Source organism: Leisingera sp. SA32 (assembly GCF_056033425.1).
On sequence record NZ_JBVYHB010000011.1, the window covers coordinates 54,009 to 111,428 of the forward strand.

Genomic DNA, 57,420 nt, shown 5'->3' on the forward strand with positions numbered 1-57,420 from the left:
TATGCCAGCTGGAGTCAGCAGTCTGCCGCCGCCTGGGGGGATTTTGCGGCCGAGCTGGAAAACGGCACCGGCCGCTCCGTCGGGTTGCGGCAGGACGGCGGTTACGACCTGCATTTCTCCGAAGAAACGCTTTATGCCACCGTCGCGAAGTATGACAGGTTGAAGGACAAGCTGGGCGGCAACTACCCTTATGAGGTGCTGGGCCGCAATGCCCTCAGCCGTGAGGAGCCGCACATCGGGCCCAAGGTGGCGGGCGCGATCCTGCATCATCAGGACGGCCACGCGAACCCGTTGCGGTTGCTGCTGTCGCTGGCCGACGACGTTCGCCGTCGTGGGGGGCAGGTGCTCAACGGCAAAACCGTCACCGGGGTGTCCAAGCCGGATGGCTACCGGGTCCATTGCGCGGACGGCACCGTGGTCTCGGCGGGCAAAGTTGTCCTGTCAGCCGGACTAGGCGCCATGGAGCTGGGCCCCAAGCTGGGCTTCAAGGCGCCGGTGCGGCCGCAGCGCGGCCAGGTGCTGATCACGGAAAAGCTGCCGAAACTGATCAACCGACCCTCTCTGATTGCCCGGCAAGTGGATGAGGGTGGCATTCAGATCGGCGCCACCAACGAGGAGGTCGGGCTCGACGATCGGGTGACGCAGCCGGGCCTGTCCGGGCTGGCGGCCGAAGCCATCGCGGCCTACCCGGCGCTGGCCCGCGCACAGCTGGTGCGCAGCTGGGGGGCTTTGCGCATCCTGTCGCCGGACGGCCTGCCAATCTATCAGGAAAGCGCCACCATGCCCGGCGCCTACCTTGTCACTTGCCACAGCGGCATCACCCTCGCCGCGGCGCATGCACTGTTCCTGCCGGACTGGCTGGAAGGCACCGACGCCGCCCCTGACCTGGAGGTGTTCAGTGAAGACCGATTCCCCGTTTCTTGAGCTGGAGGCTGCCCCTCGCGTGCAGGTCTGGTTCGATGGCAAACCGCTGCAGCTGCCCCAGGGGGGCAACCTGGCCGCCGCGATGCTGGCCGCCGGCGTGCGGGTGTTTCGCCATACGCCGATCTCCGGTGCTCCGCGTGCGCCGTTCTGCATGATGGGCGCCTGTTTCGAATGCCTGGTGGACATCGACGGCGCCGTTCGTCAGGCCTGCATGCTGGATGTTGAAGAGGGCATGCGGATTTTCCGCCCCCACGAAGCCGCAGCGGAGGCCGAAGATGAAACGGTATGACCTTGCCGTTATCGGAGCCGGCCCTGCCGGCATGGCCGCAGCGGCCGAGGCGGCACACAGAGGCCTGAGCGTTGTCCTTCTGGACGAGCAAGACCGCCCCGGCGGGCAGATTTACCGTGATGTGGACCGCGCTGCCAGTTCGCGTGGTGCCATTCTGGGGGCGGACTATCTGCACGGTGCATCCCTGACCAAAAGGATCCGCGCGGCGGGCGTCAGCCATGTTTCCGGGGCCGTTGTCTGGGCCATCGAGGACGGGTTGCGCATTTCGTTCACGCGCAACGGCCGGGGCGAGCAGGCCGAGGCAGCACGAATGATCCTGGCCACCGGCGCGCTGGAACGTCCCATGCCGGTGCCCGGCTGGACACTGCCCGGGGTGATGACAGCAGGGGCCGCACAGATCCTGCTCAAACAATCCGGCGTGCTGCCGCGGCGGGCGGTGCTGGCCGGGAGCGGGCCGCTGCTCTATCTGATCGCCGCACAGATGGTGCGGGCAGGCACGCCGCCGCTGGCATTGGTCGAGACCCAGAAGGCAGTTGGCTTCCTGGCAGCAGGCCGCCACTTGACGGGGGCGCTGCGCGGCTGGCGCTATCTGCTGAAGGGGCTGAAGATGCTGGCGGAGATCAAGCGCGCAGGCGTGCCCCGCTATACCGGTTCTTCTGACATCGCGGTGGCGGGAGACAAGCAGGCCGAGGCCGTCACCTTCCGCAGTCGTGGGCAGGACCACTGCATTGCCTGCGATACCGTCCTGCTGCATCACGGGGTGGTGCCGAACACTCAGGCCGCCCGTTCAATCGGCATCCCGCATGTCTGGTCCGCGGCGCAAAGGTGCTTCGTGCCGGAAACCGGCCAATGGGGAGAGACCGCCAAGACAGGTGTCCTGATCGCTGGTGACGGTGCCGGTATCGGCGGCGCAATGGCCGCCGAAATCGCCGGCCGCCTCGCCGCGCTGAAGGCGTCGGAAGAGCTGGGCCGGATCAGCGCGCAAGACCGCGACCGCCTGGCCGCGCCGCTGTTTCGGCGGTACGGACACGAAACTGCGGTGCGTCCGTTCCTGGATACGGCCTATCCGCCTTATGGTGCAGCCCTGCGGCCTGAGGACAGCACCATTGTCTGCCGTTGCGAGGAGGTCACCGCAGGCGACATCCGCAGTTATGCCAAGCTCGGTTGCCTAGGCCCGAACCAGGCCAAGGCTTTTGGCCGGGCTGGCATGGGGCCGTGCCAGGGCCGCTATTGCGGTTTGTCCGTGACGGCGCTTCTGGCCGACGCCAACGGCCAGACGGCGGACGAGACGGGATACTACCGCATTCGCCCCCCTATAAAACCCGTGACACTGGGCGAGCTGGCAGCGATGAATGAGACCGCTGCCGATGCAGCTGAATAGGAGAGAAAGATGATTGAACGGATCGACACCGGCCCCCGCATGAGCAAGATCGTGAAGCACAACGGCGTGGCCTACCTCTGCGGTCAGGTCGGCGATGGCGCCACCGTGGCCGAGCAAACCCGTGACTGTCTGGCCCGCGTTGATGCGCTGCTGGAAAAGGCGGGTTCGTCGCGGCAGCAGATCCTGCAGGCGATCGTCTGGCTGGCCGATATGGAGGACTTCGACGAGATGAACAGCGTTTGGGACGCCTGGGTGCCAGAGGGGCATGCGCCGGCCCGCGCGTGTGGCGAGGCGAAACTGGCGCGTCCAGACCTGAAGGTCGAAATCATCGTGACCGCTGCCGTTTGAATCTGGATCTGAATCTGGCACCGTGGCCGTCGTCAGATGGTCGCGGTCCAGCGTCCTTTCCACGGCAGCGCCTGACCACGCTTTGGCAGTCAGCGGGCCGAAAGCTATTGTCGATCTGGAGGGCAACCGCCCTGGGGCGCGCGCCCCTGGTTTGGGTACCCTCTTCCTAGTCCGGATCCGCTAGCTGGAGGATAAATGCAGATTCGCTGCCAAGCGGCCGTGAGGGGCTCTATAGGCTTCTTCGGGCGGTGGGGCGCCTCAATTCCACGGCGCCGCATCTGTGCCAATCTGCGACGTCCGCTCCAGCCTGTCGATCGCGAAGCTTTTGGTGTTTTGCCGCGCATGTTTTTGAAAAGAAACAATTATATCGCCGTCGAACCCGCTCTCCCTGTGCTGTGAGTTTGGGCACGGCATCAACTGCGGGCGACGAAAAATTGCTGTCCCGGGGCGCAATAAGCAACAATTAACACCCGCCGTTTAGCCTGCTTGTACCAATACTTGCAGGAGCAGACCAACCATGAAGACCCGTTTTGTAGCGCTTCTTTGCGCAGCTGCCGCGCTGGCGTCCGCACAAGCCAACGCAGCCGAGGTTGAAGTCCTCGTCGGCTATCTGCCACCGATGGTCAACAAGGACGGCTCCGGCCGCGAGGCCGAGATTATTTCAGCGACCCTGGATCACTGCGGCCACAGTGCCAAATTCACCATTCAACCGTTCACACGCCACTGGCAGTCCTTCGAGTCCGGAACCGCGGATGCGGTCGCCACCGTGCCGGTGGGAATGCCCACGTCTGGCACGCAGACGGCGCCATACGTCTCTTACCAGAACGGGATCTCGTTTCTCAAATCCTCGGGTGTCGAAGCAAGCACGCTTGGCGATTTGAACGGTATGAAAATCGTGGCCTTTGAAGGGGCGTCGAGCATCATTCCAGGTCTGTCCGGCGCAACTGGCGCGTTCAAATCGTATCGGGAGATGGCCGATCAGGAAACCCAAAGCAAGCTGCTGTACGGCAAGCGGGTGGACGGCATTCTGGGCGACGGCATGCTGTTTGCCGAATTTGCCCGCCAATTGCAGGAGGCAGGCGCCGCATCGGGCGTTGATGCCAGCCAGCCGATTGAATTCCGGGCGATCTTTGAGCCGACCCCCTATGGCATGAGCTTCCGGGACGCGGAGATGGCGGCGGCGTTCGACCGCTGCTTTGCCGAACTCGAAGCTGAAGGCAAGATTGCTGAAATCAACACCGGATGGACCGACAAATACCGGGAAGCGCTGGCGGATAACTACATGTCCTACTGAGCGCAGAACCAGGAGCGCAGCGCCTGACAAAGGTGGCAGCGTGCGCCGTGGCGCCGCGCGAGCGCGGGCTGCATCAGCCCAAGTTCGCGCCCCGGCACGACGGCGTCCGGCACCGGATCAAAACCGGTGCCGGTCCACACCACACAACTGTGTCTTCCAACCATGCGGAGTGTCAAATGAGACATCTGAAGAAACAGATATTTGCGATGTCCATCAAGAAACGACTTCTGTTTCCGATCATCGCATGCATCGTCCTGTCCAACGCCGCTTACACGGCGTTCTGGGCATCAAAACACTCCACCGCGCTTCTTGAAGCCTTCAACAGCGAGGTGAACCTGGCGCAAACCTTCATGGCGCCGCCGGTTGCAGCTGCGGTCTGGGACTTCAACAGCGACGCGGCGCTGGGCGCGATCCAGGGGGTCACGCAGATGCAGGACGCCCTGTTTGCCCAGGTTCTGGTTGACGGCGACCCCTTCGCTGAGATCTTTGTGGATGAAAGCCGCCGGGAGGATTGGACCGCAGCTGTCCCAGAACTGCTGGCCGCCACCGACGACACCACCACGCTGCAGGCGGGCGCGCTTGCCTATATCACCTTTCCGGTGCTGCACCCCGAAGGCGGGCAGGTCGCGCAAATGGTGCTGGGGTTCAACAATGGTCGCGTGCAGGCGACGATCCAGCAGCTGTATCTACAATCGGCCGTCATCAGCCTGGCGATCTGCCTGATCGTCGGTTTTATCGTGTTTTTCTCGGCCGCGTCTGTCACCAAACCGCTGCACCGCATCATCAATCGCATTACCGCACTGCGAGAGGGCGATACTGTGAGCGCCGTGCCTGAGGAAGGTCGTACCGACGAACTGGGGCACCTCTCTGGCGCTGTCGGGCAGTTCATCGAGGCGATGCGGGCCAATGAGGCGCTGGAGGAGCAGTCGCGCCGCGCCGCCGAGGAGCAGGCAGGCGTGGTGCAGGAGCTGGCTGCCGGGTTGAACAATCTGGCCCAGGGGCTGTTGTCGCATCGCATCACCCGTGAGATGAGCGGCGAGTACACAACGCTGCGCGCGGACTTCAACCAGACGGCGGAATCGCTGGATGGTCTGATCGGGCGGGTGTTGCAGACGATCAGTGAAATTGAGGAACAGACCAATCGCATGGCCCAAGGGTCTGATGATCTGTCGCGCCGGACCGAAACACAGGCGGCAACTCTGGAGCAGACCGCCGCCGCGCTGGACCAGATCACCAGCAATGTACGCGACGCGACCGAACAGACCGGCACGGTGGAACACACGGTCACGGACACCCGCGCGGAGGCCGTGCGGTGTGGCGAGATCGTTCAGCGTGCCGTTGAGGCGATGCGCGAGATCGACGAGTCGGCCGCCAAGATTTCTGACATCAATGGCGTGATCGAAGGTATTTCCTTCCAGACCAACCTGCTGGCGCTGAATGCCGGGGTCGAGGCGGCCCGCGCCGGGGAGTCCGGCCGCGGTTTTGCTGTCGTCGCCTCCGAGGTGCGTGCCCTGGCCCAGGCGTCGTCCAATTCGGCAAATGAGATCAAGGAGCTGATCGACGCCAGTTCGCAGAAGGTGAAGGTTGGAGTGGGGCTGGTCGATGAGGCGGGGCAGGCAATTGGCCTGATCATCGAAAAAATCCAGCAGGTGTCCGATCTGGCAGTTCAAATTGCGGCCTCTTCGCGGGACCAAGCCGCCACCATCACCGAAATAAATTCCGGTGTGAATGAGCTTGACCGCGTCACCCAACAGAATGCCAGCATGGTCGAACGATCCAGCGAGCAGGGGCAACTGTTGAAGCAGGCCGCAGCCGAGCTGGCAAGCCTTGTAGCGAGCTTCAAGCCATCGCAGGACACCTCTGCCGCGGCAGGCCTGGATGCTGGACGCGCGGGGTGGGATGCGCCGCAGTTCAATGACCAACGCCTGGCAGGGTGAACTGACGGCAGGCAAACCAAGAAGCCCGGGCGACGTTTCGCCCGGATGTGAAGGTGCACGAAACGCTCCGGCCTGTCCGGGGCGTTTCGATTGCCGTTTCAGTCATCCATATACGGGCCATTCCAGCGAGGCCGACGGCCTGCGCCGGGAGGGGGCCTATGCCGCGCCTGGTCGAAGCAGGAGCTTTAGCGGATAAAGCGGTGTCGTTCGTTCATGCCGAGGACAAGCGCTGGAGCGTGTGCAAGACCCCGCGCAATTCCGCCAGACCACGCAGGCGACCTGTATACGGGTATCCGGGAGTGCTGGCGACGCGCTGATCGTGGGCCAGCATATGGCCATGATCGGGGCGGAAGGGCAGGGCGCGGCCCTGCGCGGCTTCGGCGGCCCGGGCGGCCTGCAAAACCGCGACCATGTCCACATCTCCGCTCAGGTGCGGCGCCTCGTGGAAGCTCACTCCGTCCTGCTCGCGCAGCGTGGCGCGCAGGTGCAGGAAGTTCACGTGCGCGGCGAAGCGCCTCAGCATCGTCGGCAGGTCGTTGTCCGCCCGCACGCCAAGCGAGCCGGTGCAGAAAGTAAGACCGTTCGAGGGGCTGCGCACCATGTCGAGGATCGCCTGAAGATCTTCGGCCGTCGAGACCACCCGCGGCAGGCCAAAGATCGGGAAGGGTGGATCGTCCGGGTGGACACCAAGTTTTACGCCGACCTCTTCCGCCACCGGCACGACATGTTGAAGAAAGGCGGCGAGGTTTGCCCGCAGGCGGCTTGCATCAATGCCGTCGTACAGCGCCAATTCGGCGCGGAAACTGTCAAGGTCGAAACTCTCTTCCGCGCCGGGCAGGCCTGCGATGATGGTGCGGGTCAGCGCGGCGCAGGCGTCGGCTGACATTCCGGCAACGCGCTCCGCGGCGCGGGCGACAATGTCCGGGCGGTGGTCGGCTTCAGCACCGTCGCGGCCCAGGATGTGTATGTCAAAGACCGCCGCATCCACCGCGTCATAACGCAGGCACAACGCGCCATCCGGCAGGGCATGGGTCAGATCGGTGCGGGTCCAGTCCAGCAAGGGCATGAAGTTGTAGCAGACCGTGGTGATACCGCAGGCCGCGAGGTTGCGCAGCGACTGCGCCCAGGCGTCGGCCTTTTGCTGCCAGCCGGGGGCGGCCCGTTTGATGTCCTCATGCACCGGGATGCTTTCGACCACCTCCCATGTGAGGCCCGCGGCCGCGACCATGTCGCGCCGGGCCGCAATGGCCTCGACCGGCCAGACGGTGCCGTTGGGCAGCTCGTGCAGGGCGGTCACGATGCCGCTGGCCCCGGCCTGACGGATATCGGCGAGCGTTACAGGGTCATGCGGGCCAAACCAGCGCCAGGTCTCGATCATGCGATCCTCTTGTTCTTGTCAGTGTGGCGCCGTGCCAAAGGCGACGCCGGGGTGGGCGCCAGCATCAGTTCGGCGCGGAAATGGATTGAAACAGGTAGCCGTCAAAGGCCGGATCATCGACATCTGACAGGTCCATCAGGGTTTCGCGCACATGCGCCAGATGCTGCCACATGGCGGCACGGGCACCGGCGCTGTCCTTGGTGCGCAGAGCTGCCAGGATTCGCTGGTGGTCCTCCAACCAGTTGCGACGGTAGTCGGCGTCAAAGATGCGGTCGTGCAGCTTGGCCCACATCGGGCTCTGGTCGCGTTTGCGCCACAGCTCATCCACCATATCGACCAGAACCGAGTTCTGCGTTGCCTCGGCGATCAGCCGATGGAACAGCTCGTCGCCGGAATGGTCTGTGCTGCCGGCTTCGATATCGGCGCGCTCCATCTCCAGCGCCTCGCGCATCCGGGTGATGTCATTCTTGGTGACCATCTCTGCGGCAAAGGCGGCGATCGAGCTTTCCAGAAGCTGGCGCGCCTGCAACAGCTCAAACGGGCCGATGTCGTCGCGCGCGGGTGGCGCCGAGGTCGCGGAAGGGGCGGCCAGATAGATGCCGGAGCCCTTGCGGACCTCGACCAGCCCGTCGATTTCCAGCATGATCAGCGCCTCGCGCACCAGAGAGCGGGAAACGGACAGCCGTTCCGACAGCTGCCGTTCCGGCGGCAGCCGGTCGCCAACCACAAGGCCTTCGTCCCGGATCATTACCCGCAGCGCCTGTGCCACATCCTGATAACGGCGATACTGGCTCATGTCTGATCCTCATGGCTGGACTGCGCGGCGGTCTGATCCTGCGCAGCGCGTTCGGCGTAATAGGCGGCGAGGGTCTGGAACGCAGGTTTTTTCGTGCCCTTGTCGGCGGCAATCAATCCTTTGCGGTTCCAGCCGCGCTGGAAGATGCCCTGGCGCCGCTCCACGCGGAAATCATAGAGGATCCAGGGCGACATGCCCTTGATATAGTCCAGCTCGCGCAGGGTGGCGATTTGCTTGCGATAGACCTCATCCTGATAGGAGAGGCTGAACAGGCCTCTTTCGGGGCCATGTTCGGTGTTGTCACCATCAGCGCCGGTCTCGGAGATCACAACGGGGCGGTCGGGGGCAGAGTTGCGGCCAATCTCGCCCAGCTCGTCAAAGTTTTCTTCGTACCAGCCGTAATATTCGTTGAGACCGATCACATCAATATGCTCTGCCAGCCGGTCCTCGATCTTCAACTTGGCGTGGTTCACCAGACAGGCGGCGGAGGTGAGGCGGGTCGGGTCCTCCGCCTTGGCCAGATCCGCCAGCCCGCGCATGAAGTCGAGCCGGGCGTCGGTGTCCGGGTTCTCGTTGCCGACCGACCAGATGATGACGCTGGCACGGTTGCGGTCGCGGCGGATCAGCTCGCGCAGCTGGTTTTCTGCATCCCGCCGGGTGGCGGGGTTGGCAAAGTCGATGGCCCAGTAGACAGGGACCTCTTCCCACAGCATCAACCCCATCTCATCGGCAATTTCTGCCGCGCGTTCGTGGTGCGGGTAGTGGGCCAGCCGCAGATAGTTGCAGCCCAGCTCCTTGGCATGGGCAAAGCGGCGGCGGATGTCGGCCTCTGACGTCACTTTGCCGAGGGCCTCGTCGTCCTCATGCACCGAGATGCCGCGCAAAAAGATCGGGCTGCCGTTGAGCAGGATGTCCGTTCCTTCACGGCTGATCGTGCGAAAGCCGACCCGGTCCCGCACCTCATCCTCGCCCGCGGTGAGGCGGACGTCGTAGAGTTTCGGGCTTTCCGGCGACCAGAGCTGCGGTGTGGCCGCGATTGTGATCTCACCCTTGCCGTTGACCAGCGGGACGGGACCATCGACGCCAAGCTCAGGTATGGCAAAGCGCGCCTCCTCCACATCGCCATCGACCTCGGCGGAGACGCGGATTTTGTCGCCGTCGAGGCGTACGAAGAGGTCGCGGATCACCGTTTGCGGCAGATCATAGAGCGTCACCTCGCGGTAGACGCCGCCGTAGTTGAACCAGTCGGTGTTGCGCATCGGTACGCGGTCGCGCGTCCGGGTGTTGTTGACGCAGAGCATCAGCCAGTTCTGACCCGGCTTCAGCGCCGCGGTCAATTCCACGCAAAACGGGGTGGAGCCGCCGTAGTGATTGCCCAGGAATTGCCCGTTCAGGAAAACCTTGCAGTCATATTGCGCCGCGCCGATGCGCAGGATCTGGCGGCGGCCAGCGGTGGGGGTATGGGGCAGCGCGCGAGTGTACCAAGCGGAGCCTTCGAAGAAATACCATTTCTCCTGCTGCATTTGCCAGCAGGAGGGCACAGGCACCGTCTCGCCCATGTAGGGGTCGTAATCCCAGGGCTCGATCCGGTCTTCCGGCGCTTCGGGCAGCATGGCGAACCATTTCTGCCGCAGACCGGTATCCAGCAGGTCGACGCAGAAGTTCCAATCCCCGTCCAGCGACTGCCCCTGGCGGCCGCGGGTGAAGATCAGCGTGTCGGCGTTGAGGTTCTGCGTGTTGAAGGGGCGGTCGTAGTCCTCGTCATGCAGTGCCTGCAACGCGTTATCGGCCAGTTCGGAACGTTCTAACATGGGTGCCTGTGCCTCAGTCGCTTATTGCGCTGCTTTGATGCGACCGATCAGGTCGGCGAGGTTGTCCGACTTCGCGGCGACTTCTTCATGCATCGGCAGCACGGCGGCGGCAAAGGGGGCTTTGTCAACGGTGTGGATATTGACGTCCAGTGTCGCCTTTGCCTCTTCGATTGCGGCGTCAGAGGCGGCGTTCCAGGCCTCGCGGTGCGCGGCCATCGAATCAAGCGCGGCGGTGCGCAGGGCGTCCTGCTGTTCCGGTGTCATCGCATCCCAGGCGCAGTTCGACATCACTACGACCGAGGGAATCATGGTGTGCTCATCAAGGGAGAAATCGCTGACGACCTCGCCATGGCGGGCAGTGGTCAGCGCCGTGGGGTTGTTTTCCGCGGCATCAACAACGCCTTGCTGCAGGGCGCTGTACAGCTCCCCCCAGGAGATCGGCGTCGGGTTGCCGCCCAGAAGTTCCACCATGCGGATCGCCGAGGGGCTGGGCTGCACCCGAACCTTCACGCCCTTGAGGTCGTCGGGGGACAGGATCGGTTTTTGCGCATAAAACGACCGCGCACCTTCGGTGTAGAAGGCAACGCCGCGGAAGCCCTGGTCGACGGAAGCGTTCAGGATGTCCTGGCCGATGTCGCCTGTGATGACGCTGTTGAAGTGTTCTTCGGAGGAGAAGATGTAGGGCAGGTTCAGCGCCGAATAGCTTTCTTCAAAGGCTTCGAGTTCGGAGGCGTTGGACCGCGCCATCTCCAGCGCGCAGTTCTGCACCAGTTCCATCGATTCGCGCTGGGTGCCAAGCTGGGCGTTGGGGAAGATCTGGATCTTGATCTCGCCGTCGGTCAGCTCCGCCACGCGGTCGGCCATCACCTGCATGGAAATATGCACCGGGTGATCCGGGGGGTTGTTGTGGTTCAGTTTCAATGTGGCGGCGCCAGCCAGGCCTGCCGATGCGGCCAGGGCCAGCGCTGAAAGAGCGGTGGTGAAAGTCTTGGTCATGGTCTCTCCTCCCAAGTGGTTTGGTCTGACCTTTTGAAATTGGTCAACCAATGTGGCCGGAGACTTCCTTATAATCGACATCCAGTCAACCAAAACGTCCATCTCGACCCGTTTTTGCCTAATTTCCGCTGAAGTGATACAAATTGGTTGACCAGTTTGCATTCCTGCGCGAGGTTCTGGCCCAGAACTGGCTGGCCAGTGAAAGGGAGAATACCAATGACTCGGATCGCAATCCCCCCGCGCCGACGGGGCGGTGGCCTATGAGGCCCCTTGTCGATGTCTTTCTGAAGGCCGTCATCACGGCGATCTTCGTGGTGCTTGTGGCGTGTGTCAGCTGGCAAGTCATCAGCCGCTATATCCTCGGCACGCCATCCACGGTGACGGATGAGCTGGCCCGGTTCCTGTTCATGTGGCTGGCGCTGATCGGTGGCGCCTACACGATGGGGTTGCGCCGCCATCTGGCGATTGACCTGCTGACCCAGAAGCTGGCGGGGCGGGCGCGGGCACTGTCCGAAGGGTTCGTGCTGCTGGCCGTGGCGGGGTTTGCCGCCATGGTGATGGTCAGGGGGGGCGGGCAGTTGGTGCTGAAGACCTTTGCCTCGGGCCAGGTGACGCCAGCGCTGCAAATTCCGATGGGCTATGTCTATGGCGCGATCCCCTTTGCCGGCGCCATCATCCTTTATTTCTGCGCGATTTTCGCGTTTGAGCTGTGGCGCGATGGCCCATCCGATCCGGATGCAGGCGACGACGCGCCGGTCGGCGGACCTCTGGACTAAGGCGGCGATATGACTCTTTCCATTCTTCTACTTTTTGGCAGCTTTGCCGTGCTGATGGCCCTGGGCGTGCCGATTGCCTTTTCCATTGGTATTGCCACCACGGTCACGTTCCTATTGTTCATGGGCCTGGATCAGTCGCTGTTCATCGTGGCGCAGCAGATGGCCTCCGGGCTGGACAGCTTTACCCTGCTGGCGATCCCGTTTTTCATCTTGGCCGGCAACATCATGAACCGCGGCGGCATCGCCATGCGGCTTATCAACTTTGCCAAGGTGCTGGGCGGCCGCCTGCCGGGCGCGCTGGCGCATTGCAACGTTATCGCCAACATGATGTTCGGCTCGATCTCCGGTTCTGCCGTGGCCTCGGCCGCGGCCGTGGGAGGTGTGATGGCGCCCTTGCAAAAGAAGGAGGGTTATGACCCGGCGTTCTCCGCCGCCGTCAATATCGCCTCCTGTCCCACCGGGCTGCTGATTCCGCCCTCGGCGACGCTGATCGTCTATTCTTTGATTACTGGCGGCACCTCAATCGCTGCGCTGTTCGTGGCAGGCTACTTGCCGGGCATCCTGATGGGGCTGGGGCTGATGATCGTGGCTGGTGTTATTGCCAAGCGCCGCGGCTATCCGGTGGCACCCCGCCCGGCGCTGCGCGAGGTCTGGGTGGCCGCCCGCGACGCGATGCTGCCGCTTGGTCTGATCGTGATTGTCATGGGCGGCATCATCTCTGGCGTCTTCACCGCCACCGAGGCATCGGCGGCGGCGGTGCTGTATACGCTGCTGCTGGCGCTTGTGTGGTACCGCGAAATTACCGTGAAAGACCTGCCGGCCATTCTGATCGAAAGTGCAGTGACCACCTCGGTCGTTTTGCTGATGATCGGGGCTTCAATTGCGATGAGCCGGGTGATGGCCTTTGGCGGCATCCCGTTTGCGATCTCGGATTTCCTGCTGGGGTTGTCGGACAATCCGATTGCGATCCTGCTGGCGATCAACGTGGCCCTGCTGATCGTGGGGACGTTCATGGACATGACGCCGGCGCTTCTGATCTTCACGCCAATCTTCATGCCGGTGGTCAAGGGGTTGGGGATGGACCCGGTACATTTCGGCGTGGTGATGACGCTGAACCTGTGCATCGGCATCTGCACCCCGCCGGTCGGCTCGGCCCTGTTCGTCGGCTGCTCGGTCGGTGGGACGTCGATCGCCCGCGTGATCCGCCCGCTGCTGCCATTCTATGCGCTGCTGTTCGGCCTGCTGATGCTGGTAACCTACGTGCCCGAGATCAGCCTGTTCCTGCCGCGTCTTCTGTTGGGATATCAATAATGAAATGTCTGAAGTCCTGGGTGCTGGAGGCGGAAACCGCGACCGGCGCCACCTTGCGCGTCGAGGGGCGCCATCTGCTGCACATCCACGTTCTTGACGAGGCGCTGTTTCGCGTGTCGCTGCAAAAGGACGCGAAGTGGAGGCTGGATCGCACCTGGACCATCGCGCCCGGCGGAGACGCCCCCTGGGAGGGGCGCAGCCGTGACGATCTGTCGGGCTTTGCCTGCCCAGCACCGGCGATCACTGTGTCGGACGAGGAGCTGTGCATTGCAACTGAGACTCTGCGCGTGCGGGTGTTGTCACCCTTGCAGATGATCTGGGAGGCCAAGGTAGGCGGTGCCTGGCTGGACTTTGCCCAGGATCGCGCCACCGGCGGCATCCATCTGGGGCTGCGCGATCATGCCCATGCGCATTTCCTCAGCCGCGCGCCGGGCGAGCCGGTCTTCGGCCTTGGCGAGAAAACCGGCCCCCTGAACCGTGCGGGCAAGCGCTATGAGATGCGCAACATCGACGCGATGGGCTATGACGCCGAAAGCACCGATCCGCTGTACAAACATGTGCCCTTCACCATCACCCGGACAGCGGCGGCGGGATGCTGGTCGGTCTTTTACGACAACCTGGCGGGATGCTGGTTTGATCTGGGCAATGAGCTGGACAACTACCACGCGCCATACCGGGTCTATCGCGCCGAGGACGGCGACCTGGATTTCTACATGGCCTGGGCACCGGAGGTTCTGGACCTGGTCAAGCGCCAGGAACAGTTGACCGGCGGTACCGCCTTTCCACCGCGCTGGAGCCTCGGCTATTCCGGCTCCACCATGTCCTATACCGACGCTCCGGACGCACAGGCGCAGCTGGAAGGGTTCCTGACCAAGCTCGCCGAACACCGCATTCCCTGCGACAGTTTTCAGATGTCTTCTGGCTACACCTCCATTGGTGCCAAGCGCTATGTGTTCAACTGGAACGACGACAAAATGCCCGACCCGGAGGGCATGGCCGAGAAATTCGCCGCGCAGGGCGTTCATTTGATTGCCAATATCAAGCCCTGCTTGCTGCAGGACCATCCGCGCTATGACGAGGCGGCGGATGCCGGTCTGTTCATCCGCGCCAGCGCCGAAGCGGATGCAGATACCGGCCCCGAAATGTCGGTGTTCTGGGATGATGAGGGCTCCCACCTCGACTTTACCAACCCGGCGACGGTGGACTGGTGGAAATCGAATGTCACCTCGGCGCTGTTGACGCGTGGCATCGGCTCCACCTGGAACGACAACAACGAATATGAAATCTGGGACCGCCACGCCCAATGCGCGGGCTTTGGCGACAGCATCGACATTGCGCTGATGCGGCCGGTGATGCCAATCCTGATGACGCGCGCCTCGATGGAGGCGCAGGAGGCGCAAGCGCCCGGCAATCGCCCTTATCTCATCAGCCGGTCCGGGGCGCCGGGCTTGCAGCGTTATGCGCAGACCTGGAGCGGCGACAACCGGACCGACTGGAAGACCCTGCGCTGGAACCAGCGCACCGGGTTGGGGATGAGCCTGTCGGGCTTTTACAACATCGGCCATGACGTCGGCGGCTTCTCCGGCCCGCGGCCTGAACCGGAACTGTTCGTGCGCTGGGTGCAGAACGGCATTTTTCACCCCCGTTTCACCATCCACTCCTGGAATGACGATGCGACGGTGAACGAGCCCTGGATGTACCCCGAAGTTACCGACCAGATCCGCGCGGCAATCCGCCTGCGCTACCGTCTGCTGCCCTATCTTTATACCTGCCTGTGGCAGGCGGCAGAGCGGAGCGAGCCAATGCTGCGGCCGCTCTTCCTGGACTTTGGCTATGATCCGCAAACCTGGGAGGAGGGTGACAGCTTCCTTCTGGGCCGAGATCTGTTGGTGGCGACGGTGCTGGACAAGGGCGTGGACACCCATACCGTGTACCTGCCGCAACACGCGGGCGGCTGGTGGGATTTCCACAGCGGCACATGGTATGACGGAGGGCAGTGGCTGGAGGTTCCCGTGACGCTGGACACGATCCCGCTGTTTGTGCGCGGCGGCGCGGTGATCCCGATGGGCGAGGGGGCGGACCGCGCGGCCCCGGTGGCAGAAACCGCCCGCGTGCTGGCTGTGTTCCCTGCCGCCCATGCGGCTCAAAGCAGCAGCCTGATGTTCGAAGACGACGGTGTCTCCCGCAGCGGAGAGTGGTGTCTGACCCATTTGGAGCTGTCCAGCGACGCAGACACCATCAGCCTGCGCACGCGGCGCGAAGGCCCCGGAACGCCAGTCTTGGCCGAGGCTGAGATCGTGCTGCCCGCAGGCGACTGCCGCACATTGAAGACGCAAGGAAGGATCTCCCTGTGACAAGCTCCCGCATCCCCTGCTCCTATGACCGTGCTGGCCTGCGCCCGCGCATTCTTCACCTTGGGTTCGGGGCCTTTGCCCGCGCGCATCCGATGGTGTATCTGCACCACGGGCTGACCGCGAAAGGCGGCGACTGGGGTGTGGTGGCCGCGCGGTTGAACTCCGGTGTGGAGGCGCTGAACGCGCTGGATCAGGCCGGTGGTCTGTACCACGTAGCCGAGGCCGATGGCGAGGCGACCACACTGCGCGAGATCGGCGTGTTGACCGGCAGTTGCCACCCGGCCCGCGACGGGGCCATGGCGTTGCCTGCCGTGATCGCATCGCCCGAGATGGCGCTGATCCTTCTGACCATCACGGAGAAGGGCTATTGCACCCGTGATGGCGCACTGGATACCGAGCATTCCGGCATTCGGGCCGACCTGGCGGGCGGCGCGCCGTCGACGGCCATCGGTGTCATCGTAGCCGGGCTGGCGCAGCGGCGGCAGGCGGGCCACGGCGGGCTGACAATCCTGTCCTGCGACAACCAACCCGACAATGGTGCGCTGACCCGCACGGCGGTTCTGGGCTTTGCGCGGGCGCAGGATCCGCAGCTGGCAGAGTGGATCGCGGCCCATGTGCGGTTTCCGTCCTCCATGGTGGACCGGATCGTACCGGCGATGACGGACGAGAGCCGCTCTGTGGTGCGCGATGCGCTTGGAGCGGAAGATCCAAATGCGATCCTGTGCGAACCCTTCCGCCAGTGGGTAATCGAGGACAACTTCGCCGCAGACGTGCCGCCCTTTGCCGCCGGTGGGGCGCTGTTGGTGCCGGATGTGCAGCCTTTTGAAGACATGAAACTGCGTCTGCTGAATGGTGCCCATACGACACTGGCCTGGGTCGGGCAGCTGGGTGGCCACGAGACGGTTGCCGATTGCATGCGGGACGCCGATCTGCGGGCGGTTCTGCGGCTTCTGATGCTGGCCGAGCAGGCGCCGACGCTGTCGCTGCCAGGCGAAATCGACATCGAAACCTATGCTGATGACCTGCTGGCGCGTTTTGCCAATACGCGGTTGCGCCATCGCCTAGCGCAAATCGCGACGGACAGCAGTCAGAAAATGCCGCAGCGTCTGTTGGCGCCGATTGCGCAGAACATCTCTGCCGGGCGGGACTGGTCGGTATCGGCGCTGGCGCTCGCGGCCTGGGTCAAGGGCCTGCGCGACCTTGCCCCGATTGATGATCCGCGTCAGGCGGAGCTGCGTGCGGCGGCCGCCTCGGCGACGCCGGTTGCCTCCGTGCTGGCGCTGGCTGGCACTGTCCCGGCTGAGGCTGCGGCGCTGACCAACCCGGTTCAGGCCGCATTCGAGCGTTTGGAAGAGACAGGATCGGCCGCCTCGGTTGCGCATATCCTCAACCAAGACCAGACTGTGGAGACTGGGCAATGACCGCTTTTTTGAACAGTGATTTCCTGCTCGACACCGCCACGGCGCGGCGTCTGTTTCATGATGTCGCCCGTGACCTGCCCATTGTGGATTATCACAACCACCTGCCGCCAGCGGAGATTGCCGCAGATCGCCAGTGGGACAACCTCGGAGAGATGTGGTTGGCCTTCGATCACTACAAATGGCGGGTCATGCGCTGGGCGGGCGTGGAAGAGGCTCGCGTGTCCGGCTCCGCGAGTTGGCGGCAGAAATTCGACGCCTTCGCCGAGGCCATGCCGCGGGCCGTGCTCAATCCGGTGCATCATTGGTCTCATCTGGAGCTGTGGCGCTATTTCGACCTGACCGGCACGGTGCTGTCGCCTGCGACCGCAGATCATGTCTGGGAGACGGCCAACGCGCGTCTTCAGGAGCCGGGATTTTCGGCGCAGGGGCTGCTGCGGCAGATGAATGTGGAACTGGTTGGGACCACCGATGATCCGCTAGACGACCTCGCGCATCACGCGGCGATGGCGGGGGCAGACATCCGTGTCGTGCCGACGTTTCGGCCGGATAAATCGGTGCAGATCGAAGCGCCGGGATTTGCCCGCTACATTGAGCGGCTTGAGGCTCTTACGCATCCGATCCGCAGGTTCGACGACCTGGTTGCGGCGCTGGTCATGCGGCTCGATCATTTTGTCGCCCATGGCTGCCGGGCGGCGGATCATGGTATCAACCATCTCGACGCAGGAGCCATTCCGGGCGCGACTTCGCTTGACGGTGCGCTGAAAGCCGCGCGATCCGGGCAACCGGTCACCCCCGAACAGGCGGCGGGCCACCGTGCAGCCCTGTTCGATGCGCTGGGGCGGGCCTATGCCGCGCGCGGGCTGGTGATGCAGTGTCACATGAATGTGGTGCGCAACGGGTCCAGTCGCCTGTTGCAGGCGGTCGGCCCGGATGCCGGGGGGGACTCGCTGCGTGACACAGACATGGCGGGGCCGCTGAACATTCTGCTTGACCGTCTGGACCGCGACGGGCAGTTGCCGCGCATGGTGCTGTACGGGCTGGATCCGTCTCGCAACCCGGTACTGGCCGCAACGGCCGGCACGTTTCAGGACGGCTCGGTGCCCGGCAAGGTGCAGGCGGGGGCGGCGTGGTGGTTCAATGACACGCTGGACGGGATGGAAAGCCAGATGCGGACGCTGGCGCAGGTTGGCCTGCTGTCCACCTTCCTGGGCATGTTGACGGACAGCCGTTCGTTCCTGTCCTTCCCGCGGCACGAGTATTTCCGCCGTCTGCTGTGCGGGATGATCGGGCGCTGGTCAGAAACCGGGCATTTGCCCGACGACGCCGAGGCATTGAATCAGCTGGTGCGCGGTATTTGCTACGAGAACGCCAAGGCCTGGTTCATGGATCCGCAGTGACCCGGATCGCGGGGGCGCATCGGGCGGGGGCCCTGTGCGTTTATCTGGCTGCCTGGACTGAGCGGGCGGTGTCGCAGTTCAGCAGTGCCGGCCGGCCTGCGGGTCAGTACAGCCCTGCTTCGCGCGCAGCCAGGGCTGCCTGGGTGCGGTTGGTGACTTCCAGTTTTCGGTAGAGCGTTTTCATGTGCAGCTTCACGGTTGGTTCGGATATCGCCAGATCGCGGGCAATTTCCTTGTTGGATTTGCCTTCGGTCAGCCCTTTCAGAACCTGACGTTCGCGCGGTGAGAGCTTTTCTGCCAGCGGGTGCGGTGCCTCGGTCTCAGCGGCGGTCATGAATTCAATGGGGGCGTATTGTTCGCCCATGGCCATGAACTTGACCGCGTTGATCATGGATTTTGCCGACAGGGTCTTAGGTACAAAGCCGGCGGCTCCGGCCTCCAGCGCCTGTTCGGCGATCTGGCGGGTGGCGGCCCCCGACATCAGGGCGACCCGTTGCCCGTCCTTCAGCGCCATCGCCCGTTTCAGGCCGCTCAGCCCGTTCATGCCGGGCATGTTGAGATCCAGCAGCACCAGATCATAAGGCGCTTCTGTCTCGATCAGATTGCAGGCCTGATCCAGATCCGCGGCGGTGCTGGTGGTGATGGCCCCCTGGCCTTCGAGAAACAGAACCAGCGTATCGCGCAACAGGTCGTGGTCGTCGGCAATCAATACTCTCATCTCTGGCTCCTTGCTCCTGCCCTATAGACGTATCGCGTGATTGCGGCGCTTGCACGGCAAAATTGCCGCGTATTCGTCGCAGCTTGGCCGACGACCAGAGCGCAGCCGACGCGGCGATGGGTGGGGACCTATTCGAACGGATAGGGGAGTATCCGTCTAACCTTTTGGTTGTGGGGGGCGATTATGTAACATTTGGTGCAGGTCAAAGAATTGAAAGGTCATGCCATGCTCCGCCGTGCGCTCAAGATCATTGCCGTCTCCCTGCTTGCGGCGCAGCCGCTGGTGGCATCCAGCCAGGACGAGCCGACCGGCGACGTGTTGTTAACCGTGACCGGGCTGCATGAGACCCAGGCGGACGGGGCGGCGGTTCCTTTTGATCTGGCGATGCTGAAAGAGCTGGGCTCGGTGACGTTCGAAACCTCGACCATCTGGACCCAAGGGGTGCAACAGTTCGAGGGGGTGCCGCTGCGAACGCTGGTGGATCACTTGGGCATATCCGCGCGCACGCTGCGGGCGACCGCGATCAACGACTATTCTGTCGACATCCCGCTGCACGATGCCGTGCAGGGCGGACCGATCATCGCATACAAGCTCAACGGCGAAGAAATGTCGGTGCGCGACAAGGGGCCGTTGTGGATCGTTTACCCTTATGACAGCAAAACGGAATATCAATCAGAAGTGGTGTATTCCCGTAGCATCTGGCAACTGGACCGGATCGAGGTGATCGAGTAGCAACCCGCATGATGCGGTATCGCGCCGCCCGGCTGCCTGCATTTGAGGATGATGGCGATGGCCGGCAAAAAACGCAGCACGTTCTGGTTCCGGCTGGCCGCCTTGCTGGTGCCTGCAGCACTTGGGCTGGCTGCCATTGCGGCGCTGGCGCTGAACGTCTCCCGCGATCTCACCCAGCTGAGCTCGGCCAGTTCGGACAACATCCAGTGGACGCTGTCCCAGACTGAGGTGGAGTTCCTTCAGTTTCGTCTCGAACTGGCGCAGGTGCAGCCCGACGAGATACCAGACATGCGCAGCTTGCGGCGCAGGTTTGACGTATTTTACAGCCGCGTGCGCACGTTGGCCCAGGCGTCAATTTATGGCGACGTGCGCAAGGTCCCCGCGTTTTCGACCCACCTAAAGGCGGTTGACCGCTATCTGGACCGCGCGGTGCCGATCATCGACAGTGATCCCACCAGCTTTCAAGCCGCGCTGTCCAAGCTGAAATCCGATACCGCCGCGATCCGGCCGCACGTCCGCCAGCTGTCGGTCGCCGGGCTCAACTATTTTGCAACGGAATCCGACTTCAGGCGCAATGCTTTGTCGGGCACTTTGAAACAACTGGCGTTGGCCATTGCCGTGCTGGTCGTCGCATTGGTGGTGCTGGCCTGTTACCTTGCGGTTTTGAACGCGCAGAACGTGCGACGGCGCACCCAGGCGATCGAGGCCAGCGAACGCATGAATATCGTGACGGGCACCTCGCTTGACGCCGTTATCGTGGCCGACATGTCGGGCCGGATCCTGGATTTCAATGCCGCAGCCGAGCAGATATTCGGCCATTGCGCGGAACATGCAATCGGCCGCGAACTGGGAGAGCTGATCGTGCCGGAACAGCACCGCGCCGCCCATGAGGCCGGTATGGCGCGGCTGCGCGACGCTGGGGAAAAACGGGTCGTTGGCAGCGGTCGTTTCAAGCTGGAAGCGCTGCGGGCGAACGGGGATGTCTTTCCGGTGGAACTTGCCATCCAGTCGGCGGACACCAAGGACGGCGAAATTTTCATCGCCTTCCTGCGTGACATATCCAGCCAGATGCAGGCCGAGGCGGAACTGGTGCTGGCGCGCGACCGGGCTATGGCGGGCGAGAAGGCCAAGACCGAGTTCCTTGCTACCATGAGCCACGAGATCCGTACCCCGCTGAACGGGCTGTTGGGTAACCTGTCACTGCTGCACGACACCCCGCTTAGCGCGCAGCAGGCCGGGTACGTCCGCAACATGCAGATCTCCGGTAAATTGCTGAAAAGCCACGTTTCTGACGTGTTGGACATCACCAAATACGATGCGGGTAAGCTGGTGCTGCACCCGGTGGACATGAACGTCAGCACGCTGCTTCAGGACATCGTCGACAGCCAAAGCGGCACCGCCGCGGGCAACCGCTCCGCCTTGACCTGGGCCTGGCAGGGGCAGCCGCTGCATTGGATCCGCGCTGACAGGGACCGGTTGCAGCATATCTTGATGAACATCGTCGGCAATGCGGTCAAGTTCACCAAAGATGGCGAAATTTGCATAACGGTTCGCGCCGACGACTTCGGTGATGGGCGCTGTAATCTGCACATATCCGTGCGCGATACCGGCACAGGGATCGACCCGCAGCTGCGGCCGCATATCTTCGAGGATTTTACCACGGGAGACAGCTCTTATGACCGAGAGGTCGGTGGCACCGGCCTGGGGCTGGGCATTGCCCAACGGTTCGTAACCGCGCTGGGCGGGCGGATCACGGTGGACAGCGAGCCGGGGGCGGGCAGCGTCTTTGAGGTACATCTGCCTGTTCAGCCCATCGCGGAACCGCAGTCGCAAATCCCGGCGCTGACGGCGGCACATGCGGTCGAGCACGCCGATGTGCTGCTGGTGGAGGATAACGAGATCAACCGCCAGGTTGCCCGTGAGATGTTGTCCGCGCAGGGCCATTCGGTGACCGAGGCGCACAACGGCCAGGAGGCCGTGGAGATCGCGGCCAGGTCGGCCTTTGACATCATATTGATGGACATCAGCATGCCAGTGATGGATGGGCGCAGCGCCACAAGGGCCATTCGGTCCAGCAACGGACCTTGTGCGCAGGTGCCGATCATCGCGGTGACCGCCAACGCCATGGTGGCGGAGCAGGAGGCCTTTCTCGCGGATGGAATGAACGGGGTGCTGACCAAGCCATTGACGCGCGAGGGGTTGGTTCAGGTGCTGGCGGGGCATGTTCCCCCGACGCCTGCGGCGGCAGACGCCAACAGGGCACGATCGCAGCATCTGGATGAGCTGGCGGAGGCGGTGGGCGCTGAGGCGCTTCAGTCCCTGTTAAACCGCTTTGCCGCTGAGCTGGACGCCTTCCTGCAAGCGCTGGATCAGGGGCGGGAACCGGCCGCCGCTGACACCGCCGCCGACGCCCATCGTATCGCGGGCAGCGCTGCGACCTTCGGGCTGGCGGAGCTGCGCGAAGGGCTGATAGGTCTGGAGCAGGCCGCGCTCCGTCAGGATGCTCAGGGAGCGCAAGCCGCGATAACACGGCTGTGCGACGTCTGGGCCGTTGAAAAACCAGCTCTTGGTCTGTCGTAGCATTCGCAGCAGTGGGGCCGGTGGCCACGGCCTCGGGAAACGTGAAACAGTCCAGAAACAGGCCAAGAAAGTCCTGCGTTTCGGACAGTATACTGACCCGCTGACCCGTAGCTTCTTCCTGTTCGGCACGAACCTGGTTCAGCCCCGTGATGATGTCCTGAGGAATCGCCGGAAAGACCGGCGTCCCTACCGGGTAGCGCAGCGCACAGGGGGTGATGCCGCTGCCCCAGTCTCAGAATTCGTCGACCGGGATCACAACCTCGATGCCGCGCTCCCTGGCCAGCCAGGTCAGACGCGGGCGGTGGCCGCTGCCGCGCTGAACATCATCCATCGCGGTGATCAGCTGACGATGAGCTTCCTACAGACGATCAGGCTACCGCTCTCCATGGATCCGCTGCGCTGTGGTGAATTGCTGAACTTCAGATAGGGAGCTCAAGGAGGTTCCCGGGAGTCCGCACTGCAGCGGGCGCCCGGATAATTGTGGGGTCGACCTCGGCTTGGATCAGATCCACAGGCCGGAGAAGATCACGGCAAGGCCCGCAGCGCAGAAGGCCAGCGTCGGCAGTGGCTTGCGCGCACCAATCAGGCCGGTGGAGACCAGCGTCAGGCCGACCGCCATGCGCAGCAGGTCGGTCAGCGCCGCCAGCGGGGCCGTGGTCAGTCTCAGCAGGTCCGGGTTGGCCACCATGCCCAGCGGGATCAGATACAGGCCAACCCCCAGCGACATCGCCGTCAGCGCCACTTTCAGCCAGTTCTCACCGATCATGCCCGCGGCGATGAAGACCGCACCGCAGACAGGCGGGGTGATGGTCGACAAGAGCGCGAACCAGAACACGAAGAGATGTGCCTGCAACGGTTCCAGCCCCAGCTGCGTCAGCGCAGGCCCGGCGACCGAGACGCAAATCACGTAGGCCGCGGTGGTCGGCACCTCCATACCCAGCACCAGACAGGCAATGGCGGTCAGGATCAGCGAGGGCCATAGCAGCCCGCCGGAGCCCTGGATGATCAACGATGTGATCTTGACCCCCAGCCCGGTGATCGACAGCACCCCGATGATAATTGAGGCGCACAGGATGATGGCAGCGATCATCGACACCTGCCGCGCCGCGTTCAGCAGCGCGTTGGCAGCGCGCTCGGCGATCTGTTGCTTGTCGAATGTCAGCTGACCGTTGAACAGCAGCAACGCCGCGCCTGCGATCACCGCCAGCGCGGCGGCATACTCTGGCGTGAAACCGGCGCCGAACATCGCCCACAACAGCACGCTGAAGGGCACCAGAAAGAACAGCGAGGTCACGATCACGTCGCGGCGCTTGGGACGGTCCGCTTCGGGCACGCCTTGCAGCTCAAAGCGGCGGTTGTAGGCGTTGATGCCGACCCAAACGGCGAGGAAATACAACAGTGCCGGCAGGAGGGCCGCCGCCATGATGGAGGTATAGGGCACGCCCGTCAGTTCCACCATCACGAAGGCGCCGGCGCCCATCAGCGGCGGCATGATCTGCCCACCGGAGGAGGCCACGGCCTCTACCGCCGCGGCAAGACGCTTGGGGTAGCCCAGCCGCGTCATCGCGGGCATGGTGATCGCCCCGGTCGAGGCCACATTGGCGGAAGCCGAGCCTGAAATAGAGCCGAACAGCGCTGAAGAAATCACCGAGACCTTGGCCGCGCCGCCCTTGAGCCGCCCCGCCGCCGCGCCTGCAACATTCATGAAGCCCTGGCCGGCCTCGCCCGCGTTCAGCACCGCGCCGAAGATCACGAAGATCGACACAACCCCCACAGACACCCCGGTGAGCGAGCCCCATATTCCCCCCTCGGCGATGGTCAACGTGCCCAGAAAACTCTGCAATGGGGTACCGGAATGGCCGAACTCACCCGGAATATGCTGGCCGAACAGCCCATAGAGCAGGGCCAATGCCGCCACCACCGGCAGCGGCCAGCCGATGGCGCGGCGGGCGGTTTCCAGCACCACGGCCAGCAACACCAGCGCGATCACTTCTTGCTGGCGTCCCTCAAGAAACCCGTACTGGTCCCCCAGCGCATCGGCGTTCACCGCCACCCAGATCGCGGCGGCACAGCCCAGCCCCGCCAGCACGATACCGGACCACAGCTGCCCCCGGTGCGTGACCCCGTAGACCAGTGCAAACGGCAGGATGAAGGCCATGTGCAGCGGCCGGCTGACAAGATTGGGCACGATGCCGGCAAAGACCAGCGCCAAATGGTAGCCGACAAGAGCTGCCGCCAGCAGCAGCCAGAAGCCGCCCAAAAGGCGGCGCGAGGAGGAAAGTGTCATCGAGGGGGGCTTTCGGCAGGTGGGGCGCCCCCGCCCGGTCCTGAACGGAACTGCGGGGCAGGGGCGTTTTCAGTTATTTCTGGGCGTCGCTCAGCGCGATGCCGGCCTCTTCGTAATAGCGGATGGCGCCGGGGTGCAGCTTGGTGTTGATATGGGCCATCAGCTCAGGCGTAACACCGTTCCACCAGGGCGAAACATCGGCCATCTTGGCTTTCTGCTCCCAGAAGGTGCGGGTCAGCGCATAGGCCGTGTCCGCGTCCATCTTGGTAGTGGTGAAGGCGGCAACCGGCAGCGAGGTGGTGGTGATGTCCTCATCCTGCCCGGCATAGGTGCCGGCCGGGATCACCAGTTTGGCGCGCTTGGTTTCCGCGATCTCTTCCTGGCTCAGCGACAGCACGGTGACAGGCGTGGACGCGGCGGCTTCGATCACGTTCGGCGCCGGGAAGGAACCGGCGGTGACGAAGGCGTCGATCTGGCCGTTCTTCAGCGCGGCTACCGCGTTGGACAATTCCGCTTCCGCGACCTTGACCGAATCTTCCAGCCCGAACAGGCCCAGGTATTTCGCCCCTTCGCGTGCGCCGAAGGAGCCTTTGCCCAGAAGCACGGTCTTGCCTTCCAGATCACGCAGGGTCCCGGTGCCATCCTGACCCGCCATCACAAAATGCATGGTCAGCGACGGGATCGGAAACAGCGCCCGTATCTCGTCGAACTGCGGCGCGCTGCGGTCCTTGAACGGGCCCTTGCCCTCCTGGGCGAGACCGATCAAAGCGGGCGGAGTGGTGAACACATAGTCCTCGCCGCGGGCGCGCACCTCCATCACGTTCTGGGTCGAGCCTTGGCTTTCTTCGATGGTGACGATGATGTCGCCTTCGGTTCCGGCCTTCATCGCCTCTGCAAGTTCCACCCCCATCTGATAATAGGAGGAGCCGCTCTTGGCTGATTTGTAGGTGACCCGCGTCTCCGCTGCGGCGCCTTGGGCCATCATCAGGCCGGCCGCCAATGCGGCGCCGACAATGCTTTGAAATTTGGACATCTTCGTTCTCTCCCTTACAGATCCGGCAAAATCCTTGCTGCTGTAAATGACGCCGAGCTATTGCCCGCGTCAACCGCAACAGCGCCTTCCGGGCAGCCAAATCGCCCTGAACACGGAAGCGATACCGCCTGCGCGCGGCGCGCAGGCAGTCTGTGCGCCATACGCGCTAACTGCCGCTTGATCAGGGCCGCACCGGCGCGTTTCAGGGCAAAAACGGGGCCGCTTGGGGCCCCGTTTCCTGTGCTCCGCCCCCTGCGGTGGGGCAGGGGCTGAAGGGGGCTCAGCCCACCCTATTGACCGAGGCGTGCAGCAGCTGACTGGTGTAGTCGTGCTTGGTGCGACCTGCACGCATGTCCTCGATGCTGATGATCTCGACGATCTCTCCGTTGCGCATCACCGCGGCCTGATCGCACATATGCGCAACCACGGCGAGGTCATGCGACACCATGACATAGGTCAGCCCGTGTTCGGCCCGCAGGTCGCTGAGCAGATTGAGAATCTCCGCCTGCACAGAGACATCCAGTGCCGAGGTAGGCTCGTCCAGCAGCAGGATTTGCGGCTCGGAGGCCAGCGCCCGGGCAATGGCGACCCGCTGGCGCTGCCCCCCTGACAGCTGGTGCGGATAGCGAAACCGGAAGGCCGGGCCCAGTCCCACGTCCTTCAGCAGGCGCTCCACCCGGCTGTTGATGTCGCCAAACCCGTGCAGTTGCAGGGTTTCGGTCAGGACCTGATCCACTGACTGGCGCGGATGCAGCGAGGCATAAGGGTCCTGGAACACCATCTGCACGGTCTTGTAGAAATCCCGGTCGCGTTTGTGCTCCAGCTCCTTGCCCGCCACGCTCATGTGACCTTCCCACTGCGGGGCGAGGCCGGTCAGCGCCTTCAGGATGGTGGACTTGCCGGAGCCGCTTTCGCCGACCAGACCAAAGCTGGCGCCTTTTTCAACCGAGAAAGTGGCAGATTTCACCGCCTGAAACAGGTTGTGGTGATCGCCGAAGTAAACGCTGAGATCTTTGACGTCCAAGGCAATGGTCATGTGCTGGCCTCCACGCTGGGGGCGTCGCGCCAGGCCGGGTCGCGGTTCAGAACCTCAAGCCGTTTGCGCGGTGCGTCGAATTGGGGCAGGGAGCCGAGAAGCCCCTGGGTGTAGGGGTGCTGGGCCTGATGCAGCTTGTCGGCGTCGCAGACCTCCACCACGCGGCCGGCGTACATGATCAGCACCCGATCGCAGAACTGCGACACCAGGTTCAAATCGTGACTGATGAAGATCAGCCCCATGCCGCGGTCCTTGACCAGCTTGTCCATGATCGACAGAACCTGCCCCTGCACGGAGACATCCAGCGCCGAGGTGGGTTCATCCGCTATCAGGATTTCCGGGTTCGGGATCAGCATCATGGCGATCATGATTCGCTGGCCCATGCCCCCCGACATCTCGTGCGGGTAAGCCTTCATCACCCGTTCGGGATCACGGATCGAAACCGCCTCCAGCATCTCCAGCGCCTTGGCGCGGGCTTCGGCCTTGCTGGCGCGGTTGTGCAGTCGGTAGGCCTCGATGATCTGATCGCCGATGGTCATCACCGGGTTCAGCGAGAACTTGGGGTCCTGCATCACCATGGAGATCTGCTTGCCCCGCACCGCCCGCATCTGCCGCTCGGACAGATCCAGCAGGTTTTTCCCGTGAAGCGAGATGTGGTCTGCCTCGATCATCCCCGGCTTGCGGATCAATTGCAGGATGGCGCGGCCGGTCATCGATTTGCCTGAACCGCTTTCACCGACGATGCCCAGCCGTTCCTTGCCAAGCGAGAAGCTGACCCCGCGCACCGCATCAAAGATGCCATTGCGGGTGGGGAACTTCACCCAGAGGTTTTTGACGTCCAGAAGCGTGCTCATGAGGTGCTGTCCTTCGGGTCCAAAACGTCGCGCAGCCCGTCACCCAAGAGGTTGAAGGCCAGCGACACGGCAAAGATGGCCAGGCCGGGCATGGTGGCAACCCACCAGTGGTCCAGGATGAAGCGACGCCCCTCGGAGATCATCGCGCCCCATTCCGGGCTGGGCGGTTGTGCCCCAAGACCGAGAAAGCCCAGCCCCGCCGCGGCCAGGATGATACCGGCCATATCCAGGGTCACCCGCACGATCAGCGAGGAGATGCACAGCGGCCAGATGTGTTTGATGATGATGCGGAGTGGCCCGGCACCTTGCAGGCGGATGGCGCTGATGTAATCCGACGAGCGGATGGTCAGCGTCTCGGCCCGCGCCATGCGCGCATAGGGCGGCCAGGCGGTCAGGCTGATCGCCAGTACCGCGTTTTCGATACCGGCGCCCAAAGCCGCGACAAAGGCCAGCGCCAGCACCAGCCGGGGGAACGCCAGAAAGATGTCGGTGATCCGCATCAGTACCAGATCGGTCACACCACCGGCATAGCCCGAGATGGTGCCAACCATCAGCCCTGCGACAGGGGCAATCAGCGCCACCAGGGCGACGATATAGAGGGTGATCCGCGCGCCATGTATCAACCGGCTCAGAATGTCACGGCCCAGCGAATCGGTGCCCAGGATATGACCCTCGGTGCCCAGGGGTTGCAGGCGGTTGCCGAGATCCTGGACAAACGGGTCATGCGGCGCAATCCACGGCGCGAAGGCGGCGATCAGCACCAGGCCCAGGATGATCGCCAGACCCGCCATGGCCATGTGGTTGGATTTCAGCGACAGCCAGCCCTTGTAGGTGGCGGCCCAGCGGGCCTGGCGGCGCGAGGTCGGGGTCTCTGACGTGAGCCAGGCGTGCAGTGATGTGGGTTGACTGCTCATTTGGACCTCGGGTCGAAGATTTTATACAAAAGATCGGAAAAGACGTTCAGGCAGATGAACACCAGGCCCACCACCACCGTGCCGCCCAGCACCGCGTTCATGTCCGCAGACAACAGCGCCGTGGTGATGTAGCTGCCAATGCCCGGCCAGGAGAAGATGATTTCTGTCAGCACCGACCCCTCCAGCAGGTTGGCGTAGGATAGCGCGATGACGGTGATCAGCTGCACCCGAATGTTCCTGAACGCATGGGTCCAGATCACGGCCCATTCGCTCATGCCCTTGACGCGGGCGGTGGTGACATATTCCGCTGACAGCTGTTCCAGCATGAACGACCGGGTCATCCGACTGATATAGGCAAGGCTGTAATAGCCCAGCAGCGACGCCGGCAGGATGATGTGAGAGAACGCGTCCCAGAAGGCGCCCCAATCGCCGGCGATGATTGAATCCAGCAGGATCATGCCGGTGACCGACGGGATCATGTCCTCATAAAAAATGCCCTGTCGCCCCGGTCCGCCGACCCAGCCGAGGATGCCGTAAAACACCAGCAGTCCCATCAGACCCAGCCAGAAGATCGGCATCGAATAGCCCACCAGCGCCACCACGCGCGCAATCTGATCGATCCAGGACCCGCGGCGCACCGCGGCCATGACCCCCAGTGGCACCCCCAGCACACAGCCGATAATGATGCCGATGGTGGCCAGTTCAAGCGTTGCGGGAAAGACGCGGGCGATGTCCTCAGCCACAGGACGCGCGGTCAGCAGCGAGTTTCCGAAATCGCCGCGTAGCACCTCCGCGACATAGTAAAAGAATTGCACGATCAACGGCTTGTCGAGGCCCAGCTCAAGAAAAACCGCATCATATTGTTCCTGGCTGGCGCGTTCACCCACCACGGCCAGAACCGGGTCGATCGGCATCACCCGTCCGATCAGGAAGGTGACAAACAAGAGGCCCAGCATGGTGATGGAAATGGAAAAGAGGGAGACGATCAGCCCTCTGACCCAAGGGGGAAGAGGCAGCCGGGGCTGCCTCTTCACGAAATTGCGTTGCGTTTGCATCTTACTTGGTCACGTCCCAGTAAGCGGCGGAGGTGATCGCCCCGCCGAGGTTCAGGCCTTCGACATTCTCAGCAATGCCCGCTTGCTCCACCTTCTGGAACATGATGGCAAAGGGCGAGGTTTCGCGGAACTCTGCCTGGATGTCCTGATAGAGCTTGGCGCGTTTTTCGGTGTCGCCTTCGACCACCGCGGCGGCGGTCTTTTCGGTCAGCCCGCCGGTGTCCCAGCCGTTGCGCCAGGCCAAGAGGCCGGTGGCGTTGGCTTCATCCGAGTTGTCGGGGTTGTATGCGAAGGTGCCCGCATTGGTCTGCGGATCCGGGTAGTCCGGCCCCCAGGCCCCCAGATAGATGTCCAGCTCGCGGGCGCGGTATTTCCCAAGGATCTGTTTGCCGGTGCCGACTTCCAGGTTCACCTTGATACCCGCCTGGCCGAAGGTGTTCTGCAGTGACTGGGCGATCTCCAGCCGCTCCTGGGCCTCGCGCACGCCGATGGTCAGCTCCATGCCGTCGACGCCTGCCTCTTCCAGCAGCGCCTTGGCCTTGTCCAGGTCCAGCGAGAAGGGGTTTTCGTCCACGGCGCCGAGGTAGGTCTTGGGCAGGAAGTTCTGGTGCTTGACATATGCGCCCTTGAGGAAGCTGTTTTCCATGCCGTCATAGTCGATCAGGTACTTCAGCGCCTGACGGACCTGCGGCTTGGACAGTTCCGGGTGCTTCTGGTTGGCGGAGATATACATCAGACGGCCGCGCATCTCTTCGAGGATCTCGACACCCTCGGCGGCGCGCACGCCTTCCACGTCAGAGGGGTTCAGGTCGCGGGCCACGTCGATGTCACCGCGTTCCAGCATCAGCCGCTGGGTGGCGGATTCCTGCACGTGGCGCACGATCACCCGCTTCATCTCCGGGGCGCCATCGTAGTAATCTTCGTTGGCGGTCAGGGTGACGCTTTCCTTGGGCTTCCAGCTGGCCAGGCTGTAGGGGCCGGACCCGGCCGAGTTGGTAGCCAGCCAGCTGTTGCCCATGTCGCCGTCGACCTCATGTTCCATCACCAGTTTTTCATCGACGATGGCGCCGATGGTGGCGGTCAGGCAGTTCAGTACAAAGGAGGTCGCGTACCGCTTGTCGGTGGTAATTGATACGGTGTTGCCATCTACCACGATGGTTTCATCCACGTTTTCCGGGGTGAAGCCGAACTGGGTGATGATGAAAGACGGCGTTTTGTTCAGCAGGACCGCGCGTTTCAGCGAAAAGGCCACGTCTTCCGCGCGCACCGGGTTGCCGGAATGGAACTTGACGCCTTCGCGCATGGTGAAGGTGATGGTGCGGCCATCCTCCGATACGGTCCAGCTTTCGGCCAGGTCCGGCTGAAAGCCCGCGTCCAGATCGGAGGGGTCAAAGTTGACCAGTTTGCCATAGATGTTGCGGATCACGTCGGCGCCCGCAAATTCAAAGCTTTGAGCCGGATCCAGGGTGGTGATGTCATCGATCCGGTTGGCGATCACCAGCATGTTGTCAGGCGTTGCGGCCAGTGCGGGCATCGCGGTCACCCCCAGGGCAAGCCCCAGGGCGGCGGATCCGAGCAAGCGGTTGAATGCGTTCATTTCAATACTCCCAGTTTTGGTTTTGTTGGTTTTCTTGGTTGTTGGTCTGCCGTATGTCGGCAGTTGGTCCGGCCAGGGGCGGTTCAGGTCCAGGTCTTGTCCAGCACCCGCAGCCAGTTCTGGTGACAAAGCTTGGTCATCAGCCCGTCATCATAGCCATGCGCCTGCATGGCGCGGCGCAGTTTCGGCAGGCCCGCAATGGTGCTGATTTCGGCAGGCACGGTCGCGCCGTCGAAATCCGATCCCATGCCGACCCGGTCCTCTCCCAAAGTGTCGATCAGGTAATCCAGATGTCGGATCATCTGCTCGATCGGCGTGTCGGCCTCCATGCGGCCGTCCTGCCGCAAAAAGGCCACGGCAAAGTTCAGCCCCACCATGCCATCGCTGTCGCGGATCGCATGTAGCTGGCGGTCAGTCAAATTGCGGCTGTGCGGGCTGAGCGCATGGGCGTTGGAATGGGTTGCCACCAGCGGTGCATCGCTGTGTTCGGCCACATCCCAGAACCCCGCCTCGTTCAGATGGGACAGATCAATCATGATCTTCATGTCGTTGCAGGCCTTGATCAGCCGGATGCCGTCCTCTGTCAGTCCCGGACCGGTATCACCGGTCGACGGGTAGCGAAACGGCACCCCGTGGCCAAAGATGGTCGGACGGCTCCAGACCGGGCCGAGCGAGCGCAGACCGGCCGCATGCAGCACCTCCAGCATGTTGAATTCGCGGTCGATTGCTTCGGCGCCTTCCATGTGCATCAGAGCGGCAAGCTTACCCGCGGCCATGGCGGTCCGAATGTCGTCGGTGCTCCGGCAGATGCTGAGCGCGCCGCTGCGGTCCAGGCGCCGCAAAATCGCTGCCTGTGACAGCGCCGCCTGGCTTGCCTCGGTCAGGGCCACCATCTCTGGGAGTGGCAGATCGTAGTTGTCGGACATCATTTCGCGATCATCCAGCGCCTTGTCCGGGCTGGGCACGTAGATGGCAAAGAAACCACCACCGAAGCCACCCGCACGTGCCTTGTGCAGATCAATCTGATTGCCCCCATCGCCGAGAAACCCGTCCGGCCCGGGCGATACGTCCCCGTTGTGAATGCGCAGCAGCAGGTCGTTGTGCCCATCAAAAATCAGGGGGGTCTGCATATGGTTTGTCCATTTCATTCAGTCTGCCGGTCTCGCGGCTGGCCCGGCAAGGCATGGCGAAACGAGCAGTATTTCCAGAATTGCGACACAAAGTCTTACGCAGATCCGAAGGCGGAGCAAGAGAGAGAAAGAACTTGTTAAGCATATCGCGGAATTCACGGGGCATCGCCTCCGCCCGCCGAGAGCGACCGGGTATCGCCACACCAACAGGTTCGACACGGCGGGCGGAGGCCGATAATCAGCAGCGCCTGTGGGCTGCGAACGGCCTAAGATGCCCAAAGAATAGAGCGCTGGCCCAATATCTTGGCGGGCTATGTTTCGCTCGTGTTAGGCGCAGAACAAGAAATGCGGATTGGGGTGTCTTTTGGGCTTGCGACTCTGCCACACTGCGCGTAAACCCCGCCGCAGTGGACCGATAGCTCAGCTGGATAGAGTACTTGACTACGAATCAAGGGGTCGGGGGTTCGAATCCTCCTCGGTCCGCCACTACCTCCCCTTCTGAATAACATCACGCTGGCGGCGCGCCGTGCCTGTGCCGATCTGCGGCCGCAGGGCGGGGAGCTTGCTGCCCCGATGCCAATGTGAGCGGCGATCTCACCCAAGTGACCGGCAAGGTGGGCGCCCGACTTCGCGCCGCGGCTCTGGTTTGCCGCGTTGGTGTTGTGGGGTTTGGCGCGGGCGTCTTGGCAGAACCTTGAAAACAAGCTGTTATTTACGTGCTGCATAGCACCAATGTGCGCTCTGCATACCCTATGCGATATCGGCATTTCACATAATTTGTGCCACGCAGTAGCGTGCCGCCATAATCACAGGGAGTATGCCTAATGACGAAATTTGTCAGAAGCCTGGCGGCCGCGGCCGCTGTGGCGGCGATGGTACCTATGGCCTATGCCGAGACCACGGTACGTGTTGCCTATGACGCAGACCCGGTCTCGCTGGACCCGCATGAGCAGCTGTCGGGCGGCACGTTGCAGATGTCGCACATGGTCTTTGATCCGCTGGTGCGCTGGACGCAGGATCTGCAGTTCGAGGCCCGTCTGGCCGAGAGCTGGGAGCAGATCGACGAAACCACCATGCGCTTCAAGCTGCGCGATGGGGTGACCTTTCACAGCGGCAACGCGCTGACCGCAAAAGATGTCGACTGGACCTTCGATCGTCTGAAGCAGAGCGACGACTTCAAGGGCATTTTCGCCCCTTTCACTGACGTCGAAGTGGTCGATGATCTGACGTTCGACCTCAAGACCTCGGAGCCCTATCCGCTGGTCCTGCACACCGCGACCTACATCTTCCCGATGGACAGCGCCTTTTATTCCGGCTCCACCGATGACGGCAAAGACAAGGGTGAGCTGGTCAAACATGGCGACAGCTATGCCTCGCGCAATGTCTCCGGCACCGGTCCCTTTGTGGTCACCGAGCGTGAGCAGGGCGTGCGCGTCGTGTTCGAGCGTTTCGACGGCTACTGGGACGCCGATGCGGGCAACGTCGACAAGATCGTGCTGACCCCGATCAAGGAAGACCCGACCCGCGTGGCAGCCCTGCTGTCCGGCGACGTGGACTTCATCGCGCCGGTTCCGCCGACCGACCTGAAGCGGGTTGAAAGCGCCGATGGCGTCGAGCTGATCACCATGCCCGGCACCCGCATCATCACTTTCCAGATGAACCAGGACCGGGTTGAGGCCTTCAAGGACGCGCGGGTCCGCAAGGCGATCGACTACGCCGTGAACAACGCAGGCATCGTCGACCGCATCATGCGCGGCTTCGGCACCGTGGGCGGCCAGGCCAGCCCCGAGGGCTACCTGGGCTACAGTGAAGCCTATGCGCCGCGTTACGACCTGGAAAAAGCCAAGGCCCTGATGGCTGAGGCAGGCTATGCCGACGGTTTCTCCATCACCATGATGGCGCCGAACAACCGCTATGTGAACGACGACAAGATCGCCCAGGCGGTGGCCTCGATGCTGGCGCAGATCAACATCAAGGTTGACCTGCAGACCATGCCCAAGGCGCAGTACTGGCCGACCTTCGACGAGCGCGCGGCGGACATGATGATGATCGGCTGGCACGCGGACACCGAGGATTCGGCCAACTTCCACCAGTTCCTGACCGCCTGCCCCGACAAGGAAACCGGCAACGGCCAGTACAACTCGGGCAACTACTGCAACGAGGAAGCTGACAAGCTGATGAACCAGGCGAACGCGGAAACCGATCCGGACAAGCGCGCCGAGCTGCTGCAGAAGCTGGAAGGCATCCTGTATGAAGAGGCCGCCTTTATCCCGCTGCACTGGCAGAACCTGGCCTGGGGCGCCAAATCCGGCATGAACGCGGCAGAGATCGTGAACGCGCTGAACTTCCCCTATTTCGGTGACCTCGTCGTCGAATCCGGCAGCTAAACCGGACACATACAACACACACCGGGGCGGCGTACTTGCCGCCCCGGCCACCCAGCCAGAAGAACTGCAGCCACCGGGCTGCGCGTGCGGGTAGATGGCCCCTTGGGACTGCCGCCTGCATGCTGAACAATTTCTACAAAGGTCAGGAAGATGTTTGCCTATCTCGCCAAGCGAGTGATTCAGGCGGTTGCGGTGATGTTCGTCATCTCGCTGATCGCCTTTGCCATCCAGGGCAACCTGGGCGACCCGCTGCGTGAGCTGGTCGGCCAGTCCGTCTCTGAGGAAGTGCGCCAGCAGCTGCGCGATGAGTTGGGGCTGAATGACAGCTTCGTGACCCAATACCTGCGGTTTGCCGGCAATGCCCTGCAGGGCGATCTCGGCACCTCGTATTTCTTCAAGGAACCGGCCCTGGACGTGATCCTGAAGAAACTGCCTGCCACGCTGGAGCTGGTGTTCGGCGCAACGCTGATCATCATCGGCTTCTCGGTGCCGCTGGGCGTCTATACCGCGATCAAACCGGACAGCATCATCAGCCGCATCATCATGGGACTGTCGATCGTCGGCATCTCGATCCCGGTGTTCCTGACCGCGATTCTGATGATCTTTGTGTTCTCGGTGGAATACGGCTGGCTGCCCTCCTACGGGCGCGGCGACACCGTGCATGTCTGGGGCTATTGGGAGACCAATTTTGCCACTGCCGACGGCTGGACCCACATCATCCTGCCCTCCTTCGCGCTGGCGTCGATCATGCTGCCGCTGTTCGTGCGGCTGATCCGGGCCGAGATGATGGAAGTGCTGCAGTCGGAATACGTGAAATACGCCAAGGCCAAGGGCATCCGGCCGTGGCGGATCTACTTTGTGCACGCGCTGAAGAACACGCTGCTGCCGGTGATCACCGTGGGCGGTGTGCAGATCGGCACCATGGTGGCCTACACCATCCTGACCGAGACCGTGTTCCAGTGGCCGGGCATGGGCTTCATGTTCCTTGAGGCGGTGAACCGCGTCGATACCCCGCTGATCGTGGCCTATCTGATCGTCGTGGGTTTCATCTTTGTGGTCACCAACACCGTGGTCGACCTGATCTACGGCCTGGTCAACCCGACCGTGAACATCGCGAGGATGGGCGCATGAGCGAGACAGTGATACCCAACCCCCGCCCGTCGCGCTGGTCGCGGATGTGGAATTCCAACATGGGCTACAGCTTCCGCCGCAATCCGGTGGCGGTGGTCAGCATGATCGTCTTCTTGACGATCGCCACTGCCGCGTTTCTGGCGCCGGTGATTGCCCCTTATGATCCGTATGATCCCGGCTCCATCGACATCATGAACTCGGAGTATCCGCCAATCTGGGTTGATGGCGCGCTGCCCGAATTTATGCTGGGCACCGATGATCAGGGCCGCGATTTGTGGTCCACCATTTTGTATGGCACGCGCCTGTCGCTGCTGATCGGCATCTGCGCTGTTGGCTTGCAGGCCTTTCTCGGTATTTCCATCGGGCTGCTCGCCGGTTACGTCGGCGGTCGCCTCGACAGCCTGCTGATGCGGCTGGCCGACATCCAGCTGTCCTTCTCGACGCTGATGGTGGCGATCATCTTCCTTGCGGTCACGCAAGCAATGTTTGGTTCCGACACCTTCAACCGCTATGCGGTGGTGTTTCTGATTGCAGTGATCGGGGTGGCGGAATGGCCGCAATACGCCCGCACCGTGCGCGCCACCGTGCTGGCCGAGAAGAAGAAGGAATACGTCGACAGCGCCCGCGTTCTGGGCTTTGGACCGATGCGCATCATGGTGCGGCATATCCTGCCGAACTCGCTGTCGCCGATTTTCGTGATTTCCACCGTGCAGGTCGCCAATGCGATCATCTCCGAAGCCTCGCTGTCCTTCCTGGGCCTCGGCATGCCGCCCAGCCAGCCGTCGCTGGGCTCGCTGATTTCCTCCGGCTTCGATTACATCTTCTCGGGCAGCTGGTGGATCACCGCCATTCCCGGTGTGGTGCTGGTGGTGCTGGTGCTGGTCATCAACCTGCTGGGCGACTGGATGCGCGATGTCCTGAACCCAAAACTGTATAAGGGGTGACGTGATGAGCCTTCTTTCCGTACGTGACCTGACCGTGAAATTCGCCATGCGCGACCAGACGGTGACCGCGCTGAACGGCATTTCCTTTGACCTGGCCAAGGGCGAGCGTCTGGGGATTGTCGGCGAAAGCGGCGCCGGCAAGTCGATCACCGGCTTTTCGCTGATGAACCTGCTAAGCCGCCCCGGATTTATCGACAGCGGCAAGATCGAGTTCGAGGGCGAGGATGTCGTCAAGATGTCCGACAAACGCCTGCGCGACATGCGCGGCAACCGCATGGCGATGATCTTCCAGGATCCGATGGTGACGCTGAACCCGGTGCTGACCATCGGCCAGCAGATGGTTGAGACCCTGATGGCGCACCGCAAGCTCAGCCGTGAAGAAGCGCGACAGATCGCCATCGTCAAGCTGCGCGAGGTTTATATCCCCTCGCCAGAGGAGCGCCTGGACCAATACCCGCACGAGCTGTCCGGCGGCATGCGCCAGCGGATCATCATCGCCATCGCACTGCTGTTGGATCCGCAGCTGATCATCGCGGATGAACCGACGACGGCGCTGGATGTGACCATTCAGGCCGACATCATGGAACTGCTACTGGAGCTGTGCCAGTCCAACCAGGTGGGGCTGATCCTGATCACCCACGACCTGGGCGTGGTCAGTCAGATGACTGAACGCACGCTGGTGATGTATGCGGGCCGTATCATCGAACAGGGCAAGACCCGCGAGATCATCAATGATCCGCAGCACCCCTATACCCAGGGGCTGATCAATGCGCTGCCGCAGCAGACGGTGCCAGGCCAGCGGTTGAAGCAGATCCCCGGCAACATGCCGGGCCTCGCCAGCATCCCCACCGGCTGCGCCTTCAACCCGCGCTGCAAATACGCCACCGACCTGTGCCGCAGCCAGATCCCGGAGGTGGTGCAATACGGTGACCTCAAGGTGGCCTGCCATGAAGTGCAGCGCCTGCAATCAGACGATGACCGCCAGGAGGTTCGCGCATGACGGACACCAAGACAGACACACCGCTGCTGGACATCCGCAACCTGGAAAAACGGTTCGACCTCGACCACGGGCTGCTTGAGACACTGAAGTTCCGGCAGGGAAAATTCGTCCGCGAAACCCGCTCGGTGCACGCGGTCAACAATATCTCGCTACAGGCCCGCAAGGGCGAAGCGCTGTGCGTGGTGGGCGAATCGGGCTGCGGTAAATCCACCGTGGCACGGCTGGTTGCTGGTCTGCTGAAACCCTCGGCGGGCGAAATCCATTACGACGGCCAGCGCACCGACACCCTGTCACGGGGCGGCATCCAGCCTCTGCGCAAGAAGATCCAGATGATCTTCCAGAATCCCTATGCCTCGCTCAATCCGCGCATGACAATCCGGCAGGCGCTGGAGGAACCCGTGCGCCACCACAACCCCGGTGCCTCCGCCGCCGAGGTGCGCGACAAGGTGACCGAGGTGATGCTGTCGGTGGGCGTGGATCCCAGTTGGGCCAAACGCTACCCGCATGAGTTCTCCGGCGGCCAGCGTCAGCGCATTGCGATTGCCCGCGCCCTGACGGTGGACCCGGAATTCATCATCGCGGATGAGCCGATCAGCGCGCTGGACGTGTCCATCCAGGCGCAGGTGCTGAACCTGATGCTGGAGGCCAAGGAAAGCCGCGGTCTGACCTATCTGTTCATCACCCACGACCTGAGCGTGGTGGAGCATTTTGGCACGCGGGTTGCGGTGCTTTACCTCGGGTCGGTTTGTGAGGTTGCGGATACGGCGACGTTGTTCTCCAACCCCAAACACCCTTATACTCGGGCCTTGCTGTCCGCGGTGCCGCAGCTGAAGGACGACCGGCCGAACCACATCCGTCTCAAGGGGGAGATCCCGACGCCGATCAACCTGCCGAAGGGCTGCCCGTTCCAAAGCCGCTGTGCCTTCGCGGATGCACGTTGTAAAAGTGAAAAGCCGAGCGTCATTCACCAGCCCGACGGCAGCATGGTCGCGTGCCACGCCGTCGAGGAAAACAGGCTGGACGAGATGGCAACCGGCTAGGACGGGACGCCCAGTTGGACATCATCTGGCTCAAAGATTTTGAAGCTCTGGTCGCGTGCAAGAATTTCTCGCGCGCGGCCGAGGAACGCAATGTCAGTCAACCTGCCTTCTCCCGTCGGATCCGGGCGCTGGAGAATGAGATTGGCGTGCGTCTGATCAACCGCGAGACCTTGCCGTTGACGCTGACCCCGGCAGGCGAGGTGTTCCTGTCGCAGTCGCGCATCATGCTGCGCACCTATGAAGAGACCATCGAGCGCTGCCAGACCATTGATGCCGCGGGCGAACACGTGATCCGCTTTGCCGCCTCGCAGTCACTGTACATGACCCATTACAAGACCCTCATCGCCCCCCTGATCAGCGAGGACGGGCTGGAGACGGATTTAAACTCCACCTCCTGGGCGGCGGATCAATTCGTCAGCGCGCTACAGCAGGGCTATTGCGATGTGATCCTGACCTATTGGCACCCGTCGATGGACTTTCTCGGCCCGCTGGAGGTCGCCAATTTCGAGTATCTGACCCTGTCAACCGACCGATACGTCCCGGTCTCGCGCACCCTGCCGGATGGCACCCCGGAATTTCGCTTCTCGGCTGCAGGCAAGGAGGCGGTGCCACTGTTGTCCTATGGCGCCGTGTCGGCGCTACGCTCGGTGCAGGATTTCGCGCTGGGACAGCTTTTGCCCCGGCAGAAAGTCTTTGTGGTCAATCAGAATGCGCTCGCCAACAGCGTCAAGGCGATGATCGAGGAGGGCTTTGGCATGGGCTGGCTGCCACTGAGCCTCTGCCGCCGCGAGATCGGCACGGGCCGTTTTGCTGTCGTCGATGACCGCCTCTCCACGGATCTTGAGATCCGGCTCTATCGTGATCCGCGCAGCACCAAGCCAACCCTGGATATGTTGTGGCAGCAATTGCGGCAGGCTGCGGTGAATGCCGCATGATGTGGGGCGGGTCAGCCATGCGAGCGCCGCCGCCCGGTTGGCGCTGGCCCGCCGAACGTAAAATTCTACCTTGGATTGATCTGGTCCGTTTCGTATAAATCTGGCATTGCTAGGAGGGGCGCGGCGAACAGCACCCCGGCGTTGCTGAGCCTGGCGCGCCCCGCATCCGGCGTAGCGGGTGTCCAGCAAGGGTGGATCCGAATGCACTATCTCAAGCAAGAGCTGTACGACCTGGTCAAACGCGAAGATACGATCTTTGAGTTCTTGCAGGTCGCGTCGTTGGACGGGCTGTGGTACTGGGACCTGGAAAATCCTGAACATGAGTGGATGAGCCCCGAGTTCTGGCGCCTGTTCGGCATCGACCCCACCACCAGGCAGCACCGGGCCGAGGAGTGGCAGGATCTTATCCACCCCGACGATCTGGCGCTGGCACTGGACAATTTCAACAAGCACCTCGCCGATCCCGATCACCCTTATGACCAGATCGTCCGCTACCGCCACGCCCGTGGCCATATGGTCACCGTACGCTGCCGCGGCTTGGCCATACGGGACGAAACCGGCAAACCGGTGCGGATGTTGGGGGCGCATAATGACCTGACCCAGCTGCGCGCAAGCGAAGCCAGCGAGGCGCGCTTTGGCGAGCTGAACAAACTGCTCGCCGACGAGGTGGTGCGGGCCAATTCTGCGGTGGAGGCCCGAACCGTCTTTCTGGCCACTATGAGCCACGAAATCCGCACGCCGCTGAATGTGATTCTGGGCCTGTTCCATCTGATCAAGACCGATGCCACGACCTCTGACAAGACGCGTGAACGGGCGGACGTTGGCCATCGCGCGGCGGAGCAGCTGCTGGCGCAGCTGGTCAACGTGCTGGAGGCCGCCCGGTTGGACTCGGATGCCCTCAAATGGACCCCGCGCCCGGTCATGGTGCAGGATCTGGCCCTGCAATGGCGCGAGGCACTGACCGCCAACAGCAGCCGGTACGGCAAGCCGCTCAAGACCTCGGTCGAGGTGGAAAAAAGCGTTCCGCCACAGGTGGTTCTGGACAGCGGAAAGGTGACGCAAGTGGTCAACAACCTAGCCGACAATGCGGTGAAGTTCACTGACAGAGGGCAGGTCTGCATTCACCTCGATTACCAGTCCTCGCAACCGTTGCCGATCCGGATCACAGTGTTGGACACCGGGCCGGGCATTGCCAATAGCGACCGGGAGCAGGTCTTCGAGCGGTTCACCCAGCTGGAAATGGCCCGCAAGCAGCATCGCGGAGGGTCCGGGCTGGGGCTGTCAATCTGCCGCGAACTGGCGGCGCTGATGGGGGGCAAGCTGGAGATTTTGGATGAGGCCCCCGATGGGTACAGCCTGGCGGTCCGCGTTCTGCTGCCGGAGCCCGAGGCCGACGTGGAAACCTGCTAGCGGCCGACCGGCGGCGGCTTCAAGATGGGCGCACGCGGTGAAAGCATGTGTCCTGCAGGGGAGGGCAACCGCCCGCCAAGACCGCAGTGGCGACAAAAAAAGACGCCCGAAGGCGCCTTGTTTTATTGGTCGGAGCGAGAGGATTCGAACCTCCGGCCCCTGCCTCCCGAAGACAGTGCTCTACCAGGCTGAGCTACGCTCCGACCGTGGAGGGCGAAATAGCTCAGCCCGCGGGGTTTGACAAGGGTGATTTGTCAGAAACATGCCAAATCCAGCAAAAGATCTCACCACGTGGCGCCGCTGGCCGTGGGATCGAAAAAGCCCCGCGCCGGTGACCGGGCGGGGCGTTCTTGCCGTCTTGGAAAAGCTCAGCCTATCAGAGGCTTGCCTCGAGTGCCGCAACGATTGCATCGCCCATTTCGGCGGTGGAGACAGGCTCCACACCTTCTTCGCCCAGAAGGTCCGCGGTGCGCACGCCATCGGCCAGCACCTTCTCGACAGCGGCTTCCAGGCGTGCCGCCTCGTCGCCCTGATCAAAGCTGTACCGCAACGCCATCGCAAAGCTCAGGATACAGGCGATCGGGTTGGCTTTGCCCTGGCCCGCGATATCGGGCGCAGAGCCGTGTACGGGTTCGTACAGGGCCTTGGGGCGACCATTGGCCATCGGTGCGCCCAGGCTGGCGGAGGGCAGCATGCCCAGGGATCCGGTCAGCATCGCGGCGCAGTCGGACAGGATGTCGCCGAACAGGTTGTCGGTCAGGATCACGTCGAACTGCTTGGGGGCGCGGACCAGCTGCATGGCGCCGTTGTCGGCGTACATGTGCGACAGTTCGACTTCCGGATAGTCGGCACCGACGCGGGTCACAACCTCGCGCCACAGGATGCCGGATTCCATCACGTTGGCCTTTTCCATGGAACACAGTTTCTTGTTCCGGCGCATCGCCAGTTCAAACGCCGACCGTGCGGCGCGTTCGATTTCGCTTTCGGTGTAGCGCTGGGTGTTGATGCCGACGCGTTCGTTGCCTTCCTCGAAGATGCCGCGCGGCTCGCCAAAGTAGACGCCCGAAGTCAGCTCGCGGACGATGACGATGTCGAGCCCCGCGACGATGTCTTTCTTCAGCGACGAGAAATCCGCCAGCGCATCAAAGCACTGCGCCGGGCGCAGGTTGGAATAGAGGTCCATTTCCTTGCGCAGGCGCAGCAGGCCGCGTTCCGGTTTAACAGAGAAATCCAGCGCGTCGTATTTCGGGCCGCCCACAGCGCCCAGCAGCACCGCATCCACATCCTGCGCCTTGGCCATGGTCTCGTCCGCCAGCGGCACACCATGCGTGTCATAGGCGGCGCCGCCGACCAGATCCTCGCTCACGTCGAACTGCAGATCGCGCTTGTCGCCGAACCAGGAGATGACCTTGCGCACCTCGGTCATGACTTCGGGGCCGATCCCGTCGCCAGGCAGAATGAGAATCGATGAGTTGGGCATGGATATCCTCCTAAAATCAGCTGCCACGGGCCTAGCGGCCCTGTTGGGCAGGGTCAAGAATGCGCCGCCGCAATAGCATGTTTCGCCGACTATTCGTGCGCCTGGGCCAGCGCATTTCGTTATGGCAGGACGATGTCCACCCAGACCAGCCGGTGGCGGCTGGCCTGCGCGGCGGGGTGGTCGGCGCCATCGGGCCAGTGCACGCCCGCACCGGTGATGTGCAGTTCGGCCGAGGGCAGCACGTAGTCGACCCGCATCTGGCCCGCGCTTTGCCAGTCGACGGTCGCGGTGCCTGCCTGTGGGCTGCTTGGTTTCGGATCTTGCAGGCGCGGGTCGCTCAGCAGGTCACGGATCGCGGATTTCGATCCTGCGCCGCGGTGCGGGTCCAGGTTGGCATCGCCGATAATTACAAAGGGCGGCTGCGGCGCGGGACCGAGGTCTGCGTCCAGAAGCCGTTGCCACAGCCGGATTTCATCGTGATTGCGTTTGCCGTTGCGGTCTTCGGGTCCGTCAAATACGGGCGGCGTCGCATGAAAGGCCAGGACATGCAGGCGTGTGCCGTCGGGCAGCCTCAGGGGGACCTGCCAGTGCCCGGTGTCGGACAGCCGTTGAACCGCCTGTGCATCGGAGCTGGGGAAGGGGCGGCCGTCCGGGTGGCTGGGCAGCTGCGCCTGCGGCAGCTGTCGCCACAAAAGGTGCGAGAAATCGCGCACCGCGTCCGCTTCGATTGGCAGTTTGGACAGCAATGCCATGCCGCCCTGACCGCGGAACCGGCCATAGCCCTGATTGTCCCCCGGCCCGCCGGTCCGGCCGTCGCCATCCAGATCCAGCGGCTGCGGCGGCGGAAGGCCCGCGTTGGGTTGCAATGACAGCAGATAGGGGTACGCCGCTCCGGCCTCTGCCAACCTCTGGCGGAGCGAGTGCATGGCACGGTTCTCGAAATCCCAGTCGATGCCTTGCAACAGCAGCACGTCGGCCTCTGCGGCGACGATGACCTCGATCACCGCAGCGATCTGGGGATCGTCGCCGCGCTCGATATCGCGCAGGAGCAAGCCTGGCCCCTTGCGCGAGAGTTCCGTATTGAAGCTGGCAACGCGCAACGGCTGCGCGAGGCATGGTACGGCGGCGAGCAACAGCAGGAAAGCTGTCGCCAGCACCCTCATGCGGTCTGCAGCGCCTCTTGGTCCGCCTCATGCAGGGCGGCGCGGCGCTTTTGTGCAATCAACCCGGCAATACGCAGAATCGCCATGCCGCGCATCACCATCGACGCGGGCACCAGCGCCCAGCCGCCGACCAGCCAGATCAGCAGCAGCGGAGATGTCAGCAGGGCGGTTCCGATCCATCCCGCCGTCAGCTGCACCGCGGCGGGCAGGCCGAAAGGCAGCAGAACGCCGACGATGATATTGATCCGCGCGTCCCGCTGGAGGCGCTGCACCACGTCGCCGCCGGTGGTGGGATCAAACAGGGGCAGGTTGATCCAGACATTGAACGGCCCATTGCCGACCGGCCAGTGGCCGACCCGGATCACGATGGCAAACAGTCCGGTGGCTGCGGTTGCCAGCGTTGCGGCCAGCGCCGCCGCATCCCGCACCTGAACAACTGTGGCGACCGGCAGTTCTGGCGGCAGCATCAGCATCGTCAGCTGCACGGGGGAATAGGCAAAATCCAGCTGGCCGCCCAGCCAGCCTGCCAGTTGCTGCACCAACGCCGTCAGCCCGGTGGGAGCCAACGGATGTGCCATGAGCAGGCTGAGCCCGCCGATGACAGCCACCGCCATGGCAAAGCGCAGCCGGTTGATGGGCGGGGCGTTGCGAAATTCGACAAAACTGGGGAAATGGGCCGCGTATTCGGTGACCACCAGCGCGGCGGCGAGCAGCGCGATGAACAGGGTAACCTCTGGTGAGCTGGTAACGCCCGCGGGCAGAACCAGCGCCGGCATCGCAAACAGCAGTGCCACCATTATGCCACGGAAAACCGCGCCTGTGATGCGTGCAATCACGTCCGTCATCCCTTCAAGCCGGAGTGGGCGTTGGTGCCTCTGCTTCCAGCTTTGAAGCTCTCCAGGGGCAACCCCGGAGCGCTCTGCCTCATTTTCGCCCCAATCTGCCGACTGGCGGCGTTCCGCTCAAGGGGCGGGAGGCGCAGCGAGGGTGCTTTGATCCCCACAGTGGTGCGGGATTACATCAGCCCCGGCAGCACAGCCTAGGGCGCGCGCCGTGTAGCTACCACATGATGTGGCCGCCGCGGGGCAGCACACAATTCGAATGGCGGAGATCCTGGGATGTCCGGATTGTTGCGAAACTGCGGCAGAATCGCCGCGCGCGTGAATGGCCGCCCCGGGCGGGGCGGCCAAATTCGCTTAGACCCAGGGGCGCGCTTGCGCGGCTTGCGCCTCAAAGCTCTTGATCGAGTCGGCCTTTTCCAGGGTCAGGCCGATGTCGTCCAGGCCGTTCAGCAGGCAGTGCTTCTTGAAAGGATCAACGTCGAACGGAATCACTTCGCCATCCGATGTGGTGATTTCCTGCGCTTCCAGATCAACAGTCATGCGCGCATTGGCGCCTTTTTCCGCATCCACCATCAGGATGTCGACTTGCTCTTGCGGCAGCACGATCGGCAGGATGCCGTTCTTGAAGCTGTTGTTGAAGAAGATGTCGGCAAAGGAGGTCGACACGATGCACTTGATGCCGAAATCGGCAATCGCCCAAGGGGCGTGCTCGCGCGAGGAGCCGCAGCCGAAGTTGTCGCCCGCGATCAGGATCTCCGCGTTGCGGTACTGCGGCTTGTTCAGCACGAAATCTTCGATCTCGGTGCCATCGCGGTTATACCGCATCTCGTCGAACAGGTTCTTGCCGAAGCCGGTGCGCTGGATGGATTTCAGGAACACCTTGGGGATGATCATGTCGGTGTCGATGTTCACCAGCGGCATCGGCGCGGCGATGCCATGCAGTTTCTGGAACTTTTCCATTACTCGTTTCCTTGTTTCTGGTGCTTCAGCCCGCTGAGGTCAAAGTCAATTTCCTGCGCAAAGCGTTGAATGAAGCTGTTTTTTTCGGGCCGGTGCGCCTTGTGATAGCGGCGCACCATGGAGGCATAGAGGTGGATGGCCAGGGTGTTGTCCGTCAGCCAACCGTCGTCCTGGCAATGGCCGCTGAAGAAGACGTCCGTCAGCACGCCGCGGACCGGATAGAACACGTCTGGCTCAGAGACGTGCTCGACCTCGCCGGTTTGTTTTAGCGTGTGGTCCAAGGCCCGCGGGCCCAGCGACGGGCGTTGCAGTTCAAAGGCTTTCAGCAGGCGTGTGCCCGGTAGGGCCGCTTTCACGTCCTTGCGGTGCTTGTGCGGCAGCCAGGGCGGCACGAACTCGGGATCGCTGAACCAGTCCAGCAGGTGGTTCAGCGCTGCCGAGCCCTTGGGCAGCCGCAGCACCGCGCCGTTGATCGACCGGGTGGGTTCATAGCCCACGTGATAGTCCACGTCCGGCAACGGCCGGTAGCAGAGCATATCTGTGTCGATCCAGATCATTTCCGTCTGCTTCAAGAGATACAGCCGGAACAGATCCGAGAGCATCGAGGCGGGCGCGTCGCCATGGCCGGCCGCCGCCGGATCCCAGATCTCTGCTGCCGGGCAGGTGCGAACACCTGCCGGAACCGGCGGCGGGGCCGGGGCCGTGTGAAACAGCACCACCTCATGACCGCGCTGCACGAAACTGGCCAGGGACAGTTCGTGCAGCCAGTTGAGGCGATCACCGATCCACAGGCTGGCAACCGCAGGAAGAGACGTGCTGGACGCCATGGGTCTGGCCTTTCCTGCTCAGATCAGCTCACGCACATCCGTCAGCTTGCCGGTCAGTGCTGCTGCCGCGGCCATGGCCGGGCTCACCAGGTGGGTGCGGCCCTTGTAGCCTTGTCGGCCCTCGAAGTTGCGGTTCGAGGTCGCGGCGCAGCGTTCGCCGGGTGCCAGCTGGTCGGGGTTCATCGCAAGGCACATGGAGCAGCCCGCAAGGCGCCACTCGAAACCGGCGGCCTCAAAGATCTCGGCCAGGCCTTCTTCCTCCGCCTGGGCGCGCACCAGGCCGGAGCCGGGCACGATCATCGCGCGCATGCCGTCCTTGATCTTTTTGCCCTTCACCACATCAGCCACGGCGCGCAGGTCCTCGATGCGGCCATTGGTGCAGGAGCCGATAAACACGGTGTCGATCTCGATGTCGGTCAGTTTCTGCCCGGGGGTAAGGCCCATGTAGTCGATCGACCGGCGCGCGGCCTCGACCTTGCCGCCGGTGAAGTCCTCGGGGTTCGGCACCACGCCGGTGATCGGCAGCACATCCTCGGGCGAGGTGCCCCAGGTCACGACCGGTTGAATGTCTTCGCCCTTCAGGGTGATGACCTTGTCGAAATGCGCGCCTTCGTCGGTGTAGAGGGTCTTCCACCAGGCCAGCGCCGCCTCCCACTGGGCGCCCTTGGGGGCGTGCGGGCGGCCTTTGACATAGTCAAAGGTGGTCTCGTCCGGCGCAATCAGACCAGCGCGCGCGCCGCCCTCGATCGCCATGTTGCAGACGGTCATGCGGCCTTCCATCGACAGATCGCGGATCGCCTCGCCGCAGTATTCGATGACATAGCCGGTGCCGCCCGCGGTGCCGGTCTCGCCGATCACCGCCAGGGTGATGTCCTTGGCGGTCACACCCGGCTTCAGCTTGCCGGTGATTTCCACCTTCATGTTCTTGGACTTCTTCTGGATCAGCGTCTGGGTGGCCAGCACGTGCTCCACCTCGGAGGTGCCGATGCCATGCGCCAGCGCACCAAACGCGCCGTGGGTGGCGGTGTGGCTGTCGCCGCAGACCACGGTCATGCCGGGCAGGGTCCAGCCCTGTTCCGGGCCAACGATATGCACGATACCCTGGCGGACGTCATCCACCGGATAATAATGCACGCCGAATTCCTTGGCATTCTTGTCGAGGGCTTCGACCTGGATGCGGCTTTCCTCGTTCTCGATGCCCTTGGCACGGTCCAGCGTGGTGGGGACGTTGTGGTCCGGCACCGCGATGGTCTTGTCCGGGGCATGCACGCCGCGACCTGCCATGCGCAGACCCTCAAAGGCCTGCGGGCTGGTCACTTCGTGGACCAGGTGGCGGTCGATATACAGCAGGCAGGTGCCGTCCTCTGCTTCATGCGCGACATGCGCATCCCAGATCTTGTCATAGAGTGTTTTGGGGGACATGGGTCCACTCCCGTAATGTATTGGGTATGCTGGCTATTGGGCTTGGCAGGGCCCTTATAGGCGTGCCAGGACCGTGCGGGCGGCGCCAAAGAACCGCTCGCGCAGACGGGCGCGATCTTGCAGTTCGATATTTTGGGCCAATACGAGGGTCATGGCTGTCAGATACATCTGCACGGGCCGGCAATCAAGATTCGTTCTCTGCCGCGGCCGACCCTTCGGTCGCTGCCCGGCATAAAGACCTGCTGTCTTTCCTTGATCCTGATCGGATGCACCGGCAGACTGGGTTCAAAAGGGGGCATGATGGAGCCGGAGGAGCAGATCCAACCCAAGGATGCCTTGGCGGAGGGCGCGGCGGAAGCGCTGGCGCTTGGTCAGCAGCTGTGGGCCTTTGCCACCGACACTGTCGAGCACATGCTGCGGCCCTGGAATGCCTATCAGATCGGCATCGCGCTGGCGCTGTTCGTGCTGGCCACCGTCATCGCGCGACCGCTGAGCGCGGCCTTCCACAACTGGTTGCGCAGCCGCGACGGCTGGCCGCGCTGGCGGATGCGGGCGGGGCTGGTGCTGCATCGGCGGATCCGGGGCATCCTGTTCGTGCTGCTGATCTGGCTGGTGGTGCTGATCATGCGAGAGGTTACCTGGCCCAGCCGGTCGCGGCTGCTGGCGGTGATTGCCAACCTGTCGCTGGCCTGGCTGATCGTGTCCTTTGCCACCCGGTTGGTGGCAAACCCGCTGCTGCGCAATCTGGTCAAATACGGTGCCTGGATCTGGATCACCCTGCGTATTCTGGGGGTGACGGAGGAAGCCGCGACGCTGCTGGACGGCATCGCCATCGATTTTGGCGATCTCCGGATTTCGTTGTACCTGGTGGTGCAGGCGGCGGTGATCCTGGGGATAATGTTGGCGCTGGCGCGGGTGATCTCCTCACTCGCGGCGAACCAGATTCGCAGCAATCCGGATATCTCCCCGTCGATGCAGGTTCTGGGGGCGAAGCTTGCGCAGATCCTGTTGTTCAGCGCCGCCTTCTTCATCGGGCTCAAGGCGATTGGCATCGATTTGACGGGCTTGGCGGTGCTGTCGGGCGCCATCGGCGTGGGTCTTGGCTTTGGCCTGCAAAAGGTGGTGTCGAACCTCGTGTCGGGGCTGATTATCCTGTTGGACAAGTCGATCAAACCCGGCGACGTGATTTCCCTGGGCGACACCTTCGGCTGGATCAACGCGCTGGGGGCGCGCTATGTTTCGGTGGTTACCCGTGACGGGCGTGAATACCTGATCCCGAACGAGGATCTCATCACCTCGCAGGTGGTGAACTGGTCGCATTCCAACAAGTTCGTGCGGCTGGATCTGACCTTTGGTACCGGCTATGGCGATGATCCACATCGGGTTCGCAAGATCGCCATCGAGGCGGCTTGCGGCGTTGCGCGGGTGTTGCAGGCGGGAAACCGCCGCCCGGTCTGCCACATCACCGGTTTTGGCGACAGCAGCATCGACTACGTGCTGCGGTTCTGGATCGACGACCCCACCGGCGGGCTGACCAATATCCGGGGAAATGTCTATCTGGCGCTATGGGATGCCTTCCAGGCCGAGGGGATCTCGATCCCCTTCCCGCAGCGCGAGGTGCGGATGCTGAACGCCGAACTGCCGGTTAGGGTTGCACCTGCGGACAAGGGCGGATAAAGCACATGGCTTGCATCGCGGACGGGCGATTCATTGAAAGTTTACCCGCTGGTTGCTACATTATTAACAGGCCCGGCGCCGGGGCTTGGCGGCGCGTTGTAAGGAGGACTATGTCCTGTCACCCGTACCTCAAGCGGCAGATGCCGCTGTTTCTGGGGCAGCCGTGATGGCCGCCCAGTCCATGCCCACCAGCGAACAGCTGCTGGAGCGTATTCTCTCCTCACTCAGTGACGACAAGGCCGAAGACGTCGTGCAGATCGACCTGCGCGGCAAGACGTCGATCGGGGATTACATGGTACTGGCTTCCGGCCGTTCCACCCGTCAGGTCGCGGCGATGGCCGAAAAGCTGACGGACCGGCTCAAGCAGGAGTACCGGATTGTCAGCAAGGTCGAAGGCAAGGATGCCGGTGACTGGGTGCTGATCGACACCGGCGATGTGATCGTGCACATCTTCCGCCCGGAAGTGCGCGAATTCTACCAGCTGGAAAAGATGTGGACGCCCGCAGGCACCGCTGCCGCCCCGGCACGCGACGACTGAAGCGGGGCAGCCGCCCCTGAACGCGGCCCGCGCAGATGGTGCGGGCCATAAGGTGTGGAACCGTCATGCGTCTGCATATCTGCGCGGTCGGGCGTTTGCGCGCCAGCCCGGAAAAATCCCTGATCGACGATTACCTCACCCGGTTCGACCGGACTGGCCGTGCCTTGGGGCTTGGTCCTGCACGCGTGGTCGAAGTCGAGGACAAGAAAAATGGCGGCATGGCCGCCGAGGCCGCGCTGCTGCGCAAGGCGCTGCCGCGCGGCGCGGTGATCTGCACCTTGGACGAACGCGGCAAGGTGATTTCCTCTCCGGCTTTTGCAGACAGGCTGGCAGGCTGGCGCGACAGCGGGCGGCAGGATTTGGCGCTGATCATCGGCGGTGCCGATGGCATCGACCCGTCATTGCGCGCCGAGGCTGATTTCTCGATTTCCTTTGGCAAGATGGTCTGGCCGCATATGCTCGTGCGGGTGATGCTGGCAGAGCAGGTATACCGTGCCGCGACGATCCTGAGCGGCAGCCCCTACCACCGGGTCTGAAGCCGCGTCGCCAGCACAAACTGCGTCTGCGACGCAGGCCGCGGGCGGGGATATTGGGGCAAAAGAAAAACGTCAGGGCAGGGCCAGAAGATACGTCTTTTGCGCCCAGCCATCCCTCAGGCAGCGGGCCTGAATCTGCACCTGCGAGGAGCCCTGCGGAACGTGCAAATTGCCCAGCGAGCGGGTGAAGGGCTGTTCCTGCACGTGCGGATGCGCCAGAACCCTCTGCCCCAAGACGTTGCCCTCGATGTCCAGCACCCGCCAACCATCGGCATAATGATCCCAACCGGTATCCGGGTGGGACAGGGTGACGTCGAACGTCCAGCCATAACTGGATTGCCGGGCGGTTGCCGTTTCGATCACGGGATTATCCGCAGCCGCAAAGTTCGCGGGCAGCAGGAGAGCGCAAAGGGCGAGGGCGGCAAGAGGCTGTTTCATTTCTGCATCCTGCCATCGGGCCCGTGCGGGGGTACAGTCACGAAGCCGTGTCGCCTTTGCTTTCGGGCGGGATCCGCAGCAGGATGGTCCGCGACCTGGAGGCAAATTCGCGCCGGTACAGCACCGCAATGGTAACCAGCGCCGCAGCGGCCAGCGCCGCCGCCCCTGCCAACCAGGCCACCGCCGCCAAGGCAAAATAGGTGGCCCGCATGCCGCGGTTGAAACTGCGTGCGGCGGTGATGTTGATCTCGGCCGCCTGTTCCGCGCGGGGATAGGCCAGAGGGTGCGCGCGGTCATTGGGCACCGCCGCCATCAACACCGCGCAATAGCCGAACAGCCGGTGCGACCAGACAAATTTCAGGAATGCGTTGGACAGGAACAGCAGCACCAGCAGGATCTTGATCTCCCAGACAAAAGCGGGGGCGCTGTCCTGGATCAGGTCCTCGGCGACCCCGGCCAGCTGCTCGGTGTTGCCGATCAGCGCCAGCCCGCCGCCGATGGCGATCATCGAAGCAGAGGCGAAAAAGGCCGTGGCCTGACGCAGGTTACCGACCAGCTGCGCGTCAAAAATACGCGGATCGCGCTCAACCATGCGTTTCATCCAGTCGCGCCGGAAATCCGCCATCAGCCAGGAAACCGAGGGGCGCCCCTCGGGCGGGTTCTCGATCCGCCAGCCGATCCACAGCCAGCCGCACAGCAGCAGTGCCAGGGCCGCCAAGTCTAACGGGGAGAAGAGGGTTAGTCGATCAATCCAAGTCATCCGCGCACCCTAGCGCGGCAATCCGCCACTTGCCAGACAGGGTGAATTGGTAATATTACTTTACCAAAGAGGAGAGCCAGATGCAGATGCCATCCCCGAATCCCGCCATTCTGGCCAAAAAGGCTGCACTCGCGGCACGCTTGGCCGAGGTGCTGCCCGCGGATGCCATCATCCGCGATGAGGCCGAGACCCGCGTTTACGAATGCGATGCGCTGACAGCCTACAAATGCCCGCCGCTTCTGGCGGTGCTGCCGCGCAGCACGCAGGAGGTCTCGGACGTTTTGCGCATCTGCCACGAGGAGGGCGTGCCGGTGGTGCCGCGCGGCGCCGGCACCTCGCTTGCGGGGGGGGCACTGCCGACAGCGGACTGCGTGATCCTGGGCGTGGCCCGCATGAACGAAGTGCTCGAAACAGACTACGAGAACCGCATTATCCGGGTTCAGACCGGCCGGACCAACCTGAGTGTCTCTGGCGCGGTGGAGGAGCAGGAGTTCTTTTACGCGCCGGACCCATCCTCGCAGCTGGCCTGTGCGATTGCCGGCAATATCGCGATGAATTCCGGCGGCGCGCATTGCCTGAAATACGGGGTGACCACCAACAACCTGCTGGGGGTGACTCTGGTGATGATGGATGGCTCGGTGGTGGAGATCGGCGGCGCGCATCTGGATGCGGGCGGGCTGGATCTGCTGGGCGTCATCTGCGGCAGCGAGGGCCAGCTGGGCGTGGTGACAGAAGCCACCCTGCGCATCCTGCGCAAGCCCGAGGGCGCGCGGCCGGTGCTGATCGGTTTCGACAGCAATGAGGTGGCGGGCGCCTGTGTGTCCGACATCATCAAGGCGGGCGTGCTGCCGGTGGCGATTGAATTCATGGACCGCCCCTGCATTGAGGCCTGCGAAGCCTTTGCCAAGGCGGGCTATCCAATGTGCGAGGCACTCTTGGTGATCGAGGTGGAGGGCAGCGCGGCCGAGATCGACCACCAGTTGGCGCTGATCACGGCCATTGCCCGCACCCACAACCCGGTCGAGCTGCGCGAGGCCCGCGACGCGGATGAGGCAGCGCGGATCTGGTTGGGCCGCAAATCGGCCTTTGGCGCGATGGGGCAGATCAACGATTACATGTGCCTCGACGGTACCATTCCGGTCTCCGCTCTCCCCTATGTGCTGCGCCGGATCGCAGAAATGAGCCGGGAGTTCGGGCTGGACGTGGCCAATGTTTTTCACGCGGGCGACGGCAACATGCATCCGCTGATCCTGTTTGATGCCAACAAACCCGGTGACCTGGAAACCTGCGAGGCCTTTGGCGCCGAGATCCTGAAGCTCTGTGTCGAGGCAGGCGGCTGTCTGACCGGCGAACATGGTGTCGGCATCGAGAAACGCGATCTGATGCTTTATCAATACAGCGCGGTCGATCTGGAGGCGCAACTGAAGGTCAAGGATGTGTTTGACCCCAAGTGGCTGCTGAACCCGGCCAAGGTATTTCCCCTGCCGGTGACCGAAAGCCGTCGCAGCGCGATGATGGCTGCTGAATGATTGGGGCGTTGCCCCAAACCCCAGAGTATTTTTTGAAAGATGAAACCATGACACCCGAGACCGAGGTCGAACTGGCCGAAGCAATCTCTGATGCCGCCGGGCCATTGTGCATTGAGGGCGGCGGCAGTCGTGGCTTGGCGGTGGCAGGTGACACGCTCAGCCTGCGTAAACTGTCCGGCGTGGAGCTCTACGAGCCGGGCGCGCTGACGCTGGTGGCACGGGCGGGCACGCCGGTGGCCGAGGTGGAGGCGCTGCTGGCGTCCGAGAACCAGCGCCTGGCGTTTGAGCCGATGGACCATCGCGGGCTTTTGGGCACCCAAGGCACGCCGACACTTGGCGGGGTGATCGCGGCCAATGTCTCTGGCCCGCGGCGGATCCAGACCGGGGCGGCGCGCGATCATCTGCTAGGGGTGCGGCTGGTTGATGGCGCCGGTCAGATCATCAAGAATGGCGGCCGGGTGATGAAGAATGTCACCGGCTACGATCTGGTCAAGCTGATGTGTGGGGCGCATGGCTCGCTGGGCGTGCTGAGCGAGGTATCCCTGAAGGTGCTGCCGGTCGCTGAGGCCGTGCAGACGGTCGCGGTTGAGAGCGTCGAACTGGCAACGGCGGTGTCGGCGATGTCGGCGGCGCTGGGCTCACCCTATGACGTGACCGGGGCGGCCTATGACCCGCAGCGGCAGGTCGCGCTGATCCGGGTCGAGGGGTTCGAGGCTTCGGCCAGTTACCGCGCAGAGAAGCTGGTGGCGGCGCTGGGGCGTTATGGCGCGACGCGGCTGGTCGAAGGCAGCGGCGCGCTGTGGCAGGGCATTCGCGATGTCGCGGACTTCCACGGGCGCGGCGGCGATGTCTGGCGGATTTCGGTCAAGCCGTCGGATGCGGTGGCGCTGGCGCCGCAGCTACAGGCCGAGGCCCTGCAATTCGACTGGGGCGGCGGGTTGATCTGGGCGTTGGTGCCGGACGGCACCGATCTGCGGTCGCGGATCAACGTGCCCGGCCACGCCACCTTGGTGCGCGCCAGTGCGGACACCCGCGCCAGGCTGGGGGTGTTTCAACCGCAGCCCGCGCCGCTGGCAGCGCTGTCGGCCGGTTTGCGGCGGCAGTTCGATCCGCGCGGCATCCTGAACACAGGCTTGATGGGGTAGGACATGCAGACGACATTCACCGATGAACAGTTGCAGGACCCCGGCACCAAACGCGCCAATGAGATCCTGCGCGCCTGCGTACATTGCGGCTTTTGCACGGCGACCTGCCCCACCTATCAGGTGCTGGGGGATGAGCTGGACAGTCCCCGCGGGCGGATCTACCTGATCAAGGACATGCTGGAAAACGAACGCGTGCCGGATGCCAAGACCGTCAAGCACATTGATCGCTGCCTGTCCTGTCTGGCCTGTATGACCACTTGCCCCTCGGGCGTGCATTACATGCATCTGGTGGACCACGCCCGCGCTTATATCGAGAAGCACTATCACCGCCCCTGGAGCGACCGCGCGCTGCGCTGGCTGCTGGCGCGGATCCTGCCCTATCCGACGCGGTTCCGGCTGGCGCTGCTGGGGGCCAAGCTGGCCCGGCCCCTGCGCGGGCTGATGCCGGACGCACGGCTGCGGGCGATGCTGGACATGGCGCCGAAACACATCCCGCCGGTCAGCCGCAACGATGATCCGCAAAGCTTCGCCGCCGCTGCGCCGCGCAAGAAACGTGTCGCCTTGATGACCGGCTGTGCGCAAAAGGCGCTGAACACTGACATCAACGACGCCACCATTCGCCTTCTCACCCGGCTGGGCTGTGAGGTGGTGGTGGCCGAGGGCGCGGGCTGCTGCGGTGCGCTGACCCATCACATGGGGCGCGAAGACGAAAGCCACGCATCCGCGGCGAAAAACATCCGCGCCTGGGTGGCTGAAATGGAGGGGCAGGGGCTGGACGCCATTGTCATCAACACCTCGGGTTGCGGCACCACGGTCAAGGATTATGGGCATATGTTCCGCAACGATGTGCTGGCGGCGGATGCGGCGCGGGTGTCGGGGATCGCCATGGATGTCTCGGAACTGCTGATGCCGCTGGAGCTGCCAGAGGGCGCGGACAAGGACCTGACCGTGGCCTATCATGCCGCCTGTTCGCTGCAACATGGTCAGCAGATCAAGACCCATCCCAAGACGCTCTTGAAACGCGCCGGTTTCACGGTGGTGGAGCCCGCAGACAGCCACCTGTGCTGCGGCTCGGCGGGCACCTACAACCTGATGCAGCCGGAAATCTCGGCCCAGCTGAAGGCGCGCAAGGTGCAGACGCTGGAGGCTAAGCAGCCCGACCTGATCGCCGCCGGCAACATCGGTTGCATGATGCAGATCGGCTCCGGCACTGACCTGCCCATCGTGCATACGGTGGAGCTGCTGGATTGGGCCACCGGCGGCCCGCAGCCGCCTGCGCTGACCGCCCCCGGTAAAACCGCGCCCGCGGTGCCGATCCTGCGCTGATGGCAAAAGAATCCTCTCGCATGGGGCTGCCTTTGCCCGCCACTTGCCGTAATTTCGCCTGAACAGGCAGGTAATCTCCCGACTGGTGGAGAAGAGGAGACACGTGTGAGGCAGTGGTTTCTGGCGGTTCTGGCGGCGCTGCTGCCGGCCGTGTCTTTGGCGCAGGACAGCCGTTTGCAGCGGATGGATACGCTGGATGCAGGCCGCAAGTGGGAGGCCGTCGGCCGACTGGATGTCAATGGCGAGGGCTTTTGCACCGGCGCGCTGATTGCACCCGATCTGGTGCTCACGGCCGCGCATTGCCTTTATGACAGTCGCAGCAAGAAACGCATCGATCCCGCCACGATCGAATTTCTGGCAGGCTGGCGCAATGGCCGCGCCTCGGCCTATCGCTCTGTGCGCCGAGCGGTCGAGCATCCGTCCTATGTATTTGACGGCGCGCTGTCGACTGACCGGGTGCGCAACGATCTGGCCTTGCTGCAATTGCAGCGCCCCATTCGCAATACCACCGTCACCCCGTTCGAGACCGATGCCCGCCCGCGCCAGGGCGCGCGCATCGGCGTGGTGTCCTATGCCCATGACCGCTCCGAGGCACCGTCCCTGCAGGAGGTTTGCGCTGTGATGGCGCGTCAGGACGGCGTTCTGGTGATGTCCTGCGATGTGGATTTTGGATCATCCGGCGCGCCGGTGTTCTCCTTTGATGGCGACAGGCCGCGCATCGTATCGGTGATCTCTGCCAAGGCAGAGGTCAGCGGCGAGCGGGTCTCGCTTGGCTCGGCGCTGGCAGAGGAACTGGCGCTGTTGCAGGCGCAGCTGACCGGGGTGGCCACCAGCAGCCGCATGCCGCCCGGCGTGGGCCGGGTGCGGGTCGGCGAGGGGCGTGGCACTTCGGGTGCCAAGTTCATCAAGCAGTGATCGCGCGCGGCCTGATAGCAGCCATTGCGGCGCTGGGCTGGGCTGCTATGGCGCAGGCCGACGGCAGTGGTCTCAGGCGGTTGACCGACCGTGAGGATCTGCTGGGCTGGGAGGCCGTGGGCCGACTGGAGCTGAATGGGCAAGGCTTCTGCACGGGGACATTGATCGCGCCGGAGCTGGTGCTGACAGCGGCGCATTGCGTCTACGGCCGCGACAAGGCGCTGCGTCCGGCAGAGCAGATAACCTTTCGCGCAGGGCTGCGCGACGGGGTGGCGATTGCGGAACGTCAGGCCTTGCAGATCGCGGCACATCCGGGGTTCGATCCGCGTGGGCGGCTGGATATGAACAACATCCGCCATGACGTTGCCTTGATCCGGTTGAGGCAGCCCATTCATAGCCATGAGGCCGACGCCTTTGCTCTGCATTCGGCGCGGGAGTATGGCGATGATATCTCTGTCACGTCTTACGGTCAGGGCCGGGCGGAAGCGCCGTCGCGCCAGCGCCACTGCAACCTGACGGGCGAACAGCGTGATGTGTTGATGATCGACTGCAACGTGACCTTCGGCTCCTCCGGTGCACCGGTGTTCGCCCAAGTGGGCGGTCGCGGCCGCATCCTGGCGCTGGTATCTGGCGGCGGCAGCTATGGTGGCACCCAGGTGGCCTTTG

48 protein-coding genes, 2 tRNA genes and 1 pseudogene (2 of these 51 running past the window's edge) are annotated in these 57,420 nt (G+C 63.3%); 29 read left to right on the forward strand and 22 right to left on the reverse strand.

What is annotated here, in order from left to right:
• The 6 genes from AC0IPL_RS15440 to AC0IPL_RS15465 all read left to right on the forward strand — a co-directional run.
• Positions 1-924, forward strand: partial view of an NAD(P)/FAD-dependent oxidoreductase gene (locus AC0IPL_RS15440; protein WP_474275420.1) — the 3' portion only. Its footprint begins 177 nt before the window's first position; 924 of the gene's 1,101 nt are visible here — the last part of the coding sequence; its start codon lies beyond the left edge, outside the window; the stop codon is at positions 922-924.
• A complete protein-coding gene (locus AC0IPL_RS15445) occupies positions 899-1,213 on the forward strand; it encodes a (2Fe-2S)-binding protein (RefSeq protein ID WP_474275421.1) in 315 nt (104 codons plus the stop codon). Before AC0IPL_RS15440 ends, AC0IPL_RS15445 begins: the two co-directional genes overlap by 26 nt.
• On the forward strand, positions 1,200-2,594 hold the full coding sequence (locus tag AC0IPL_RS15450) for an FAD/NAD(P)-dependent oxidoreductase (protein ID WP_474275422.1): 1,395 nt from the start codon (positions 1,200-1,202) through the stop codon (positions 2,592-2,594). Before AC0IPL_RS15445 ends, AC0IPL_RS15450 begins: the two co-directional genes overlap by 14 nt.
• A 9-nt stretch (positions 2,595-2,603) precedes the next feature.
• Positions 2,604-2,942, forward strand: a complete 339-nt coding sequence (locus AC0IPL_RS15455; RefSeq protein WP_474275423.1) for a RidA family protein — start codon at positions 2,604-2,606, stop codon at positions 2,940-2,942.
• 517 nt (positions 2,943-3,459) lie between these two features.
• Entirely contained in the window at positions 3,460-4,236 is a 777-nt protein-coding gene (locus AC0IPL_RS15460; RefSeq protein ID WP_474275424.1) for a type 2 periplasmic-binding domain-containing protein, read from the forward strand.
• 176 nt (positions 4,237-4,412) lie between these two features.
• Positions 4,413-6,173 (forward strand): methyl-accepting chemotaxis protein, encoded by a 1,761-nt coding sequence (locus AC0IPL_RS15465; protein WP_474275425.1) that lies wholly within the window; start codon positions 4,413-4,415, stop codon positions 6,171-6,173.
• 211 nt (positions 6,174-6,384) lie between these two features.
• On the opposite strand, the gene uxuA is transcribed toward AC0IPL_RS15465, so the two are convergent.
• From uxuA to AC0IPL_RS15485, 4 genes are all read right to left on the reverse strand, one after another.
• A complete protein-coding gene (gene uxuA / locus AC0IPL_RS15470; RefSeq protein WP_474275426.1) occupies positions 6,385-7,551 on the reverse strand; it encodes a mannonate dehydratase in 1,167 nt (388 codons plus the stop codon).
• 64 nt (positions 7,552-7,615) lie between these two features.
• Positions 7,616-8,347, reverse strand: a complete 732-nt coding sequence (locus AC0IPL_RS15475; protein ID WP_474275427.1) for an FCD domain-containing protein — start codon at positions 8,345-8,347, stop codon at positions 7,616-7,618.
• Entirely contained in the window at positions 8,344-10,158 is a 1,815-nt protein-coding gene (locus AC0IPL_RS15480; protein WP_474275428.1) for a glycoside hydrolase family 2 protein, read from the reverse strand. Before AC0IPL_RS15480 ends, AC0IPL_RS15475 begins: the two co-directional genes overlap by 4 nt.
• Before the next feature lie 21 nt (positions 10,159-10,179).
• On the reverse strand, positions 10,180-11,154 hold the full coding sequence (locus tag AC0IPL_RS15485) for a TRAP transporter substrate-binding protein (RefSeq protein ID WP_474275430.1): 975 nt from the start codon (positions 11,152-11,154) through the stop codon (positions 10,180-10,182).
• Between the two features lie 260 nt (positions 11,155-11,414).
• Between AC0IPL_RS15485 and AC0IPL_RS15490 the strand changes: the two genes are divergently transcribed.
• Genes AC0IPL_RS15490 through uxaC form a run of 5 tightly spaced genes read left to right on the forward strand, consistent with a single transcriptional unit; the run spans position 11,415 to position 18,413 of the window.
• On the forward strand, positions 11,415-11,930 hold the full coding sequence (locus tag AC0IPL_RS15490) for a TRAP transporter small permease (protein ID WP_474275431.1): 516 nt from the start codon (positions 11,415-11,417) through the stop codon (positions 11,928-11,930).
• A gap of 9 nt (positions 11,931-11,939) precedes the next feature.
• Positions 11,940-13,241, forward strand: coding sequence for a TRAP transporter large permease (locus tag AC0IPL_RS15495; protein WP_474275432.1), 1,302 nt, complete (start codon positions 11,940-11,942; stop codon positions 13,239-13,241).
• Entirely contained in the window at positions 13,241-15,595 is a 2,355-nt protein-coding gene (locus AC0IPL_RS15500; RefSeq protein ID WP_474275433.1) for a glycoside hydrolase family 31 protein, read from the forward strand. Before AC0IPL_RS15495 ends, AC0IPL_RS15500 begins: the two co-directional genes overlap by 1 nt.
• Complete coding sequence (locus tag AC0IPL_RS15505) at positions 15,592-17,016, forward strand: mannitol dehydrogenase family protein (protein ID WP_474275434.1); 1,425 nt, start codon at positions 15,592-15,594, stop codon at positions 17,014-17,016. Before AC0IPL_RS15500 ends, AC0IPL_RS15505 begins: the two co-directional genes overlap by 4 nt.
• On the forward strand, positions 17,013-18,413 hold the full coding sequence (gene uxaC, locus AC0IPL_RS15510) for a glucuronate isomerase (protein WP_474275435.1): 1,401 nt from the start codon (positions 17,013-17,015) through the stop codon (positions 18,411-18,413). Before AC0IPL_RS15505 ends, uxaC begins: the two co-directional genes overlap by 4 nt.
• Positions 18,414-18,516: 103 nt before the next feature.
• On the opposite strand, the gene AC0IPL_RS15515 is transcribed toward uxaC, so the two are convergent.
• Positions 18,517-19,131, reverse strand: coding sequence for a response regulator transcription factor (locus AC0IPL_RS15515; protein ID WP_474275436.1), 615 nt, complete (start codon positions 19,129-19,131; stop codon positions 18,517-18,519).
• Between the two features lie 225 nt (positions 19,132-19,356).
• Between AC0IPL_RS15515 and AC0IPL_RS15520 the strand changes: the two genes are divergently transcribed.
• Together AC0IPL_RS15520 and AC0IPL_RS15525 are read left to right on the forward strand one after the other, a co-directional pair.
• Entirely contained in the window at positions 19,357-19,863 is a 507-nt protein-coding gene (locus AC0IPL_RS15520) for a putative pterin-binding protein (RefSeq protein ID WP_474275437.1), read from the forward strand.
• A 57-nt stretch (positions 19,864-19,920) separates the two neighbouring features.
• Positions 19,921-22,443, forward strand: coding sequence for a hybrid sensor histidine kinase/response regulator (locus AC0IPL_RS15525; protein WP_474275438.1), 2,523 nt, complete (start codon positions 19,921-19,923; stop codon positions 22,441-22,443).
• Positions 22,444-22,945: 502 nt separating this feature from the next.
• Here AC0IPL_RS15525 and AC0IPL_RS15530 read toward each other — a convergent pair.
• From AC0IPL_RS15530 to AC0IPL_RS15565, 8 genes and pseudogenes are all read right to left on the reverse strand, one after another.
• Entirely contained in the window at positions 22,946-24,730 is a 1,785-nt protein-coding gene (locus tag AC0IPL_RS15530) for a TRAP transporter permease (protein WP_474275439.1), read from the reverse strand.
• Between the two features lie 73 nt (positions 24,731-24,803).
• Entirely contained in the window at positions 24,804-25,763 is a 960-nt protein-coding gene (locus AC0IPL_RS15535; RefSeq protein WP_474275440.1) for a TAXI family TRAP transporter solute-binding subunit, read from the reverse strand.
• Positions 25,764-26,043: 280 nt separating this feature from the next.
• A complete protein-coding gene (locus AC0IPL_RS15540; protein ID WP_474275441.1) occupies positions 26,044-26,799 on the reverse strand; it encodes an ABC transporter ATP-binding protein in 756 nt (251 codons plus the stop codon).
• Positions 26,796-27,569, reverse strand: a pseudogene (locus AC0IPL_RS15545) (ABC transporter ATP-binding protein); the annotation flags it as partial. The gene AC0IPL_RS15540 and the pseudogene AC0IPL_RS15545, both read right to left, overlap by 4 nt.
• An 80-nt stretch (positions 27,570-27,649) precedes the next feature.
• On the reverse strand, positions 27,650-28,567 hold the full coding sequence (locus AC0IPL_RS15550; protein ID WP_474275443.1) for an ABC transporter permease: 918 nt from the start codon (positions 28,565-28,567) through the stop codon (positions 27,650-27,652).
• On the reverse strand, positions 28,564-29,622 hold the full coding sequence (locus AC0IPL_RS15555; protein WP_474275444.1) for an ABC transporter permease: 1,059 nt from the start codon (positions 29,620-29,622) through the stop codon (positions 28,564-28,566). The genes AC0IPL_RS15550 and AC0IPL_RS15555 overlap by 4 nt, the downstream gene beginning before the upstream one ends.
• A gap of 1 nt (position 29,623) precedes the next feature.
• A complete protein-coding gene (locus AC0IPL_RS15560; protein WP_474275445.1) occupies positions 29,624-31,219 on the reverse strand; it encodes an ABC transporter substrate-binding protein in 1,596 nt (531 codons plus the stop codon).
• 83 nt (positions 31,220-31,302) lie between these two features.
• A complete protein-coding gene (locus AC0IPL_RS15565; RefSeq protein ID WP_474275446.1) occupies positions 31,303-32,349 on the reverse strand; it encodes a dipeptidase in 1,047 nt (348 codons plus the stop codon).
• 409 nt (positions 32,350-32,758) lie between these two features.
• On the opposite strand from AC0IPL_RS15565, the gene AC0IPL_RS15570 reads away from it, so the two are divergent.
• The 8 genes from AC0IPL_RS15570 (at position 32,759) to AC0IPL_RS15605 (ending at position 41,196) form a co-directional block, all read left to right on the forward strand.
• Positions 32,759-32,835 (forward strand) — tRNA-Arg (locus AC0IPL_RS15570).
• Positions 32,836-33,173: 338 nt separating this feature from the next.
• Positions 33,174-34,736, forward strand: a complete 1,563-nt coding sequence (locus AC0IPL_RS15575) for an ABC transporter substrate-binding protein (RefSeq protein WP_474275447.1) — start codon at positions 33,174-33,176, stop codon at positions 34,734-34,736.
• Between the two features lie 150 nt (positions 34,737-34,886).
• Positions 34,887-35,867, forward strand: coding sequence for an ABC transporter permease (locus AC0IPL_RS15580; RefSeq protein ID WP_474275448.1), 981 nt, complete (start codon positions 34,887-34,889; stop codon positions 35,865-35,867).
• Positions 35,864-36,811, forward strand: a complete 948-nt coding sequence (locus AC0IPL_RS15585; RefSeq protein WP_474275449.1) for an ABC transporter permease — start codon at positions 35,864-35,866, stop codon at positions 36,809-36,811. The genes AC0IPL_RS15580 and AC0IPL_RS15585 overlap by 4 nt, the downstream gene beginning before the upstream one ends.
• A gap of 4 nt (positions 36,812-36,815) precedes the next feature.
• Entirely contained in the window at positions 36,816-37,811 is a 996-nt protein-coding gene (locus tag AC0IPL_RS15590; protein WP_474275450.1) for an ABC transporter ATP-binding protein, read from the forward strand.
• On the forward strand, positions 37,808-38,851 hold the full coding sequence (locus tag AC0IPL_RS15595) for an ABC transporter ATP-binding protein (RefSeq protein WP_474275451.1): 1,044 nt from the start codon (positions 37,808-37,810) through the stop codon (positions 38,849-38,851). Before AC0IPL_RS15590 ends, AC0IPL_RS15595 begins: the two co-directional genes overlap by 4 nt.
• Positions 38,852-38,865: 14 nt before the next feature.
• Positions 38,866-39,786, forward strand: a complete 921-nt coding sequence (locus AC0IPL_RS15600; RefSeq protein ID WP_474275452.1) for a LysR family transcriptional regulator — start codon at positions 38,866-38,868, stop codon at positions 39,784-39,786.
• A gap of 201 nt (positions 39,787-39,987) precedes the next feature.
• On the forward strand, positions 39,988-41,196 hold the full coding sequence (locus tag AC0IPL_RS15605) for a PAS domain-containing sensor histidine kinase (RefSeq protein WP_474275453.1): 1,209 nt from the start codon (positions 39,988-39,990) through the stop codon (positions 41,194-41,196).
• A 126-nt stretch (positions 41,197-41,322) separates the two neighbouring features.
• Here AC0IPL_RS15605 and AC0IPL_RS15610 read toward each other — a convergent pair.
• The 7 genes from AC0IPL_RS15610 to leuC all read right to left on the reverse strand — a co-directional run bounded on the left by AC0IPL_RS15610 (position 41,323) and on the right by leuC (position 47,890).
• Positions 41,323-41,399 (reverse strand) — tRNA-Pro (locus AC0IPL_RS15610).
• 173 nt (positions 41,400-41,572) lie between these two features.
• Positions 41,573-42,676, reverse strand: coding sequence for a 3-isopropylmalate dehydrogenase (gene leuB, locus AC0IPL_RS15615; protein WP_474275454.1), 1,104 nt, complete (start codon positions 42,674-42,676; stop codon positions 41,573-41,575).
• Between the two features lie 119 nt (positions 42,677-42,795).
• Positions 42,796-43,839, reverse strand: coding sequence for an endonuclease/exonuclease/phosphatase family protein (locus tag AC0IPL_RS15620; protein WP_474275455.1), 1,044 nt, complete (start codon positions 43,837-43,839; stop codon positions 42,796-42,798).
• On the reverse strand, positions 43,836-44,675 hold the full coding sequence (locus tag AC0IPL_RS15625; protein WP_474275456.1) for a hypothetical protein: 840 nt from the start codon (positions 44,673-44,675) through the stop codon (positions 43,836-43,838). Before AC0IPL_RS15625 ends, AC0IPL_RS15620 begins: the two co-directional genes overlap by 4 nt.
• Positions 44,676-45,035: 360 nt before the next feature.
• Positions 45,036-45,641, reverse strand: coding sequence for a 3-isopropylmalate dehydratase small subunit (gene leuD, locus AC0IPL_RS15630; protein ID WP_474275457.1), 606 nt, complete (start codon positions 45,639-45,641; stop codon positions 45,036-45,038).
• Entirely contained in the window at positions 45,641-46,468 is an 828-nt protein-coding gene (locus tag AC0IPL_RS15635; protein WP_474275458.1) for a glycosyltransferase family 32 protein, read from the reverse strand. Before AC0IPL_RS15635 ends, leuD begins: the two co-directional genes overlap by 1 nt.
• Positions 46,469-46,486: 18 nt before the next feature.
• Positions 46,487-47,890, reverse strand: coding sequence for a 3-isopropylmalate dehydratase large subunit (gene leuC, locus AC0IPL_RS15640; RefSeq protein WP_474275459.1), 1,404 nt, complete (start codon positions 47,888-47,890; stop codon positions 46,487-46,489).
• Positions 47,891-48,190: 300 nt separating this feature from the next.
• Between leuC and AC0IPL_RS15645 the strand changes: the two genes are divergently transcribed.
• From AC0IPL_RS15645 to rlmH, 3 genes are all read left to right on the forward strand, one after another.
• Positions 48,191-49,567: a mechanosensitive ion channel family protein gene (locus AC0IPL_RS15645; RefSeq protein ID WP_474275514.1), complete on the forward strand. Its 1,377-nt coding sequence runs from the start codon at positions 48,191-48,193 to the stop codon at positions 49,565-49,567.
• A 166-nt stretch (positions 49,568-49,733) separates the two neighbouring features.
• Positions 49,734-50,105 carry a ribosome silencing factor gene (gene rsfS, locus AC0IPL_RS15650; protein WP_474275460.1) on the forward strand — a complete coding sequence of 124 codons (372 nt, stop codon included), beginning with the start codon at positions 49,734-49,736 and terminating at the stop codon, positions 50,103-50,105.
• Positions 50,106-50,170: 65 nt separating this feature from the next.
• Positions 50,171-50,641 carry a 23S rRNA (pseudouridine(1915)-N(3))-methyltransferase RlmH gene (gene rlmH / locus AC0IPL_RS15655; RefSeq protein WP_474275461.1) on the forward strand — a complete coding sequence of 157 codons (471 nt, stop codon included), beginning with the start codon at positions 50,171-50,173 and terminating at the stop codon, positions 50,639-50,641.
• A 72-nt stretch (positions 50,642-50,713) separates the two neighbouring features.
• On the opposite strand, the gene AC0IPL_RS15660 is transcribed toward rlmH, so the two are convergent.
• The gene (locus tag AC0IPL_RS15660) at positions 50,714-51,079 is read right to left on the reverse strand and encodes a hypothetical protein (protein ID WP_474275462.1); all 366 of its coding nucleotides are present in this window, start codon (positions 51,077-51,079) and stop codon (positions 50,714-50,716) included.
• A 37-nt stretch (positions 51,080-51,116) separates the two neighbouring features.
• Positions 51,117-51,839: a DUF599 domain-containing protein gene (locus AC0IPL_RS15665; protein ID WP_474275463.1), complete on the reverse strand. Its 723-nt coding sequence runs from the start codon at positions 51,837-51,839 to the stop codon at positions 51,117-51,119.
• 80 nt (positions 51,840-51,919) lie between these two features.
• Between AC0IPL_RS15665 and AC0IPL_RS15670 the strand changes: the two genes are divergently transcribed.
• The 5 genes from AC0IPL_RS15670 to AC0IPL_RS15690 all read left to right on the forward strand — a co-directional run.
• The gene (locus tag AC0IPL_RS15670) at positions 51,920-53,368 is read left to right on the forward strand and encodes an FAD-linked oxidase C-terminal domain-containing protein (protein WP_474275465.1); all 1,449 of its coding nucleotides are present in this window, start codon (positions 51,920-51,922) and stop codon (positions 53,366-53,368) included.
• A 47-nt stretch (positions 53,369-53,415) separates the two neighbouring features.
• The gene (locus tag AC0IPL_RS15675) at positions 53,416-54,513 is read left to right on the forward strand and encodes an FAD-binding protein (protein WP_474275466.1); all 1,098 of its coding nucleotides are present in this window, start codon (positions 53,416-53,418) and stop codon (positions 54,511-54,513) included.
• A 3-nt stretch (positions 54,514-54,516) separates the two neighbouring features.
• Positions 54,517-55,839 (forward strand): glycolate oxidase subunit GlcF, encoded by a 1,323-nt coding sequence (gene glcF, locus AC0IPL_RS15680; protein ID WP_474275467.1) that lies wholly within the window; start codon positions 54,517-54,519, stop codon positions 55,837-55,839.
• Between the two features lie 105 nt (positions 55,840-55,944).
• On the forward strand, positions 55,945-56,754 hold the full coding sequence (locus tag AC0IPL_RS15685; protein WP_474275468.1) for a trypsin-like serine peptidase: 810 nt from the start codon (positions 55,945-55,947) through the stop codon (positions 56,752-56,754).
• A gap of 47 nt (positions 56,755-56,801) precedes the next feature.
• On the forward strand, positions 56,802-57,420 hold the 5' portion of the coding sequence (locus AC0IPL_RS15690) for a trypsin-like serine peptidase (RefSeq protein ID WP_474275470.1). The gene runs 155 nt beyond the window's last position; only the first 619 of its 774 coding nucleotides appear in the window; the start codon lies at positions 56,802-56,804; the stop codon falls past the right edge of the window.

What these genes read in the sequence shown, in the direction of transcription:
- AC0IPL_RS15450 (WP_474275422.1), top strand. Translation starts at nt 1,200, where the DNA reads ATGAAACGGTATGACCTTGCCGTTATCGGAGCCGGCCCTGCCGGCATG.
- AC0IPL_RS15455 (WP_474275423.1), top strand. Translation starts at nt 2,604, where the DNA reads ATGATTGAACGGATCGACACCGGCCCCCGCATGAGCAAGATCGTGAAG.
- AC0IPL_RS15460 (WP_474275424.1), top strand. Translation starts at nt 3,460, where the DNA reads ATGAAGACCCGTTTTGTAGCGCTTCTTTGCGCAGCTGCCGCGCTGGCG.
- AC0IPL_RS15465 (WP_474275425.1), top strand. Translation starts at nt 4,413, where the DNA reads ATGAGACATCTGAAGAAACAGATATTTGCGATGTCCATCAAGAAACGA.
- uxuA (WP_474275426.1), bottom strand. Translation starts at nt 7,551, where the DNA reads ATGATCGAGACCTGGCGCTGGTTTGGCCCGCATGACCCTGTAACGCTC.
- AC0IPL_RS15475 (WP_474275427.1), bottom strand. Translation starts at nt 8,347, where the DNA reads ATGAGCCAGTATCGCCGTTATCAGGATGTGGCACAGGCGCTGCGGGTA.
- AC0IPL_RS15480 (WP_474275428.1), bottom strand. Translation starts at nt 10,158, where the DNA reads ATGTTAGAACGTTCCGAACTGGCCGATAACGCGTTGCAGGCACTGCAT.
- AC0IPL_RS15485 (WP_474275430.1), bottom strand. Translation starts at nt 11,154, where the DNA reads ATGACCAAGACTTTCACCACCGCTCTTTCAGCGCTGGCCCTGGCCGCA.
- AC0IPL_RS15490 (WP_474275431.1), top strand. Translation starts at nt 11,415, where the DNA reads ATGAGGCCCCTTGTCGATGTCTTTCTGAAGGCCGTCATCACGGCGATC.
- AC0IPL_RS15495 (WP_474275432.1), top strand. Translation starts at nt 11,940, where the DNA reads ATGACTCTTTCCATTCTTCTACTTTTTGGCAGCTTTGCCGTGCTGATG.
- AC0IPL_RS15500 (WP_474275433.1), top strand. Translation starts at nt 13,241, where the DNA reads ATGAAATGTCTGAAGTCCTGGGTGCTGGAGGCGGAAACCGCGACCGGC.
- uxaC (WP_474275435.1), top strand. Translation starts at nt 17,013, where the DNA reads ATGACCGCTTTTTTGAACAGTGATTTCCTGCTCGACACCGCCACGGCG.
- AC0IPL_RS15515 (WP_474275436.1), bottom strand. Translation starts at nt 19,131, where the DNA reads ATGAGAGTATTGATTGCCGACGACCACGACCTGTTGCGCGATACGCTG.
- AC0IPL_RS15520 (WP_474275437.1), top strand. Translation starts at nt 19,357, where the DNA reads ATGCTCCGCCGTGCGCTCAAGATCATTGCCGTCTCCCTGCTTGCGGCG.
- AC0IPL_RS15525 (WP_474275438.1), top strand. Translation starts at nt 19,921, where the DNA reads ATGGCCGGCAAAAAACGCAGCACGTTCTGGTTCCGGCTGGCCGCCTTG.
- AC0IPL_RS15530 (WP_474275439.1), bottom strand. Translation starts at nt 24,730, where the DNA reads ATGACACTTTCCTCCTCGCGCCGCCTTTTGGGCGGCTTCTGGCTGCTG.
- AC0IPL_RS15535 (WP_474275440.1), bottom strand. Translation starts at nt 25,763, where the DNA reads ATGTCCAAATTTCAAAGCATTGTCGGCGCCGCATTGGCGGCCGGCCTG.
- AC0IPL_RS15540 (WP_474275441.1), bottom strand. Translation starts at nt 26,799, where the DNA reads ATGACCATTGCCTTGGACGTCAAAGATCTCAGCGTTTACTTCGGCGAT.
- AC0IPL_RS15550 (WP_474275443.1), bottom strand. Translation starts at nt 28,567, where the DNA reads ATGAGCAGTCAACCCACATCACTGCACGCCTGGCTCACGTCAGAGACC.
- AC0IPL_RS15555 (WP_474275444.1), bottom strand. Translation starts at nt 29,622, where the DNA reads ATGCAAACGCAACGCAATTTCGTGAAGAGGCAGCCCCGGCTGCCTCTT.
- AC0IPL_RS15560 (WP_474275445.1), bottom strand. Translation starts at nt 31,219, where the DNA reads ATGAACGCATTCAACCGCTTGCTCGGATCCGCCGCCCTGGGGCTTGCC.
- AC0IPL_RS15565 (WP_474275446.1), bottom strand. Translation starts at nt 32,349, where the DNA reads ATGCAGACCCCCCTGATTTTTGATGGGCACAACGACCTGCTGCTGCGC.
- AC0IPL_RS15575 (WP_474275447.1), top strand. Translation starts at nt 33,174, where the DNA reads ATGACGAAATTTGTCAGAAGCCTGGCGGCCGCGGCCGCTGTGGCGGCG.
- AC0IPL_RS15580 (WP_474275448.1), top strand. Translation starts at nt 34,887, where the DNA reads ATGTTTGCCTATCTCGCCAAGCGAGTGATTCAGGCGGTTGCGGTGATG.
- AC0IPL_RS15585 (WP_474275449.1), top strand. Translation starts at nt 35,864, where the DNA reads ATGAGCGAGACAGTGATACCCAACCCCCGCCCGTCGCGCTGGTCGCGG.
- AC0IPL_RS15590 (WP_474275450.1), top strand. Translation starts at nt 36,816, where the DNA reads ATGAGCCTTCTTTCCGTACGTGACCTGACCGTGAAATTCGCCATGCGC.
- AC0IPL_RS15595 (WP_474275451.1), top strand. Translation starts at nt 37,808, where the DNA reads ATGACGGACACCAAGACAGACACACCGCTGCTGGACATCCGCAACCTG.
- AC0IPL_RS15605 (WP_474275453.1), top strand. Translation starts at nt 39,988, where the DNA reads ATGCACTATCTCAAGCAAGAGCTGTACGACCTGGTCAAACGCGAAGAT.
- leuB (WP_474275454.1), bottom strand. Translation starts at nt 42,676, where the DNA reads ATGCCCAACTCATCGATTCTCATTCTGCCTGGCGACGGGATCGGCCCC.
- AC0IPL_RS15620 (WP_474275455.1), bottom strand. Translation starts at nt 43,839, where the DNA reads ATGAGGGTGCTGGCGACAGCTTTCCTGCTGTTGCTCGCCGCCGTACCA.
- leuD (WP_474275457.1), bottom strand. Translation starts at nt 45,641, where the DNA reads ATGGAAAAGTTCCAGAAACTGCATGGCATCGCCGCGCCGATGCCGCTG.
- AC0IPL_RS15635 (WP_474275458.1), bottom strand. Translation starts at nt 46,468, where the DNA reads ATGGCGTCCAGCACGTCTCTTCCTGCGGTTGCCAGCCTGTGGATCGGT.
- leuC (WP_474275459.1), bottom strand. Translation starts at nt 47,890, where the DNA reads ATGTCCCCCAAAACACTCTATGACAAGATCTGGGATGCGCATGTCGCG.
- AC0IPL_RS15645 (WP_474275514.1), top strand. Translation starts at nt 48,191, where the DNA reads ATGGAGCCGGAGGAGCAGATCCAACCCAAGGATGCCTTGGCGGAGGGC.
- rsfS (WP_474275460.1), top strand. Translation starts at nt 49,734, where the DNA reads ATGGCCGCCCAGTCCATGCCCACCAGCGAACAGCTGCTGGAGCGTATT.
- rlmH (WP_474275461.1), top strand. Translation starts at nt 50,171, where the DNA reads ATGCGTCTGCATATCTGCGCGGTCGGGCGTTTGCGCGCCAGCCCGGAA.
- AC0IPL_RS15660 (WP_474275462.1), bottom strand. Translation starts at nt 51,079, where the DNA reads ATGAAACAGCCTCTTGCCGCCCTCGCCCTTTGCGCTCTCCTGCTGCCC.
- AC0IPL_RS15665 (WP_474275463.1), bottom strand. Translation starts at nt 51,839, where the DNA reads ATGACTTGGATTGATCGACTAACCCTCTTCTCCCCGTTAGACTTGGCG.
- AC0IPL_RS15670 (WP_474275465.1), top strand. Translation starts at nt 51,920, where the DNA reads ATGCAGATGCCATCCCCGAATCCCGCCATTCTGGCCAAAAAGGCTGCA.
- AC0IPL_RS15675 (WP_474275466.1), top strand. Translation starts at nt 53,416, where the DNA reads ATGACACCCGAGACCGAGGTCGAACTGGCCGAAGCAATCTCTGATGCC.
- glcF (WP_474275467.1), top strand. Translation starts at nt 54,517, where the DNA reads ATGCAGACGACATTCACCGATGAACAGTTGCAGGACCCCGGCACCAAA.